Source organism: Microbacterium sp. MYb45 (assembly GCF_002979655.1).
Classification (GTDB): domain Bacteria; phylum Actinomycetota; class Actinomycetes; order Actinomycetales; family Microbacteriaceae; genus Microbacterium.
In genome coordinates, this window is record NZ_PCPG01000001.1 from 740,002 (window position 1) to 797,262 (window position 57,261).

General features: G+C 68.8%; 54 protein-coding genes (2 of these 54 cut by a window edge). 4 read left to right on the top strand and 50 right to left on the bottom strand.

The window, feature by feature from the left end:
* The 38 genes from trpA to CQ034_RS03705 all read right to left on the bottom strand — a co-directional run.
* Positions 1-476, bottom strand: partial view of a tryptophan synthase subunit alpha gene (gene trpA / locus CQ034_RS03520; protein WP_029263370.1) — the 5' portion only. It extends 328 nt beyond the left edge of the window; 476 of the gene's 804 nt are visible here — the first part of the coding sequence; its start codon is at positions 474-476; its stop codon lies beyond the left edge, outside the window.
* Complete coding sequence (gene trpB / locus CQ034_RS03525; protein WP_105709942.1) at positions 473-1,741, bottom strand: tryptophan synthase subunit beta; 1,269 nt, start codon at positions 1,739-1,741, stop codon at positions 473-475. The genes trpA and trpB overlap by 4 nt, the downstream gene beginning before the upstream one ends.
* Positions 1,741-2,511 carry an indole-3-glycerol phosphate synthase TrpC gene (gene trpC / locus CQ034_RS03530; RefSeq protein WP_029263368.1) on the bottom strand — a complete coding sequence of 257 codons (771 nt, stop codon included), beginning with the start codon at positions 2,509-2,511 and terminating at the stop codon, positions 1,741-1,743. The genes trpB and trpC overlap by 1 nt, the downstream gene beginning before the upstream one ends.
* A gap of 2 nt (positions 2,512-2,513) precedes the next feature.
* Positions 2,514-2,744, bottom strand: coding sequence for an HGxxPAAW family protein (locus CQ034_RS03535; RefSeq protein WP_105709943.1), 231 nt, complete (start codon positions 2,742-2,744; stop codon positions 2,514-2,516).
* A gap of 47 nt (positions 2,745-2,791) precedes the next feature.
* Entirely contained in the window at positions 2,792-3,379 is a 588-nt protein-coding gene (locus CQ034_RS03540; protein ID WP_105709944.1) for a Trp biosynthesis-associated membrane protein, read from the bottom strand.
* Entirely contained in the window at positions 3,376-3,735 is a 360-nt protein-coding gene (gene hisI, locus CQ034_RS03545) for a phosphoribosyl-AMP cyclohydrolase (RefSeq protein ID WP_029263365.1), read from the bottom strand. The genes CQ034_RS03540 and hisI overlap by 4 nt, the downstream gene beginning before the upstream one ends.
* Positions 3,732-4,493 carry an imidazole glycerol phosphate synthase subunit HisF gene (hisF, locus tag CQ034_RS03550; protein ID WP_091036408.1) on the bottom strand — a complete coding sequence of 254 codons (762 nt, stop codon included), beginning with the start codon at positions 4,491-4,493 and terminating at the stop codon, positions 3,732-3,734. Before hisF ends, hisI begins: the two co-directional genes overlap by 4 nt.
* A complete protein-coding gene (gene hisG / locus CQ034_RS03555) occupies positions 4,493-5,335 on the bottom strand; it encodes an ATP phosphoribosyltransferase (RefSeq protein ID WP_105709945.1) in 843 nt (280 codons plus the stop codon). Before hisG ends, hisF begins: the two co-directional genes overlap by 1 nt.
* Before the next feature lie 38 nt (positions 5,336-5,373).
* Positions 5,374-5,637 (bottom strand): phosphoribosyl-ATP diphosphatase, encoded by a 264-nt coding sequence (locus tag CQ034_RS03560; RefSeq protein WP_017202142.1) that lies wholly within the window; start codon positions 5,635-5,637, stop codon positions 5,374-5,376.
* The gene (rpe, locus tag CQ034_RS03565; protein WP_105709946.1) at positions 5,634-6,314 is read right to left on the bottom strand and encodes a ribulose-phosphate 3-epimerase; all 681 of its coding nucleotides are present in this window, start codon (positions 6,312-6,314) and stop codon (positions 5,634-5,636) included. Before rpe ends, CQ034_RS03560 begins: the two co-directional genes overlap by 4 nt.
* Before the next feature lie 4 nt (positions 6,315-6,318).
* Positions 6,319-7,815, bottom strand: coding sequence for an RsmB/NOP family class I SAM-dependent RNA methyltransferase (locus CQ034_RS03570; protein WP_105709947.1), 1,497 nt, complete (start codon positions 7,813-7,815; stop codon positions 6,319-6,321).
* Positions 7,812-8,732, bottom strand: a complete 921-nt coding sequence (gene fmt / locus CQ034_RS03575; protein ID WP_105709948.1) for a methionyl-tRNA formyltransferase — start codon at positions 8,730-8,732, stop codon at positions 7,812-7,814. The genes CQ034_RS03570 and fmt overlap by 4 nt, the downstream gene beginning before the upstream one ends.
* 18 nt (positions 8,733-8,750) lie before the next feature.
* A complete protein-coding gene (locus CQ034_RS03580) occupies positions 8,751-10,709 on the bottom strand; it encodes a hypothetical protein (RefSeq protein ID WP_105709949.1) in 1,959 nt (652 codons plus the stop codon).
* Between the two features lie 16 nt (positions 10,710-10,725).
* The gene (gene metK / locus CQ034_RS03585) at positions 10,726-11,919 is read right to left on the bottom strand and encodes a methionine adenosyltransferase (RefSeq protein ID WP_029263358.1); all 1,194 of its coding nucleotides are present in this window, start codon (positions 11,917-11,919) and stop codon (positions 10,726-10,728) included.
* A gap of 88 nt (positions 11,920-12,007) precedes the next feature.
* The gene (gene rpoZ, locus CQ034_RS03590; protein ID WP_017204385.1) at positions 12,008-12,262 is read right to left on the bottom strand and encodes a DNA-directed RNA polymerase subunit omega; all 255 of its coding nucleotides are present in this window, start codon (positions 12,260-12,262) and stop codon (positions 12,008-12,010) included.
* A gap of 66 nt (positions 12,263-12,328) precedes the next feature.
* Positions 12,329-13,240, bottom strand: coding sequence for a guanylate kinase (gene gmk / locus CQ034_RS03595; RefSeq protein WP_029263357.1), 912 nt, complete (start codon positions 13,238-13,240; stop codon positions 12,329-12,331).
* A complete protein-coding gene (gene pyrF / locus CQ034_RS03600) occupies positions 13,233-14,078 on the bottom strand; it encodes an orotidine-5'-phosphate decarboxylase (protein ID WP_105709950.1) in 846 nt (281 codons plus the stop codon). Before pyrF ends, gmk begins: the two co-directional genes overlap by 8 nt.
* On the bottom strand, positions 14,075-17,362 hold the full coding sequence (carB, locus tag CQ034_RS03605; protein WP_029263355.1) for a carbamoyl-phosphate synthase large subunit: 3,288 nt from the start codon (positions 17,360-17,362) through the stop codon (positions 14,075-14,077). Before carB ends, pyrF begins: the two co-directional genes overlap by 4 nt.
* Positions 17,362-18,540 carry a glutamine-hydrolyzing carbamoyl-phosphate synthase small subunit gene (gene carA / locus CQ034_RS03610; RefSeq protein WP_105709951.1) on the bottom strand — a complete coding sequence of 393 codons (1,179 nt, stop codon included), beginning with the start codon at positions 18,538-18,540 and terminating at the stop codon, positions 17,362-17,364. The genes carB and carA overlap by 1 nt, the downstream gene beginning before the upstream one ends.
* On the bottom strand, positions 18,537-19,049 hold the full coding sequence (locus CQ034_RS03615) for a hypothetical protein (RefSeq protein ID WP_029263353.1): 513 nt from the start codon (positions 19,047-19,049) through the stop codon (positions 18,537-18,539). The genes carA and CQ034_RS03615 overlap by 4 nt, the downstream gene beginning before the upstream one ends.
* Positions 19,046-20,350 (bottom strand): dihydroorotase, encoded by a 1,305-nt coding sequence (locus CQ034_RS03620; RefSeq protein WP_029263352.1) that lies wholly within the window; start codon positions 20,348-20,350, stop codon positions 19,046-19,048. Before CQ034_RS03620 ends, CQ034_RS03615 begins: the two co-directional genes overlap by 4 nt.
* Positions 20,347-21,312, bottom strand: a complete 966-nt coding sequence (locus CQ034_RS03625) for an aspartate carbamoyltransferase catalytic subunit (protein WP_105709952.1) — start codon at positions 21,310-21,312, stop codon at positions 20,347-20,349. Before CQ034_RS03625 ends, CQ034_RS03620 begins: the two co-directional genes overlap by 4 nt.
* Positions 21,309-21,839, bottom strand: a complete 531-nt coding sequence (pyrR, locus tag CQ034_RS03630) for a bifunctional pyr operon transcriptional regulator/uracil phosphoribosyltransferase PyrR (protein WP_105709953.1) — start codon at positions 21,837-21,839, stop codon at positions 21,309-21,311. Before pyrR ends, CQ034_RS03625 begins: the two co-directional genes overlap by 4 nt.
* A gap of 84 nt (positions 21,840-21,923) precedes the next feature.
* Positions 21,924-23,501, bottom strand: a complete 1,578-nt coding sequence (locus CQ034_RS03635) for a Rieske 2Fe-2S domain-containing protein (protein ID WP_105709954.1) — start codon at positions 23,499-23,501, stop codon at positions 21,924-21,926.
* Positions 23,502-23,582: 81 nt separating this feature from the next.
* Positions 23,583-26,540 (bottom strand): DEAD/DEAH box helicase, encoded by a 2,958-nt coding sequence (locus CQ034_RS03640; protein ID WP_105709955.1) that lies wholly within the window; start codon positions 26,538-26,540, stop codon positions 23,583-23,585.
* Positions 26,541-26,586: 46 nt separating this feature from the next.
* Positions 26,587-26,997, bottom strand: a complete 411-nt coding sequence (gene nusB / locus CQ034_RS03645) for a transcription antitermination factor NusB (RefSeq protein WP_105709956.1) — start codon at positions 26,995-26,997, stop codon at positions 26,587-26,589.
* A 3-nt stretch (positions 26,998-27,000) separates the two neighbouring features.
* The gene (gene efp / locus CQ034_RS03650; RefSeq protein WP_029263344.1) at positions 27,001-27,561 is read right to left on the bottom strand and encodes an elongation factor P; all 561 of its coding nucleotides are present in this window, start codon (positions 27,559-27,561) and stop codon (positions 27,001-27,003) included.
* Between the two features lie 212 nt (positions 27,562-27,773).
* Positions 27,774-28,208 carry a type II 3-dehydroquinate dehydratase gene (aroQ, locus tag CQ034_RS03655; RefSeq protein WP_105709957.1) on the bottom strand — a complete coding sequence of 145 codons (435 nt, stop codon included), beginning with the start codon at positions 28,206-28,208 and terminating at the stop codon, positions 27,774-27,776.
* Positions 28,205-29,293 carry a 3-dehydroquinate synthase gene (aroB, locus tag CQ034_RS03660; protein ID WP_105709958.1) on the bottom strand — a complete coding sequence of 363 codons (1,089 nt, stop codon included), beginning with the start codon at positions 29,291-29,293 and terminating at the stop codon, positions 28,205-28,207. The genes aroQ and aroB overlap by 4 nt, the downstream gene beginning before the upstream one ends.
* Positions 29,290-29,811, bottom strand: coding sequence for a shikimate kinase (locus CQ034_RS03665; RefSeq protein ID WP_105709959.1), 522 nt, complete (start codon positions 29,809-29,811; stop codon positions 29,290-29,292). The genes aroB and CQ034_RS03665 overlap by 4 nt, the downstream gene beginning before the upstream one ends.
* Entirely contained in the window at positions 29,795-31,024 is a 1,230-nt protein-coding gene (gene aroC, locus CQ034_RS03670) for a chorismate synthase (RefSeq protein ID WP_105709960.1), read from the bottom strand. Before aroC ends, CQ034_RS03665 begins: the two co-directional genes overlap by 17 nt.
* 60 nt (positions 31,025-31,084) lie before the next feature.
* Positions 31,085-31,897 (bottom strand): shikimate dehydrogenase, encoded by an 813-nt coding sequence (locus CQ034_RS03675; protein WP_105709961.1) that lies wholly within the window; start codon positions 31,895-31,897, stop codon positions 31,085-31,087.
* A gap of 4 nt (positions 31,898-31,901) precedes the next feature.
* On the bottom strand, positions 31,902-33,422 hold the full coding sequence (mltG, locus tag CQ034_RS03680) for an endolytic transglycosylase MltG (RefSeq protein WP_105709962.1): 1,521 nt from the start codon (positions 33,420-33,422) through the stop codon (positions 31,902-31,904).
* A 2-nt stretch (positions 33,423-33,424) separates the two neighbouring features.
* Entirely contained in the window at positions 33,425-33,898 is a 474-nt protein-coding gene (gene ruvX, locus CQ034_RS03685) for a Holliday junction resolvase RuvX (RefSeq protein WP_105709963.1), read from the bottom strand.
* Positions 33,895-36,555, bottom strand: a complete 2,661-nt coding sequence (gene alaS, locus CQ034_RS03690) for an alanine--tRNA ligase (protein WP_105709964.1) — start codon at positions 36,553-36,555, stop codon at positions 33,895-33,897. The genes ruvX and alaS overlap by 4 nt, the downstream gene beginning before the upstream one ends.
* Positions 36,556-36,610: 55 nt before the next feature.
* The gene (locus CQ034_RS03695) at positions 36,611-36,799 is read right to left on the bottom strand and encodes a hypothetical protein (RefSeq protein WP_029263335.1); all 189 of its coding nucleotides are present in this window, start codon (positions 36,797-36,799) and stop codon (positions 36,611-36,613) included.
* Positions 36,800-36,924: 125 nt separating this feature from the next.
* A complete protein-coding gene (gene rpsD, locus CQ034_RS03700) occupies positions 36,925-37,554 on the bottom strand; it encodes a 30S ribosomal protein S4 (RefSeq protein ID WP_029263334.1) in 630 nt (209 codons plus the stop codon).
* 182 nt (positions 37,555-37,736) lie between these two features.
* Positions 37,737-39,125 (bottom strand): replication-associated recombination protein A, encoded by a 1,389-nt coding sequence (locus CQ034_RS03705; RefSeq protein ID WP_105709965.1) that lies wholly within the window; start codon positions 39,123-39,125, stop codon positions 37,737-37,739.
* A 104-nt stretch (positions 39,126-39,229) separates the two neighbouring features.
* Between CQ034_RS03705 and CQ034_RS03710 the strand changes: the two genes are divergently transcribed.
* A complete protein-coding gene (locus tag CQ034_RS03710; RefSeq protein WP_105709966.1) occupies positions 39,230-39,526 on the top strand; it encodes a hypothetical protein in 297 nt (98 codons plus the stop codon).
* A 22-nt stretch (positions 39,527-39,548) separates the two neighbouring features.
* On the opposite strand, the gene CQ034_RS03715 is transcribed toward CQ034_RS03710, so the two are convergent.
* On the bottom strand, positions 39,549-40,787 hold the full coding sequence (locus CQ034_RS03715) for an NAD(P)/FAD-dependent oxidoreductase (RefSeq protein WP_258134023.1): 1,239 nt from the start codon (positions 40,785-40,787) through the stop codon (positions 39,549-39,551).
* Between the two features lie 257 nt (positions 40,788-41,044).
* On the opposite strand from CQ034_RS03715, the gene CQ034_RS03720 reads away from it, so the two are divergent.
* Entirely contained in the window at positions 41,045-41,968 is a 924-nt protein-coding gene (locus CQ034_RS03720; RefSeq protein ID WP_258134024.1) for a formate/nitrite transporter family protein, read from the top strand.
* A gap of 77 nt (positions 41,969-42,045) precedes the next feature.
* Here CQ034_RS03720 and CQ034_RS03725 read toward each other — a convergent pair whose 3' ends face one another.
* Genes CQ034_RS03725 through nirB form a run of 5 tightly spaced genes read right to left on the bottom strand, consistent with a single transcriptional unit; the run spans position 42,046 to position 47,966 of the window.
* Entirely contained in the window at positions 42,046-42,723 is a 678-nt protein-coding gene (locus CQ034_RS03725) for a sirohydrochlorin chelatase (RefSeq protein WP_105709967.1), read from the bottom strand.
* A complete protein-coding gene (locus CQ034_RS03730) occupies positions 42,720-43,850 on the bottom strand; it encodes a uroporphyrinogen-III synthase (protein ID WP_105709968.1) in 1,131 nt (376 codons plus the stop codon). The genes CQ034_RS03725 and CQ034_RS03730 overlap by 4 nt, the downstream gene beginning before the upstream one ends.
* Positions 43,847-45,082 carry a uroporphyrinogen-III C-methyltransferase gene (gene cobA, locus CQ034_RS03735; protein ID WP_105709969.1) on the bottom strand — a complete coding sequence of 412 codons (1,236 nt, stop codon included), beginning with the start codon at positions 45,080-45,082 and terminating at the stop codon, positions 43,847-43,849. Before cobA ends, CQ034_RS03730 begins: the two co-directional genes overlap by 4 nt.
* Positions 45,079-45,441: a nitrite reductase small subunit NirD gene (nirD, locus tag CQ034_RS03740; protein WP_105709970.1), complete on the bottom strand. Its 363-nt coding sequence runs from the start codon at positions 45,439-45,441 to the stop codon at positions 45,079-45,081. Before nirD ends, cobA begins: the two co-directional genes overlap by 4 nt.
* Complete coding sequence (nirB, locus tag CQ034_RS03745; protein ID WP_374956809.1) at positions 45,438-47,966, bottom strand: nitrite reductase large subunit NirB; 2,529 nt, start codon at positions 47,964-47,966, stop codon at positions 45,438-45,440. Before nirB ends, nirD begins: the two co-directional genes overlap by 4 nt.
* Before the next feature lie 262 nt (positions 47,967-48,228).
* On the opposite strand from nirB, the gene CQ034_RS03750 reads away from it, so the two are divergent.
* Positions 48,229-49,587: a DUF349 domain-containing protein gene (locus CQ034_RS03750; RefSeq protein ID WP_181156199.1), complete on the top strand. Its 1,359-nt coding sequence runs from the start codon at positions 48,229-48,231 to the stop codon at positions 49,585-49,587.
* Positions 49,588-49,648: 61 nt separating this feature from the next.
* Positions 49,649-50,200, top strand: a complete 552-nt coding sequence (locus tag CQ034_RS03755) for a type IV toxin-antitoxin system AbiEi family antitoxin (protein ID WP_105709972.1) — start codon at positions 49,649-49,651, stop codon at positions 50,198-50,200.
* Here CQ034_RS03755 and CQ034_RS03760 read toward each other — a convergent pair.
* From CQ034_RS03760 to ruvA, 6 genes are all read right to left on the bottom strand, one after another.
* A complete protein-coding gene (locus tag CQ034_RS03760) occupies positions 50,187-52,439 on the bottom strand; it encodes a bifunctional (p)ppGpp synthetase/guanosine-3',5'-bis(diphosphate) 3'-pyrophosphohydrolase (RefSeq protein WP_029263322.1) in 2,253 nt (750 codons plus the stop codon). The genes CQ034_RS03755 and CQ034_RS03760 overlap by 14 nt on opposite strands.
* An 80-nt stretch (positions 52,440-52,519) precedes the next feature.
* Positions 52,520-53,509, bottom strand: a complete 990-nt coding sequence (gene secF, locus CQ034_RS03765) for a protein translocase subunit SecF (protein ID WP_029263321.1) — start codon at positions 53,507-53,509, stop codon at positions 52,520-52,522.
* The gene (gene secD / locus CQ034_RS03770) at positions 53,509-55,257 is read right to left on the bottom strand and encodes a protein translocase subunit SecD (protein ID WP_105709973.1); all 1,749 of its coding nucleotides are present in this window, start codon (positions 55,255-55,257) and stop codon (positions 53,509-53,511) included. Before secD ends, secF begins: the two co-directional genes overlap by 1 nt.
* Positions 55,258-55,313: 56 nt before the next feature.
* Complete coding sequence (gene yajC / locus CQ034_RS03775) at positions 55,314-55,715, bottom strand: preprotein translocase subunit YajC (RefSeq protein ID WP_372466779.1); 402 nt, start codon at positions 55,713-55,715, stop codon at positions 55,314-55,316.
* A gap of 72 nt (positions 55,716-55,787) precedes the next feature.
* Positions 55,788-56,813, bottom strand: a complete 1,026-nt coding sequence (ruvB, locus tag CQ034_RS03780) for a Holliday junction branch migration DNA helicase RuvB (RefSeq protein ID WP_105709974.1) — start codon at positions 56,811-56,813, stop codon at positions 55,788-55,790.
* Positions 56,806-57,261 carry the 3' portion of a Holliday junction branch migration protein RuvA gene (gene ruvA / locus CQ034_RS03785; protein WP_105709975.1) on the bottom strand. The gene runs 165 nt beyond the window's last position, so 456 of the gene's 621 nt are visible here — the last part of the coding sequence; the start codon falls outside the window, past its right edge; it ends in the stop codon at positions 56,806-56,808. Before ruvA ends, ruvB begins: the two co-directional genes overlap by 8 nt.

Genomic DNA, 57,261 nt, shown 5'->3' on the forward strand with positions numbered 1-57,261 from the left:
TCGGAGGAGGTGGGGGCTGCGAGGAACACCCGATCGAGACCGGTCCGCTCACTGGCGGCGATCCACTCCCCTGCCGCGTCGGGGGTGATGTCGGGTGTGATGAGCCCCGCGCCGCCCGCGGCGAGCAGGTCGTCGGCATAGCGGTCGACGCCGTACTGCATGACCGGGTTCCAGTACGTCATCACGAGGACGGGTACGTCGGTGGCCGCGGTGATCGCACGGATCGCCGTGAAGAGGTCGGCCATCCGGAACCCCGCGGCGAGAGCCGTGGTGGTCGCTTCCTGGATGATCGCGCCGTCCATCACCGGGTCGCTGTACGGCGGGCCCAGCTCGATGATGTCGACGCCGTTCTCGGCGAGGGCGATGGCGGCCTGGATGCTGGTCTCGAGGTCGGGGAAACCGACCGGGAGGTATCCGACGAAGGCGCTGCGACCGGCGTCCTGTGCGCGCTGGATCGCCTGTTCGACGCGACTCATAGCTGAGGCTCCCCCTTCGAGGCCGTCTCTTCGGCCTCGCTCTCGTCGTCGACGTCGTGCGCGAGAGCGGCTTCGTCGTACAGCTCGAAGTAGCGCGCCGCGGTGTCCATGTCTTTGTCGCCGCGGCCGGAGAGACAGATCGCGATGAGGCCGTCCGGGCCGAGGTCACGCCCGATCCGCAGAGCGCCGGCGAGGGCATGCGCCGATTCGATGGCCGGGATGATGCCCTCCGTGCGGCTGAGCAGCCGCAGCGCCTGCATGGCCTCGTCATCGGTGGCCGGAATGTACTCGGCGCGTCCGATGTCGGCGAGCCACGAGTGCTCCGGACCGACTCCCGGATAGTCGAGCCCCGCGGAGATGGAGTGCGACTCGATGGTCTGGCCGTCTTCGTTCTGCAGCACGTAGGTCTTGGCACCGTGCAGCACGCCGGGTCGTCCGCGCTCGATCGAGGCCGCGTGCTTGTCGGTGTCGACGCCGTCACCGGCTGCCTCCACGCCGTAGAGCTTGACGCCCTCATCGTCGAGGAACGCGTCGAACATGCCGATGGCGTTGGAACCGCCACCCACGCATGCGACGACCGCATCCGGAAGCCGACCGACCTCGTCGAGCAGTTGCGCGCGGGCCTCTTCGCCGATGATCTTCTGGAAGTCGCGGACCATCGCCGGGAACGGATGCGGCCCGGCCGCGGTGCCGAAGATGTAGTTGGTCGTCTCGACCGACGCCACCCAGTCGCGGTAGGCATCGTTGATCGCATCCTTGAGCGTGCGCGAACCGGAGGTGACCGGGATGACCTCCGCGCCGAGCAGGCGCATGCGGGCGACGTTGAGTGCCTGACGCTCGGTGTCGACCTCGCCCATGTAGATCGTGCAGTCCAGACCGAACAGCGCCGCGGCCGTCGCCGTGGCGACACCATGCTGTCCGGCGCCGGTCTCGGCGATCACTCGCGTCTTGCCGAGCCGCTTCGTGAGCAGCGCCTGACCGAGCACGTTGTTGATCTTGTGCGACCCCGTGTGGTTCAGGTCTTCACGTTTGAGGAAGACGCGCGCACCCCCGGCATGCTCTGCGAACCGGGGCACCTCGGTGATCGCCGAGGGGCGGCCCGCATACGAGCTCAGGAGGTGTGCGAGCTCGTCCCGGAAGGCCGGGTCGAGGATCGCCTCCTCGTACGCGACGGTCAGCTCATCGATCGCGGCGATGAGCGACTCGGGCATGAAGCGCCCGCCGAACTCGCCGAAGAAGGGGCCGTGCTGGTCGCGCAGGCTCATCATGCCTCCAGGAAACTCTTGAGGGTGGCGACGGGATCGCCGGTCACGAGCGCCTCGCCGATCAGGACGACGTCAGCGCCGGCGGAGCGGTAATGCACGACATCGGCGGGCGTGAGAACCGCGGATTCGGCGATCTTCACCGCGGTCGTCGGGATGCGGTCGACCAGGCGTCCGAACAGGTCGCGGTCGAGTTCGAGGGTCTTCAGATCGCGGGCGTTCACACCGATGAGCGGTGCGCCCAGGTCGATCGCGGCCTCGAGCTCATCGGCCGAGTGCGTCTCGACGAGGGGTGTCATACCCAGCTCGCCGATGAAGCCGAACAGATCGCGAAGGACATCGGGTTCGAGACCGGCGACGATCAGCAGCACCAGATCAGCGCCCGCTGCCCGTGCCTCGAGCACCTGGTAGCGGGTGGCGATGAAGTCCTTGCGGAGCACCGGGAGCGACACTCGGGCGGTGACGGCCTCGAGGTCGGCGAGACTGCCGCCGAAGCGACGCTCCTCCGTGAGCACGCTGATCGCCGAGGCTCCACCCGTCTCGTACAGGGAGGCCTGCAGAGCAGGGTCGGGGATCTCGGCGAGTGCGCCACGCGACGGGCTCGCTCGCTTGACTTCGGCGATGATCTTGACGCGATCGGCCGGGGCGAGGAACGAGAGTGCATCCTTGGCGGCCGGGCGCGCGAGCGCCGCGCGTTCGACCGCATCCAGCGGGCGCGACAGAGCACGACGCTCAGCGTCTGCGACTGCGCCGGCCGTCAGGTCGGCGAGCACCATTAGTGCGCCTTCGGAGCGTACTTCGGACCCTTCACGCCGTAACCGGCCCTGGCCAGCACCCAACCCGCGACCGCACCGATCGGGACGAGCACCAGAGAGATCATGACGAGCACCGGCTGCTCGAAGCAGAATGCGACAGTCGCGGCGGCGACGCCGACCAGCATGATGACCACGGCGGTCCAGGCTGCAGGCGAGTGTCCGTGGCCGGGATCGGCGATCGGGTTGGTCATGTTCTCCTCCGGGGGACGACGTGCAGTTCGGAATCAGTCTATCGGGGTCAACGCGTCGGATCGGTTCCCCGGGACAGCTCGTCCCAGGAATCGACCGCGTCCACCGGGCCGTCGTGCGCGGCCTCGACGTGGTCGGTGCGGTACCGCCGCCCACCCGCCTTCCAGCCACGCCAAGTCGTGAGGACCACCACCGATGCGACGAGCAGGATCACCCATCCGACGAGGGCGATGTACGGCCACGCCGACGGCACGATGCTCGTGACGACCTCGTGGACAGCGCCACCACCGGCGAGACCCGTGACCTCGGTCACTGTCGCGGCGACGGCGTCGAACGGTTCGGTGAGGAGGAGCTGGATCGTCGACCAGCCGAGGAACAGCGCCGTCGCGGCCGCGAGCACGCCGAAGACGAGGCGCACGACCTTGCCGGAGATGGCGAGTGCCGCCCCGAGGGCGAGCACCGCGAGGCTGAGCGGAGCGAGCAGTACCAGGGCCGAGGCTCCCGGAACCAGGATCGCTTCGCCGGCATCCGCACGCTCCACCGTCAACCACGTCTGGGTCGACGAGATGATGCCGATCGCCCCGGCGAGCAGGAAGCCGGAGACAGAGAGCGAGCGACCGCGCTGCGCGATGCTCATGACTGATCCGCTCCCGTCGTCGCCTCGAGGTCGGTGGTGTCGAAACAGGTGCGCGTGCCGGTGTGACAGGCGGGGCCGGTCTGCGCGACCAGGAGCAGGATGGCGTCGCCGTCGCAGTCGAGGCGCGCCTCGTGAACCACCTGGATGTGGCCCGACGTGTCGCCCTTGCGCCAATACTCCTGGCGGGATCGGGACCAGTAGGTCGCCCGCCCTGAGGTCAGCGTGCGCCGCAGCGCCTCGGCATCGACCCACGCGAGCATCAGCACCTCATGCGTGTCGAACTGCTGCACGATCACCGGCGCGAGCCCGTCTGCGTTGAAGGCGACCTGGGCGATGCGCTCTTCCACGGAGGTCATCGGACCACCACCCCTTCTGCGCGCAGGGCGTCCTTGACGTCGCCGACGGTGAGCGCCCCCGTGTGGAAGACGCTCGCCGCGAGCACCGCATCGGCTCCGGCCTTGATGGCCGGCGCGAAATCGGAGACCTGACCGGCACCGCCCGAAGCGATGACGGGCACGGAGGCCGCTTCCCGCATGAGCCGTACGAGCTCGAGGTCGAACCCGTCGCGCGTGCCGTCGGCATCGATCGAGTTGACCAGCAGCTCACCGGCGCCGCGCTCGACGGCCTCTCGCGCCCAGGCGACCGCGTCGAGGGTGGTCTGCGTGCGACCGCCGTGCGTCGTGACGACGAAGCCGGAGGGCGTGGTCGGCGCACGCTTCACGTCGAGCGACAGGACGAGAACCTGTGCACCGAAGCGGTCGGCGATCTCGCCGATCAGCTCGGGGCGTGCGATGGCGGCCGAGTTGACCCCCACCTTGTCGGCGCCGACCGAGAGCAGCCGGGCGACGTCTTCGGCGCTGCGCACTCCCCCGCCGACCGTGAGCGGCACGAAGACCTGCTCGGCGGTTCGCTGCACGACGTCGTAGGTCGTGGCTCGCGCATCGACCGTCGCGGTCACGTCGAGGAACGTGATCTCGTCGGCCCCCTGCGCCGCGTAGTGCCTGGCGAGTTCGACCGGGTCACCCATGTCGCGCAGGTTCTCGAAGTTCACGCCCTTGACGACACGGCCTTCGGCCACATCCAGACACGGGATGACACGACTGGCGAGAGTCATCAGAGCCTCGCGTTGTGGATGGCGGTGACGAGGATGGCGCGGGCGCCGAGCGCATAGAGCGCATCCATGACCGGGTTGACCCGCGTGCGCGCGACCATGACGCGTACGGCCACCCACTCCGGGTCCCGCAGCGGTGAGACGGTCGGCGACTCCACGCCACCGGCGATCTTCACGGCCTCATCGAGGAGAGCGACCGGCAGGTCGTAGTCGATCATCACGAAGCGGCGAGCGACCATGACGCCGCGAAGGCGGCGCAGGAGCGTCTCGGCACCCTCGGCATCGGTGGGGCCGGCGATGAGCACGGCCTCCGACTGCAGGATGACCGGACCGAAGACCTCGAGCCCGGCCTGGCGGAGTGTGGTCCCCGTCTCGACGACATCGGCGACCGCGTCGGCCACACCGAGTCGGACGGCCGATTCGACCGCTCCGTCGAGCGGAACGAGGTCTACCGCGATGTCGCGCTCGTCGAGGAACGCGTCGACCAGCCCCGGGTAGGAGGTGGCGATGCGCAGTCCGTCGAGCTCGGCCACGTCGGTGTAGCGACCGGTGGGTGCCGCGAAGCGGAACGTGGATCCCGCGAAGCCGAGTGCCTCGATCTCGCGTGCACCGGGCATGCGGGCGTCGAGCAGCAGGTCACGACCCGTGATGCCCACATCGATCGCACCGGAACCGACGTAGGTCGCGATGTCCTTGGGGCGGAGGAAGAAGAACTCGACGTCGTTGTCGGCGTCGATGACATGCAGGGTCTTGGGGTCCCGGCGTCCGGCGTAGCCCGCCTCGGCGAGCATGTCGGCGGCGGTCTCGGAGAGCGAGCCCTTGTTGGGAACGGCGATGCGCAGCATGGAGTGCTTTCAGTTCGAGAGGAGAGGAACGGAGCGCATCACAGATGTCGGTAGACGTCTTGCAGGCTGAGCCCCTTCGCGAGCATCATCACCTGAACGTGATAGAGGAGTTGCGAGATCTCCTCGGCGGCGGCCTCATCGGACTCGTACTCCGACGCCATCCACACCTCGGCGGCCTCTTCGACGATCTTCTTGCCGATCGTGTGCACGCCGCCGTCGAGCTCGGCGACCGTGCCCGATCCTTCGGGACGGGTCTCGGCCTTGACGCTGAGCTCGGCGAACAGCTCGTCGAAAGTCTTCACGATTCCAGGCTACCGGCTCGGGCGAGGTCTCTCAGCCGGGTGACGGCCGCTTCGATGTCGTCGGCGCCGTACACGGCCGAACCTGCGACGAAGGTGTCTGCTCCGGCGGCGGCGGCGTACTCGATCGTGCTGTCCGAGATACCGCCGTCGACCTGGAGCCAGACCGAGGAGCCGCGCCGACGCGCCTCCTCCGCCAGGGAGCGGAGCTTCGGCATCGTCTCGGGCATGAAGCTCTGTCCGCCGAATCCCGGCTCGACCGTCATCACGAGGATCTGATCGAACTCGTCGAGCACGTCGAACAGCGAATCGACCGGGGTTCCCGGCTTCACCGCGACGCCGGCGCGGGAACCGATGTCGCGCAGGCGCCGGGCGAGGGCCACAGGATCGGCGGCGGCCTCGAGGTGGAACGTGACGCTCGCCGCGCCGATCTCGGCATACTCGGGTGCCCAGCGCTCCGGGTCGGTGATCATCAGGTGCACGTCGAGCGGGATCGGGCTGGTCGCCTGGATGCGCTCGACCATCTGCGGCCCGAACGTCAGGTTGGGCACGAAGTGGTTGTCCATCACATCGACATGCGCGAAGTCCGCTGTCGCGATGCGGGCGAGATCCGCCTGCATGTTCACGAAATCGGCGGCGAGGATGCTCGGGTTGATGCGGGGTGCGCGAGGCAGATCCACGGTCCTAGTCTTCCTTCCCTGTGGCGGTGACGGTTGCGGAGCGCTGCAGGAGCGCGAGGAACATCGCGTCGGTGCCGTGTCGATGCGGCCAGAGCTGTGCGCTGCCGGAACCGGAGCGCCCCTCGGTCGCGAGGTCGATCGGCGACCGCGAGACGTCGGCGATCGCTGCGCGCGCATCGAGCTCGACGATGTCGGTGCGCCCGCGCAGCACCTCCTGCACGACGCCCGTGGTCTCGGCGAGGTGGGGCGAGCATGTGACGTATGCGACGATCCCGCCCGGGGCGAGCGCGTCGAGCGCGGCGGAGAGCAGCTCCACCTGGAGCGGTACGAGCTCGGCCACGTCGGCGGGTGACTTGCGCCACCGAGCCTCGGGCCGGCGGCGCAGCGCACCCAAGCCTGTGCAGGGCGCGTCCACGAGGATCCGGTCGAACTCGCCGGCACGCGAGGCCGCGATCTCGCGGCCGTCCTGCTCGTGCACCACGATCTCGCCGGGGACAGCGCGGAGCGCCTTGCGCACCAGGCGCGCGCGGACGGGGACGACCTCGTTGGCCTCGAGGACGACATCCTTCTCGAGCGCGATCGCCGCCAGGAGCGCGGTCTTCCCACCCGGGCCGGCACAGAGATCGAGCCACCGCTCCCCCGCGGCGATCGGTGAGACTCCGGCCAGGGCGAGCGCGACGAGCTGGGAGCCCTCGTCCTGCACGCGCACCGTGCCGCCGGAGGCCTCGACCGACAGACGCGGATCGCCACCGGGAGAGGCGAAGGCCGTCGGGGCGTAAGGCAGACGAGGTTCGCCGGGCTCCGCGAGACCGGGCAGGGCGACGAGCGTCACATCGGGCGAGGCGTTGTCGGCCTCGAGGAGGGCGTCGAGCTCGGCGTCGCGACCTTCCGCCGCAAGGGCGCGACGGAGCGCCCGGATCACCCAGACTGGATGTGCGGAACGCAGCGCCAGGCGCTCGTCGTCGGAGCGCGCCTGCTCTTCGATGCGCTCCTGCCAGGCCTCCGCCGAATCCCGGGTGATGCGCCGCAGAACCGCGTTCGCGAAACTCGACGCTCCGCGACCTGATTCGATGGCGACCAGGTTCACCGACTCGTTCACCGCGGCGTGCGAGGCGACACGTGTCGCGAGCAGCTGGTGCACCGCGAGCCGGAGCGCATCGAGAACCGCCGGGTCGATGCCGTCTATCGCACGATCTGCCGCCGAGGCGATGATCGCGTCATAGGTCCCGAGCCGTCGCAGGGTCCCATAGGTCAGCTCGGTCGCGAGCGCCGCGTCCTGAGCGGTGAGCTTCGCGTCGGCGATGGCCGAGGGAAGCACGAGGTTCGCGTACGCGTCGGTCTCGGAGACGGCACGAAGCACGTCGTAGGCCACCCGTCTCGCGGGCTGCACGGTGCGAGCGGGACCGCGCTGACCGCCGCGATGCCCCTCCGCCGAGCTCTGGGAGCCGCGGGGTCGACCGTTCGACGGCGTGCTTCGACGGTTGCGTCGCTCGTCGCTCATGATCCGGCCACCAGCTCATCTCCCCCGCGCAGGCCGCGCCACCAGTCGACCGCGTTCATCGCTCCCTTGCCCGCAGGCTGCACCCTCGTGACGGCGAGTGCCCCGGTGCCCGTACCGATGTGCAGAGCGGTCTTGGTACCCCGGAGTCGTCCGGGGGGCAGCGATTCGGCATCCGTTGCCGGAGCCGCCTCGAGTACCTTGAGGGGCTGACCGGCGACGGTCGTGTGCGCTCCCGGCTCGGGAGTCACGCCGCGGAAGCGGGCGAACACGGCGTCGAGCGGCTGGTCCCAATCGAGCAGTCCGTCGGCGAGCGTGAGCTTGGCGGCGAAGGTCGGCTCGCCCTGCTGCGGAACCGCCCGCGCCGTGCCGTCCGCGATGGCGGAGACCACATCGGCCGTGAGCTCTGCTCCGTCCAGCGCGAGCGCCTCGAGCGCCTCTCCTGCGGTCGCCGTCTCGGGAAGGTCGATCTCCCGCATGGCGAATACGTCACCGGCATCCAGCTCGGCGACGAGCTGGAACACGCTCGCACCGAGCACCCGATCCCCCGCGATGAGCGCGCGCTGCACGGGGGCGGCTCCCCGCCATGCGGGCAGCAGAGAGAAGTGCAGGTTGATCCACCCGGCGGTCGGGGCGGAGAGCAGCGGCTCGCGCACCAGCCCGCCGTACGCGACGATCACTCCGAGCTCGACCTGCAGCGCCGAGATCTCGGCTGTCGCGGCCTCGTCGAGCCGCGCCGTCTTGATCACGGGAAGACCCAGCTCGACGGCGGCCTGGGCGACCGGAGACGGCGTCAGCACCCGCCTTCTCCCGAGCGGGGCATCGGGTCGCGTGACGACCGCGGCGATGTCGTGCGAGGTCGCGAGACGTCGCAGGGTGGGCACGGCGGCAGCGGGTGTGCCGGCGAAGACGAGGCGCATGAAGGTTCTCCGGAAGGGTCAGAGCTCTGGTTCGAGGATATCGAGGCGGACGGAGAGCGTGCTCTTGGTCGCACGCCCCTTTCTGCGGCGGCCACTCACTGCTTCGGCGACGACAGCGGCGCGCAGGGCGGTCGCCACGCGAGGGCCCGAGCCGTAGTCGAACCTCACGAGGGCTCGCACCCGAGGGGGAACGTCGTCGGACTCGACGGGCACAGGGCCGAGTACGGCATCCCCGGGTAGGGCGAGCTCGGTGAGGGCGGCGAGAGCGTTCGCGACCGCCGGAACCGCGCCCTGGACCAGAGCCACTCTGGTCGTCGGGGGCATGTGCAGCGGCGCCCTGCTCTCCAGCTCAGACCGCGCGTGGCCTGCCTGGTTCCAGGTCGCGAGTGCCTTCGCCGCCGCACCGTTGACACCGACGAGATGGATCGGAGCGCCGGGCGCGGCCAGGGCGGTCGCGTTGGACCACCATCGCAGACAGGATTCCGCGACTCGCAGGTCGGGCGCCTGGAGCATGCGAGGGCCGTCGAGGAGGACGACGGCACGGTATCCGCCCTCCGCGATCGGCTCCGCGCCGCGGGTCGCGACCACGAGCGCGGGTTTGGCCGGCACGCGCTCGACCGGGTGCGCACTGTCGGCGACGATCACGCGTACACCCGGGAACGCCCGCCCGAGCTCGTCGGCGGTGCGCTCGCTCCCTGAGGAGGCGAGTCGCAGCTTGGTCGAGGAGCAGGCAGGGCACGCCCAGGCGCTGGCTGCCCGGCCACACCAGCCGCACACGGGCACTGCACCCCGATGCTTCGCGCCGAGCGGGCCGCCGCAGTGGGCGCATCGCGCCGGCGCACGGCACTCGGCACAGACGAGCGAGGGCGAGAACCCGGGTCGCGAGACCTGAACGAGCACCGGCCCCTCGGCCGCTGCGGTGCGCGCGGCGAGGAAGGCGGAGGACGGCATCCGCTGCGCCGTCGGCTGCTCCATCTCCTGCGGTGTGCTGAGCACGACGCGAGGAAGCACGCGGCGTGCCGCCCTCACATCCTGCAGCCAGCCGAGAACCACGAGGCGCTCCACATCCGTGGTGCGGGTGTGTCCCGCGAAGAGCAGCGCCGACCCCTCGAGCTCTTGTCGAAGGAGAGCCGCGTCGCGAGCGTTGACATACGGAGCGAGCGGCTCCCCCAGGAGCGGATCGCCGTCGTCCCAGATCGCGACCATCCCCGCCACGACCGGGGAGTACACGGCCGAGCGGTTGCCCACCACGATGCACGGCGCATCCTCGAGCGTGCGCAGGAATCCGCGGTAGCGGTCGGGATTCGTCTGCCGGGAGTCGTGGCGCACGACCGCTCCGGTGGGGACGAGAGCGTCGAGCGCAGCGAGGAGCCTGTCGAGATCACGGCTGTCGGGGACGACGATGATCGACGACTTGCCCGCCGCGAGCATCCGGGCCGCGGAAGATGCCAGCAGTCGGGCCCACCCCTGCAGGCCATCGACGAGCTGAGGAATCGCCTCCACGGCGGCGCGTCCGCCCGAGTCGAGCACGGCCCCGAGGCCCTCGTACAGTCCGACGGTGCCCTCGGCCACCGCGAGCGCATCCGGGTCGGGCGTCTCCGCCGGCGCATCGGCGGTCCACGCCTTCTCGACACGCACCTGACGCTTGGGGATCACCAGGCGCAGCACATCCGAGGCCGAGCCGGCTGCCCGGTCGGCCACCCGGCGCGCGAGCGTGTGCAGACGTTCCGGCAGGACCGGGACCTCCGACACGACGCTCTCCACCTCGGAGAGCGGGCGGTCCGCGTCGTCCTCGGTGCCGATCTCGACGACGTAGCCGTCGATCACGCGCCCAGCGGTGCGCAGCGGCACGCGGACCCGAACCCCGAGCGGGACGTCGCCCAGTTCCGCAGGGAGCGCGTAGTCGAAGAGCCGATCGAGTTGAGGCAGCGGGGAATCGAGGAGCACGCGCGCGATGCGCCGGCTCACCGGAGACACCAGGACCGCGGTCCCATCAGAGCCCGGCAGCGCGGCGCAGTTCTTCGACGCGGTCGGTGCGCTCCCACGTGAAATCAGGGAGTTCTCGACCGAAGTGACCGTACGCGGCCGTCTGGGCGTAGATCGGACGCAGCAGGTCGAGCTGCTCGATGATCGCCTGCGGACGCAGATCGAACACCGACGTGATCGCCTGTGTGATGACCTCGTCGGACACCTTGCCGGTGCCGAAGGTCTCGACGTAGAGACCGACCGGACGTGCGACACCGATCGCATAGGCGATCTGCACCTCGAGCCGGTCTGCGAGTCCCGCTGCCACCGCGTTCTTCGCCACCCATCGGGTCGCGTAGGCGCCGGAGCGGTCGACCTTCGACGGGTCCTTGCCGCTGAAGGCTCCTCCGCCGTGGCGGGAGGCGCCACCGTAGGTGTCGATGATGATCTTGCGGCCGGTGAGCCCGGCGTCTCCCTTGGGGCCACCGGTCACGAAGGGACCGGCCGGGTTGATGTAGAGGGTGACGTCGTCGAGGTCGAGACCGGTCGTGGCCAGCACGGGGTCGATGACGTGCTCGCGAACCCGCGCCTGCAGGTCTTCCTGCGAGATGTCGGGGTGATGCTGTGTCGAGACCACGACGGCGTCGACCGTCTTCGGGGTGAAGCCGTCGTAACCGAGGGTCACCTGGGTCTTGCCGTCGGGGCGGAGGAACGGCAGAACACCGGAGCGGCGCACCTCCGTCAACCGCTCGGCGAGCCGGTGCGCGGTCCACGCGGCCATCGGCATGAGCTGCGGCGTCTCGTTCGTCGCGAAGCCGAACATGATGCCCTGGTCGCCGGCGCCGAGGGCGTCGAGCGGATCGACCGACGATCCGTCGCGGTGCTCCTGAGCGCTGTCGACGCCGTGCGCGATGTCGGTCGACTGCTCGCCCACCGAGACACTGACACCGCAGGAGTCGCCGTCGAAGCCGGTCTCACTGGATGTGTAGCCGATGCCGTTCACGACCTGGCGGACGATCGTGGGGATGTCGACGTAGGCCTCGGTGCGGATCTCGCCGGCGACGTGCACGAGGCCCGTCGTGACGAGCGTCTCGACCGCCACGCGGGAGTCTCTGTCCTTGGCGATGAGCCCGTCGAGGATGCTGTCCGAGATCTGATCGCAGATCTTGTCCGGATGCCCCTCGGTGACGGACTCGGACGTGAACAGACGCAGGGCGCTCATCGAAACTCCAGAACGGGACGGACAGAGGGAGGGTGTTGCACCCATTCTGGACCGCGCCTCCGACAGAAGGGAGGCGCGGCCTCGAATATCACTCTGCGTGACGCAGGCGGAGCTTGTCCTCGTTGATCTCGTGCAGTGCGATGGTGAGCGGCTTGTCCTCGACGGAGGAGTCGACCAGCGGGCCCACGTTGTCGAAGAGGTTGCCCTCGTGCAGATCGGAGTAGTAATCGTTGATCTGGCGCGCGCGCTTGGCGGCGTAGATCACGAGCTCGTACTTGGAGTCGACGCGGTCGAGCAGGTTGTCGATGGGGGGATCGATGATGCCGTTGTTGTGTCCGGCCATGGTGAGACCTCCTGGTCAGGCGACGGGATCGTCGCGAAGTCGGTGCGAAATGGCGCGCGAAGACGCTCAGCGCGCAGAGCTTGAAGACAATTCTACGACCTCGCGGGCCGCCGTGGCGACGTCCTCGTTCACGATGAGGTGATCGAACTCGTTTTGAGCGGCGAGTTCGCCCTTCGCGGTGCGCAGTCGACGGGCGCGCTCCTCGGCATCTTCGGTGCCACGGCCGACCAGCCGGTGCACCAGTTCGTCCCAGCTCGGAGGCAGCAGGAAGATGAGCGTCGCGGCGGGTTCCGCGGCGCGCACCTGACGAGCGCCCTGCAGGTCGATCTCGAGCAGAACGGTCTTGCCTGCGGCCAGAGCCTCGTCGATGGGCCCCCGCGGCGTGCCGTAGCGCGACTTGTTGTGGACCACCGCGTACTCGAGGAGTTCCCCGTCGGCGATCAGCCGATCGAACTCCGCGTCGTCGACGAAGTAGTAGTGCACGCCGTGGATCTCGCCGGGGCGCGGGGGCCGTGTGGTCGCTGACACCGAGAGGTGGATCTCCGGATTGTGCTCGCGGATGTGCGCGGCGACCGTGCCCTTGCCGACCGCGGTGGGGCCGGCGAGCACGAGCAGTCGACTCCGCGCTCCTCGCGCGCTCGGCGCGGGGAAGCGCGTGTCGAGCCATTCCTCGAGTACCCGGCGCTGACGAGCTCCGAGCCCACCGAGGCGCTTGACCGGAGAGATCTGCAGCTCCTCCAGTACCCGGTCGCGCTTGCCGGCACCGATCGCGGGGAGAGCGAGGAGGAAGTCGGTGATGCGCATCGACCCCTCGACGGAGTCGGCATCCGCGGTGGCGCGGTGCAGCACGGTCTGCGGGGTCACCACCCGCATCGTGAGATCGCGCTTCACCGAAGCCCTGGCGCGCCGACGCTCCACGGCGCGGCGTGCGGCAGCAGCCCTGTCGACTTCGGGAACCGTGCGCTGCGCGTCAGACACCGGCCACCTCGAGGTACTCGGCGGCGCGTGCGGTGATCGCCTCGGCCAGATCCGCGGGACCCGCCGAGAGGATGCTGCGGCTCTCACTCGCGATCACCGCTTCCGACATCGGGCCGAAGCGGCGACGGAGGTCGGCCGGCGTGGCCCCCTGGGCGCCGAAGCCGGGAGCGAGGATGGGAGCTGCCGGTGCGAAGGGCTCGATGCCGGCCAGGGTCCAGTCGACGGTCGCGCCGATCACGAAACCGAAACTCCCCCACTCCCCTGCCGCTGACTCCACGGCGTTGCGAGCGGAGACCTCGCTGATGACCACAGCGGACACCGTCGCACCCGTCGAGCCGGTGGAGCGCTGCAGGAGCTCGGCCTCGGGGTTGCTGGTCGCGGCGAGCACGAACAGCCCCTTGCCATGGTCGGCGGCCAGCGCGAATGCCCCGTCGAGAGCACCGACTCCGAGGAACGGGTTGACCGTGAGCGCGTCGGCCTCCAGTGGTGAACCCGGAGTCAGCCACGCACGCGCGTAGTCGTCCATCGTCGAACCGATGTCTCCCCGCTTGGCGTCGACGATCACGACGAGACCGGCCGCGCGTGCCGCTGCGAGAACATCTTCGAGTGCGGCGATGCCCTGGGAGCCGAAGCGCTCGAAGAACGAGACCTGGGGCTTGACGATGCCCACCCGCCCGGAAGCGGCCTCGACCGTGCGCAGGCCGAACTCGCGGACGCCCTGCGCATCGTCGCTCAGCCCCCACGCCGCGAGCAACGCGGCGTGGGGGTCGATGCCGACACAGAGCGGTCCGCGTGCGTGCAGCGCCGCGCGGACCCGCTCGCCGAAGCGTGCGCTCACAGTGCCGCCTTCCGCTCCAGCGCGTACTCCTGGAGGCTCTTGACCTGGAAGCCCTCGTGGGCCGCGTCCATGCCGCTCACCGCGGCGCCGAGCACGGCCATGGTCGTGAACAGGGCCTTGTCAGCGGCGACCGCTGCCGCGCGGATCTCATACCCGTCGGCACGGGCCGCCCCACCTGACGGGGTGTTCACGACGATGTCGATCGCCCCCTCGTTGATGAGGTCGACGATGTTCTTCGCCCCGGACTCCTGCGTCGCACTGAACTTCTCGACGACGGTCACGGCGATGCCGTTGCGGGAGAGGATCTCGGCGGTGCCCTCGGTCGCGACGATCGTGAAGCCCAGCTGCTGCAGTCGGTGCGCGGGCAGGATCACGGCGCGCTTGTCCGAGTCGGCGACCGAGATGAATACGGTGCCCGAGGTGGGCATGCCGCCGTAGGCCGCGGCCTGGCTCTTCGCGAACGCTGTCGGGAAGTCACGGTCGATGCCCATGACCTCACCGGTGGAGCGCATCTCCGGGCCGAGGATCGAGTCGACCGTCTTGCCGTCGGCCGTACGGAACCGCTTGAACGGGAGCACGGCCTCCTTGACCGACACGGGGGCGTCGAGCGGAACGCGGGATCCGTCCTGCTCGGGCAGCATGCCCTCGGCGCGCAGCTCGGCGATCGTGGAACCGGTCATCACACGGCTCGCGGCCTTGGCCATCGGGATGCCGAGCGCCTTGGAGACGAAGGGCACGGTCCGGCTGGCGCGGGGGTTCGCCTCGATGACGTAGAGCACACCGGCGCTGATGGCGAACTGCACGTTCAGCAGTCCGCGCACGCCGACGCCCTTCGCGATGGCCAGAGTGGCCTCGCGCACGCGGTCCACATCGGTGCGGCCGAGCGAGACCGGAGGCAAGGTGCAGCTCGAGTCGCCGGAGTGGATGCCGGCCTCTTCGAGGTGCTCCATGACGCCGCCGATGTACAGATCGGTGCCGTCGTAGAGCGCGTCCACGTCGAGTTCGATCGCGTCGTCGAGGAAGCGGTCGACCAGGAGCGGCTTGCCCTCCTCGATGACGACCTCGCCCGCGGTGCGCACGAAGTAGTCACGCAGCGACGCGGTGTCGTAGACGATCTCCATGCCGCGTCCGCCGAGCACGAAGCTCGGGCGCACCAGCACCGGGTAGCCGATCTCCTCGGCGATGCGTACGGCGCCCTCGACGTCGATCGCGGTGCCGTTTCGCGGCGCCACGAGCCCTGCCTCGTCGAGCAGACGGGAGAAGAGCTCGCGCTCCTCGGCCAGGTCGATCGCCTCGGGGCTGGTGCCGAGCACCGTGTACCCGGCTGCCTCGATGCCCTTCGCGAGCCCGAGCGGCGTCTGGCCGCCGAGCTGGCACACGACGCCGAGGATGGTTCCGCTCGCGGCTTCCGCGTCGAGCACCTCCAGCACGTCTTCGAGCGTCAGCGGCTCGAAGTACAGGCGGTCGGAGGTGTCGTAGTCGGTCGACACGGTCTCCGGGTTGCAGTTGACCATCACGGTCTCGAAGCCGGCGTCCGACAGCGCGAACGAGGCGTGCACGCACGAGTAGTCGAATTCGACGCCCTGACCGATGCGGTTCGGGCCCGAGCCGATGATGACGACCTTGGTCCGCTCGGACGGTGCCACCTCGGTCTCGTAGTCGTAGCTCGAGTAGTGGTACGGCGTGAGAGCCGGGAACTCGCCGGCGCAGGTGTCGACCGTCTTGTACACCGGGCGGATGCCGAGGCCGTGGCGGACGCCGCGCACCTCTGCCTCGTTCGTGCCGCGGATCTCGGCGAGCTGCGCGTCGGAGAAGCCGTGCTCCTTGGCGTACCGGAGGGTCGCGGCGTCGAGCTCGGGAGCCGTGCGGACGATCTCGGCGACCTCGTTGATCAGCACGATCTGGTCGAGGAACCACGGGTCGATCGCCGTCGCGTCGAAGGCCTGCTCGACGGTCGCCCCCTTGCGCAGCGCCTGCTGCAGCGTCACGATCCGGCCGTCGGTCGGGATCTTCGAGATCTCGAGGAGTTCCTCCACCGAGCGCTCCTCCGGGCCCCAGTGGAAGCTGGATCCGCGCTTCTCCAGCGAGCGGAGCGCCTTCTGCAGCGCGGTCGCGTAGTTGCGGCCGATCGCCATCGCCTCGCCCACCGACTTCATGGTCGTGGTCAGCGTCGCGTCGGCCGCCGGGAACTTCTCGAACGCGAAGCGCGGCACCTTGACCACGACGTAGTCGAGCGTGGGCTCGAAGCTCGCCGGAGTCACACCCGTGATGTCGTTCGGAATCTCGTCGAGGCGGTAGCCGAGCGCGAGCTTGGCCGCGAGCTTGGCGATCGGGAATCCCGTCGCCTTCGAGGCCAGGGCGCTGGAGCGCGAGACGCGCGGGTTCATCTCGATGACGATGATGCGGCCGTTCGACGGGTCCACCGCGAACTGGATGTTGCAGCCACCGGTGTCGACGCCGACGGCACGGATGATGTCGATGCCGATGTCGCGCATCTTCTGGTACTCGCGGTCGGTGAGGGTCAGCGCGGGCGCGACCGTGATCGAGTCGCCCGTGTGCACGCCGACCGGGTCGACGTTCTCGATGGAGCAGACCACGACCGTGTTGTCGGCCGTGTCGCGCATGAGCTCGAGTTCGTACTCCTTCCAGCCGAGGATGGACTCCTCCAGGAGCACCTCGGTGGTGGGCGAGTCGCGCAGGCCCGCACCGGCGATGCGACGCAGGTCGCTCTCGTCGTAAGCGAAGCCGGACCCCAGGCCGCCCATCGTGAAGCTCGGGCGGACCACGAGCGGGTAGCCGAGCTCGTCGGCGGCCGCGAGAACCTCGTCCATCGTGTGGGCGATGCGGGAATCCGCCACATCGGCACCGGCATCGAGGACCAGCTGCTTGAAGATCTGGCGGTCCTCGCCCTTGTTGATCGCCTCGAAGTTCGCGCCGATGAGCTCGACGTCGTACTTCTCGAGGATGCCGTGGTTGTGCAGTTCGATCGCCGCGTTCAGCGCGGTCTGGCCGCCGAGGGTCGGGAGGATCGCGTCGGGGCGCTCCTTGGCGATGATCGTCTCGATGACCTGCCAGGTGATCGGCTCGATGTAGGTCGCGTCGGCGAAGTCGGGGTCGGTCATGATCGTGGCCGGGTTGGAGTTGACCAGGATGACCCGGACACCCTCTTCACGGAGCACGCGGCACGCCTGGGTGCCGGAGTAGTCGAACTCGCAGGCCTGACCGATGACGATCGGGCCGGAGCCGATGACGAGGACGGAGTTGATGTCGTCGCGCTTGGGCATTACTTGGAGTCCTTCTGGCTGGCGATGACCAGGTCGCGGAACCTGTCGAAGAGGTAGTTGGCGTCGTGCGGGCCGGCCGCCGCCTCGGGGTGGTACTGCACCGAGAAGGCCGGGATGTCGAGGGCGCGGAGGCCCTCGACGACGTTGTCGTTGAGGCCGACGTGACTGACCTCGACCTTGCCGTAGCCGTTCGGGCTGTCGAAAGAGCCCTCCAGGGGCGCCTCGACCGCGAAGCCGTGGTTGTGGGCCGTGATCTCGACCTTGCCGGTCTGCTTGTCGAGCACCGGCTGGTTGATACCGCGGTGGCCGAAGGGCAGCTTGTAGGTGCCGAGACCGAGCGCGCGGCCGAGCAGCTGGTTGCCGAAGCAGATGCCGAAGAACGGGAGGCCGTCATCGAGCACCGAGCGGAGCAGCTCGACGTGGTCGCCGGAGGCCGCGGGGTCACCGGGGCCGTTCGAGTAGAAGACCGCCACGGGGTCGATCGCCCGGATCTCGTCGATCGTGACATCCTGCGGAAGCACGTGCACCTCGAAGCCGCGGGCGGCGAGGTTGTCGATCGTCGCCTGCTTCACGCCGAGGTCGAGGACGGCGAGGTTGCCGATCCGGTTGCCCATCGCCGTGGTGATGGTCGCGACGTCGACCGAGACCTCGGCGGAGAGGTTGCGTCCCGCCATCTCGGGCGCTTCTCGGACGATGCGCACCTGCTCCTCCGGATCGAGGGCGGCATCCGGGCCGGAGAAGATCCCGCCGCGCATGGAGCCGGCCGAGCGGATGTGGCGGGTGATCGCCCGGGTGTCGATGCCGCTGATGCCCACGATGCCGTCTTCGACGAGCACGTCGTCGAGCGAGGCGTTCGCACGCCAGTTGGAGACCACACGCGAGGGGTCGCGCACGATGTATCCGGAGACCCAGATGCGACGGGATTCCGCATCCTCGTCGTTCATGCCGGTGTTGCCGATGTGCGGTGCCGTCTGCAGGACGATCTGGCCCGCGTAGGAGGGGTCGGTGATCGTCTCCTGGTAACCGGACATGCCGGTCGCGAAGACGACTTCGCCCAGCGTGCGTCCGCGGGCGCCGTAGGCGCGTCCGGTGTGGCGGGTGCCGTCTTCCAGGACGAGGACGGCGGGATCGGGGAGCTGGGCCGCGGGGGCCTGTCCGGGGGGTGTCGAGAGTGTCATGACGTTGCTCCTGTGTCGGGGGCGGCGGGGACGAGCCGCTGCAGGTCGGAGATGAGAGTCCGCGGGTCGCCGGTGGCGAGCCGCAGGTAGCTGTCGACGATCGTGTCGTCGTCGATGTTCCAGGCGATGCGCACGAGGCCGCCGGGCTCGACGACCCGGTCGATCGTGACCGTGGCGCGGTCGACGGCGACGAGCCGGGCGCTCGCGAGGAACACCGTCGGCTCGCCGTCGAGGCAGAGGGCGATGCCGCGATCCGTGAGGGCGAGTTCGCCGCGGGCCCGGTACGCGAGGGGCGACACCGCCAGACGCTCGAGCGGCTGCTCGTGCCGTGTCGTCGACACGTACAGCACCTCGTCGCGGCGGGAGACCTCCGCATGCTCCGGAACCCCCAGCGGGGCTGTGAACACGGAGTCGCGGCGGATTCGTCGTCGCCAGGCGAAGAGCATTGTGAGCAGCACCAGGAGCGCGACCGCGATCGTGATCGCGACGGCGAGATCCCGAGCGCTCATGCGCCGAGCTCCTCGACGACGTTGCCGCCGTCGACCGTGAGGACGCCCCCGTGGATCGTGTATTCGACCCGTCCGGGAAGAGCCCTGCCGAGGTACGGCGAGTTCACACTGCGGCCGTGCAGATCCGCTTCGGTGAAGACGCCGTCGACGGAGGCGTCGTAGAGCGTGATCTGCGCCGGCTGACCGACCTCGAGCGGGGTGCCGTGACCGGCGAGTCGGCCGATGCGCGCCGGCGTCGCGCTCATCACGCGTGCGACATCGGACCACTCCAGCAGTCCGGTCTGCACCATCGACTGGTGCACGACGCGCAGCGCGCTCTCGAGGCCCACCATGCCGTTCGCGGCAGCCTGCCACTCGCACGCCTTGTGTTCGCTCGGGTGCGGGGCGTGGTCGGTGGCCACGATGTCGATCGTGCCGTCGGCGAGGCCCTCGCGCACGGCGAGCACATCCTCTTCCCGGCGCAGCGGCGGGTTGACCTTGTACCGCGCGTCGTATCCGCGCACCAGCTCGTCGGTCAGCAGCAGGTGGTGCGGGGTGACCTCGGCCGTGACATCGATACCGCGCTTCTTGGCCCAGCGGATGATGTCCACCGACCCCGCGGTGGAGAGGTGGCAGACGTGCAGGCGCGAGCCGACATGCTCCGCGAGCAGCACGTCGCGGGCGATGATCGACTCTTCGGCGACGGCGGGCCAGCCTGCGAGGCCCAGCTCCGCCGAGACCGTGCCCTCGTTCATCTGGGCGCCCTCGGTGAGGCGGGGATCCTGCGCGTGCTGGGCGATGACTCCCCCGAAGGACTTCACATACTCCAGCGCACGGCGCATGATCAGCGGGTCGAACACGCAGAAGCCGTCGTCGCTGAAGACGCGGACCTGCGCGCGGGAGGTCGCCATGGCGCCCAGCTCGGCGAGACGCTCGCCCTTCTGGCCGACGGTGACCGCGCCGATGGGCTGCACGGTGGCGTAGCCGGCTGCTTCACCGAGGGCGAGCTCCTGCTCGACCACACCGGCGGTGTCGGCGACCGGCGAGGTGTTGGGCATGGCGAAGACGGCCGTGAAGCCGCCGGCGGCCGCAGCCCTCGTGCCGGTGAGGATCGTCTCGGAGGCTTCGTAGCCCGGTTCGCGCAGATGCGTGTGCAGGTCGACGAGTCCGGGCAGCGCGACGAGTCCCGCCGCGTCGACGACGCGCGCGCCTGAGCGGCTCAACCCGCTGCCGATCTCGGCGATCCGGCCGTCCTCGATGATGATGTCGGCGCTCTCGGCACCGAGAAGCTGTGCGCCGGTGATGACGAGGGTCTCGTTCACAGGTCTCCCCCTCGTTCGTCGTCTCGTTCTCCTGCCAGCAGCAGGTACAGCACCGCCATGCGGACGGACACCCCGTTCGTGACCTGTTCCAGCACCGTCGAACGGGGGGAATCGGCTGCTTCCGAAGAGATCTCCAGTCCCCGGTTCATGGGTCCGGGGTGCATCACAATGCTACCGCCCGGAAGAGCCGCCACTCGCCGCGCGTCCAGGCCCCAGCGGCGGGAATACTCCCGCTCAGTCGGGAAATACGCGGCGTTCATCCGTTCGAGCTGGATGCGCAGCATCATCACCGCGTCCGGCTCGTCCGCCAGCGCGTGATCGAGGTCGTACACGACCCGGACCGGCCAGAGCGAGACGTTCTGCGGAACCAGCGTAGGCGGAGCCACCAGGGTGACCTCGGCACCGAGGGTGGTGAGCAGCCAGACATTCGAGCGGGCGACCCGCGAGTGCAGGACGTCGCCCACGATCACGACGCGCATTCCGCTCAGGTCCTGGCCGCGGCTGTCGGCGCCGAACCGACGCTTGCGGATGGTGAAGGCGTCGAGCAGAGCCTGGGTCGGATGCTCATGGGTGCCGTCGCCGGCGTTCACGACCCCGGCCGAGATCCACCCGCTGGTCGCGAGGGTCTGCGGTGCACCGGAGCCCGGGTGACGGACCACGACCGCATCGGCACCGATCGCCTCGAGGGTCTGAGCCGTGTCCTTCAGGCTCTCGCCCTTCGAGACACTGGAACCCTTCGCGGCGAAGTTGATGACATCGGCGGAGAGGCGCTTGGCGGCGGCCTCGAACGAGATGCGGGTGCGGGTCGAGTCTTCGAAGAAGAGGTTCACGACGGTCTTGCCGCGCAGCGTCGGGAGCTTCTTGACCTCACGCGACTGCGTGTCGGACATGTCCTCGGCGACGTCGAGGATGCGCAGGGCGGTGGCCTTGTCGAGGGTGCGGGTGTCGAGGAGGTGTCTCATTCGCCGATCGTCACCTCCTCGGCCCCGTCGTTCTCGAGGAGGCGCACGTTGACCCGCTCGGTGCGGGCGGAGGGGATGTTCTTGCCGATGAAGTCCGGACGGATCGGAAGCTCGCGGTGCCCGCGGTCGACGAGGATCGCGAGGCGCACGACGGCGGGGCGTCCGATGGACTGGATCGCGTCGAGAGCAGCGCGGATGCTGCGACCGGAGAAGAGCACGTCGTCGACGAGGACGACGGTCTTGCCGTCGATGCCGCCCACCGGGATCTCGGTCGGCTGCGGAGAACGGGTCGGGTGCTTGGCGAGGTCATCACGGAACAGCGTGACATCGAGCGATCCGACCGGGACGGACTGCTGTGCGATCTCGCTGATCAGCAGGCCGAGTCGGTGGGCGAGAGTGACGCCCCGGGTCGGAATGCCCAGCAGGACGAGGCTCTCGGCGCCTCGATTGGACTCGAGGATCTCGTGCGCGATCCGGGTCAGCGCTCGTGAGATGTCGGCTTCGTGCAGCACAGTGCGCATGCTCATCGGCCGCTCCCTTCTCCGCCTCACAGGACGGTGTTAAAGGTTGCTTGTCATGCCAGTGTATCGGAGCGATGAGGCTCCCGAGGGTCAGCTGGCCTCTTGCAGCACCGGGTCGGTGACGTCATCGATCTTCGACGAACGGATCGCGTGACCGGCGGTGGAAAGGCAGCGCCCGGTCTTCAGATCCCACTTCCAGTCGTGCATGCTGCACGTGAGGATGCCGTCTTCGTCGACCGTGCCTGTGCGAGTGAGATCTGCGCGCAGGTGCGGGCAGCGACGCTGAACGACCCAGTCACCGATCTCGGTGTCTTCGGTCTGGTCGGTCTGCTCCTGATACCAGTTCTCGACGTACTCGATGCGGTCGACCGAGAGGCACTTGAGGAACGTGGTCAGGAACTCGTTGAACTTGCCGCTGCGGCCCACGGAGAACTGCATCGAGAGGAAGATCGAGTTCGACCAGTCGATCTCGTGGTCGACGATGTTGGTCGACACCAGATCGGCGGGGATGGTGTACCAGTACACGCACTCTTCGCCCGCGTACTCGCGGACCTTCGCGCGCGGGAAGTCCACGACCATGTCGAGTTCGCCGATGCGGAAGCGCACACAGCCACCGACGCCGAGCCGGATCGTGCGGGACTTCTTCAGCAGCGGCTCCCACCACGTCTTGAGGGCTTCGAGCATCTCCGCGGGCGGGATGATCTCGGCGCGAGAGGCCTCCTCATCGCGGATCTCCTGCTGTCGGCTCGCGCGCTGCTCCTCGAGGTAGTCCCACTTCTCATCGAAGATGTGCGCGATCTCGGCCTCGGTGTAGAGGGTCTGCTCGCTGGTGACCGCTCCCCCATCGACCGTGACCACGGTGCCGGGGATGAAGAGCTGGCCGTCGTACTGCGGCGCGAGTTCCTTCATGTGCGCGAGGAACTGCTTCTGATCCGTGAAGATAGACTCGCCGTTCTTGCCGAGCCCGTTGAAGTCGAACAGGTCGTCGCGGAGGAACATGGGCGGGCCGGCCATCGGGAAGACGTGCGGGGCATCGACCTTCTCGATGTAGTACATGGCGCGCTTGTTCTGCGCCTCGCGCTTGAGCCGAGCGAAGTTCTGCTTGGCATCCAGCGGCAGGTCGTAGACCATGGGCCACCAGATCGCACCGGAGACCTGGGTGAAGTACGCGTCGGGCTTCCCGAAATCGAGCAGCTTCTCGAGGTCGAGCGGGTGCGAGTCGTTCTGGTTGAGCACCGAGCCGGTACCGTCGTCGACGCTCAGGGAGGAGTCACCGATCGGACCGTCGCTGGGCGCGCGCAGCGGTGTGATCATCATCTTGAGCTCACCACGCTCGATGACCCGACCCGCGGGCGCGTAGGTGATGTTCGTGTAGCCGAGCGCGCGGATGTCCTTTTCGAGGTCATCGGTCGGGTACTCCGGAAGAAGCACCTCGATGTCCTTGCGGATGTAGCGCTCGAGCAGCTTCGGGTCGAAGTGGTCGCGGTGGCGGTGCGAGATCCAGAGGAAGTCGGCCTCACGCCCGAAACGCTCCCAGTCGAGCCCTCGGTTGTCGGGGAACGGGAACCAGGATCCGTAGAAAGAAGGCCCGAGGACCGGGTCGCAGATGATGTTCCCGCCCAAGGTCTCGATGAACATCCCGGCGTGGCCGAGTCCCGTGATCCGCATTGCATTCCTCCCGAAAGTGAACCGTTCGATTGTACCGAGGGCTCCCTGTGGGCTCGGTCGACCTCGCCGTGAGTATTCCGGTCAGGCGTCGAAGAGCCCGCGGATGTCCTCGGCGGAGAGCGACTGCGCGAACAGTGCCTCGTCGTCCAGCACCGCCGTGAACAGGCGGGCCTTCCGACGCTGGAGTTCGAGCACCTTCTCCTCGATCGTGCCCGTGGCGATCATGCGGTAGACGAACACCTGGCTGTCCTGACCGATGCGGTGCGTGCGGTCCACAGCCTGCGCCTCGGCGGCCGGGTTCCACCACGGGTCGAGCAGGAACACGTAGTCGGCCTCGGTGAGGGTGAGTCCGAATCCGCCGGCCTTCAGGCTGATGAGGAACACCGGCTGCTCCCCCGACGTGAAGCCGTCGACCACCTTCTGACGGTGCCGCGTCGAACCGTCCAGATGCGCATACGGGATGCCTGCGGCATCAAGGCGCGCCGCGGCCATGTCGAGGAACGACGTGAACTGGCTGAACACCAGAGCCCGATGGCCCTCGGCCTGCAGCTCGATCACGCGCTCGAGTAACACGTCGAGCTTGCGCGAGCCGATCTTCGCGTCTTCGGGATCGATCAGTCCGGGAGCCAGGCTGAGCATGCGCATCAGCGTCAGGGAGCGGAACACGATGAAGCGGTTGCGGTCGAGGTCTTCCAGCAGTCCCAGCACCTTCTGCCGCTCACGCTGCAGGACGACCTCGTAGAGCGCCCGGTGGGAGGAACTCAGCTCGACCTCGAGGATCTGCTCCTGTTTCGCCGGCAGCTCCGGCGCGACGAGTTCTTTCGTGCGCCGCAGCAGGAGCGGGCGGATGCGGCGGCGCAGCCGTTCGAGTCGACGCTGCCGATAGGCGCCGCCCTCCTCGTTCTCGGGGACCTTGCCCTGCTCGATCGGCTGGATGTAGTCCTCGCGGAACTTCCGGGCCGAGGCGAAGAGGCCCGGCGCCGTCAGCTTGAGCAGGGCCCACAGCTCGCTGAGACTGTTCTCCATCGGGGTTCCGGTGACCGCGAAGGTGACGTCCGCGCGGAACGTCGCGACCGCGCGGTGCAGCTTGGTCTCGGGGTTCTTCACGAACTGGGCTTCATCGAGGATGAGCCCGGCCCATTCGACCCCGGCGTACACGTCCTCGTCGAGCCGTGCGACCGCATAGCTCGTGATCACGAGGTCGATGTCCCGCAGCGAGTCCGTCAATGGCGGCCCCTGTGTGCTCGCCCTGACCTGCACGCGCAGCGTCGGCGCGAATCGCGCGGCCTCGCTGCGCCAGGTCGCGAGGACAGACGTGGGCACGACGACGAGGAACGGTCGCCGCTCCCCCGCTTCGCGCGCGTGCATGATGAGCGCCAGCAGCTGCAGCGTCTTGCCGAGGCCCATGTCGTCGGCGAGGATGCCGCCGAGACGGTGCGCCCAGAGAAAGGCGAGCCAGTCCAGACCCTCTTTCTGATAAGGGCGGAGTTCGGCCGTGATTCCCTGCGGCACCGCGACCGCCGGCACGGAACTCGCCCGACGCAGCCCGTCGGCCGTCGCCCGCCATGTCACTGCGGGAAGAGCCTCGTCGGCGAGATCCTCGAACTCCTCCCAGAGATCGGTCTGATGTCGGCTGATCCGCGGGCCGGCTTCCCACTCCTCGAGTTCGCCGGCCTCCTCGATCAGTTCGCGGAGGCGGTCGAGCGCCCGGTGATTCAGGGAGAAATAGCCGCCGTCGGAGAGCAGGAGCTTCTTCTTGCCCTTGCTCAATGCGGTGAAGAGGGGTCCGAACGGGATGGTGCGGCCGTCGATCTTCACCAGGACGCCGAGATCGAACCAGTCGGGATCAGTGCTCTCGACCGTGGTCACCGTGATCTCGGGCTCGCCCGTGAGCTCGTGATAGCTCTTGCTGCGGCCGGTGACGGTGACGGTGACGCCCTCGGCCTCGAGCGCCGGCACCACTCGGGTGACGAATTCGGCGGCCGCGACGTCGTGGAAAGCCCCGGTGGGCGCGAGCTCCTCCCCCAGTCGTTCCGTCCACGCGGCCTGAAGCGCATCCCTGAGCGCATCTTCGGCGACGGTGTCTCGCACCGCATCGGAACTCGGCGTGAAAGGCACGAGTCCGAACCCGCGGTAGTCCCACGCGAACGAATACTTGACGGTGTCGCCCCGCTGGAAGGACAGCTCCAGCACGGCACGGGGCGCCGGAAGAGGAGGCAGCTCGACCCGACCGACCGACCGCACATCGATGCGACGCGCCAGCAGCGGGTAGGCATCACGGAAGAATGCCGCCTCGTCACCGGCAGGCACCTCGAGGCCCTTGCCGGCGCCGAGCAGGGCGTGCACGGGGCGGCTGATCGCCACCTCGGCCAGCGTGACACGGAGATTCGTGCCGCGTTGTGCGACCTCGTACAGACCACTGTGCCCGATCGGATGCACGGCGAGCGGGTCGACCTCGCGGCCGTCGATCGTGACGGCGGGGTGCACGACGAGGCCACCGCCCTCGCGTGCGACGGTCGCACCGATCGATGCACGCTCCGCGAGCACGACGGTCGTGCTCTTCTGGGTGGCGACCAGCGGGATGCCGACGTCGGCCGCGGCACGCAGATGCCCCCAGAGCAGGCCGGACTCGATCAGGTCGGCGACCAGCCAGTCGCCGGCCGTGCCCGACAGAAGAGTGTCGCGCGCGATGCTGAGCAGATCGGCGAACCACCGCGACCGGTCGCGTCCGTACTGCGTGGGCGAGCGGCGGACGGCGTCCCACGATGCCGTGCCCTGCACCCAGGCGCCGGTCGACGCACTCTTCTCGAGCGGCCGGATGCCGAGCAGGATCTCGCCGGTACGCTTCGCCACGTCGCGCGCGGTCGCCGTGCGCTGCGGGCGGGACGCCCACGGGTTCGCGCCGCGGCCGTCGCGCAGCCGCAGTTCCACACCGAGTGCGAGTGGAGTTTCTGCGTCGTCGCGCGGAGAACCGAGAATCGACCGCCAGTCCGCGGATGACGAGCCCTCCGAGCGGGACGGATCGGACGCGAGGGACATGCCCCCATCCTCTCCGACACCACCGACAGTGCCTCGCGGCGGACGATCAGGCGGAGCGGGCTGCCCGCGCGAGGACGCCGTGCACGAACGCGCCGGAGTCGTCGGTCGAGAACTCCTTCGCGAGCTCCACGGCCTCGTCGATCGCCACGGCCGTCGGAACCTCGTCGTTGTAGAGGATCTCCCACACCGCGATGCGGAGCAGCGCGCGGTCGACCGCGGGCATCCGCTCGAGCTTCCAGTCGCGGCTGTGCGTCGTGATCTGCTCATCGATCTCGTCGCGCTGGTCGATGATGCCGTCGACGATCTCGCGGGCGTAGAGCCAGGAGGCCTCACGTGCCGGCTCGCTGGCCGCACGCTTCGCCTCGGCCGCCAACGTCACGGCGATGTCATCCCCGCGCACATCGGCGGAGAACAGGATGTCGAGAGCGCGCTTGCGCGCCTTCGTCCGGGCGCTCACGCCTTACTTCTCGCGGCCGAGGTAGTCACCCGTGCGGGTGTCGACCTTGACCTTGGTGCCGGTCTCGACGAACAGCGGCACCTGGATCTCGTAGCCGGTCTCGAGCGTCGCGGGCTTGGTGCCGGCCGACGAGCGGTCGCCCTGCAGGCCTGGCTCGGTGTAGGTGATCTCGAGGATCACGGATGCCGGAAGGTCGATGTACAGCGGGTTGCCGTTGTTCAGGGCGATGGTCACGGCCTGGTTCTCGAGAAGGAAGTTCTTCGCGTCGCCGACAGTGGCGGCGCCGACCGTGATCTGGTCGAAGTCGGTCTGATCCATGAAGACGTAGCCGTCGCCGTCGGTGTACAGGTACGTGTAGTCGCGGCGGTCGACGTTCTCGATCTCGATCTTCGCGCCCGCGTTGTACGTGCGGTCGACGACCTTGCCGGAGACGACGTTCTTCAGCTTCGTGCGCACGAACGCGCCACCCTTGCCGGGCTTGACGTGCTGGAACTCGATGACGCTCCAGAGCTGCCCGTCGATGCTGAGGACGACGCCGTTCTTGATGTCTGCGGTAGATGCCATGCGCTGCGAGTTCCGTTCGTGTGTCTGCGGTTTCGGACGAGGCCGACAGTCGAGTCTAAGGGATGAGCGGCCGGACCCCCGCACGGCCCATGCCGTGGATCAGCCCCTCCCACGAGAACGTAGGCCCGCAGCACCGCCTCGCACGCCCCGTGGACGTCATCCGTTTCGGCGCTCAGCTGATGGCCATCGCCATGGACGGCGACTCGTTTCGATCAGAGGTGCGTGACCAGTTCGCGCACGGCGTCGGCATATCCGTCGACGCCGCGTCCGACGATGCGGACCACGGCGACATCATGCAGGTAGGAGTGGTGGCGGAACTCCTCGCGCGCGTACACATCGGAGATGTGTACCTCGGCGAACGGCAGCGACACACCCGTCAGCGCGTCCCGCAGCACCACGGAGGTGTGCGTGAGCCCCCCGGGGTTGATGACGATGGCTGTGCAGTCCTCGCGGGCAGCATGGATCGCGTCGATCAGGACGCCCTCGTGGTTGCTCTGCACCGCGCGCACCTCGAAGTCGAACTCGGCGGCGGCGGCGGCGGTGATCCGCTCCACATCAGCGAGCGTCGCCGTGCCGTAGACCTCGGGTTCGCGCGTGCCCAGCAGGTTCAGGTTCGGGCCGTTGACCAGGAGGATACGGCGGCTCACGCGCCCACCTCCTGGTAGGCGGCGAACATCAGCGACTCGTCCGGGGCCTGCAGCACGGTGGGCTTGGCGATGTCATCGAGCAGGATGAAACGGAGCATCCCGCCGCGGCTCTTCTTGTCGCGCTGCATCGTGGCGAGCAGTTGCGGCCACGCTCCGGCGCGGTACGACGTGGGAAGCCCCAGAGACTCGAGGACGGTGCGGTGGCGTTCGGCCGCGGCGTCGGAGAGCCGGCCCGCGAGGCGAGAGAGCTCCGCGGCGTACAGCATCCCCACCGAGATCGCCGCACCATGCCGCCAGCGGTACCGCTCGGCGTGCTCGATCGCGTGCCCGAGGGTGTGTCCGTAGTTCAGGATCTCGCGGAGACCCGCCTCGCGGAAGTCGTCGGAGACCACCTCCGCCTTCATGCCGATAGCCAGCTCGATCGCACGACGGAATTCGTCGGTGGTCGTATCCACCGCGCGGACGGGATCAGCCTCGATGATGTCGAGGATCTCCGGTGCCCAGATGAACCCGGCCTTGACCACCTCGGCGAACCCTGCCGTCGCCTCGTTCGGGCTGAGACTGGCGAGCTCGTCGAGGTCGCCGATCACGGCGCTGGGTGCCCAGAACGCGCCGACGAGGTTCTTGCCCTCGGCGGTGTTGACGCCCGTCTTTCCGCCGACCGCGGCGTCGACCAGTCCGAGCACGGTGGTGGGCACCTGGACCAGCTGCACACCGCGCAGCCAAGTCGCCGCGACGAAACCGGCGAGATCGGTCACCGCACCCCCGCCGTAGCCGACGACGGCGTCGCTGCGGGTGAAGTCGGCCTGCCCCATCACCTGCCAGCAGAATGCGGCCACTTCGATGCGCTTGCCCTGCTCCGCGTCCGGGATCTCGGCGAGAAGCACTTCGCGCGGCCCCTCAGCGGTGTCGGCGAGCAGACGGTCGCGCAGCTCGGCCGCGCGTGCCGCGAGCGTCGGCGGGTGCACGACCAGGATCTTGCGCACACCCGGCGCGAGGGCCGCCGAGACCTGCTCCAGGATCGCCCGCCCGATCGTGATGTCGTAGGCATCGTTCCCGGTGACGCTGATGGTCGTCGTGCTCATCGCTGCTCTCTCCTCCATGTCACGATGTCGTCCACGATCCTCTGCATCGGACGACGTGAGGTGTCGAAGGTCGTCGAGGCGACCTCGGCGTACCACCTCCGGCGTTCCTCGAAGATCTTCTTCCAGCGCTCGACCGGATCCTCCTCGCCCGCCAGCAGCGGACGATTGCTGCCGCGCAGGCGGTCGGCCACCGCATCGACGCTCACCGTCAGGAAGACGACCGGTTGATCCTTGAGCAGATCGCGCGTGTCGGCCTGCGTCACCGCGCCACCTCCGAGGGAGATCACGCCGCCCTCGGAGAGCGCCTCCGCCACCGCTGCCCGCTCGAGGTCGCGGAAGTGCGCCTCGCCGTGCTCGGCGAAGATGGCGGGGATCGGGCCGTGCGTCGCGACGATGCGCTTGTCGGTGTCGACGAAAGCGACTCCCAGTCGACGCGCGACGCGTCGACCGACGCTGGTCTTGCCGGCGGCCATCGGGCCGACCAGCACCAGCGTCAGCGGGTCAGCCTCGCTCGTCATGCGCGATGAGCGCCGCCTCGGACGCGGGTGTCGTGCGCAGCTCCGCGGGGATGCCGTCGAGGTACCCGTCGAGGTTGCGCCGCGTCTCACGGATGCTGTCGCCGCCGAACTTCTCCAGCACGGCGTTCGCCAGCTCGACCGCGACCATGGCCTCGGCGACCACACCCGCCGCGGGAACCGCGCACACGTCGGAGCGCTGGTGATGGGCGGTCGCGTCGTCGCCGGTCGCGATGTCGATGGTGCGCAGCGCGTGCGGCACCGTGGCGATCGGCTTCATACCGGCACGCACGCGCAGCACGGTGCCCGTGGACATGCCGCCCTCGGTGCCGCCGGCGCGGTCGGAGCCGCGGGTGATGCCGTCAGCGGTCGCGAACAGCTCGTCGTGCGCCGCCGAGCCACGACGGCGCGTGGTCTCGAATCCGTCGCCCACCTCGACGCCCTTGATCGCCTGGATGCTCATCAGTGCCTGGGCGAGGCGGGCGTCCAGACGCCGGTCCCAGTGCACATGCGAGCCGAGCCCCGGCGGCAGGCCGTACGCCAGCACCTCGACGATGCCTCCGAGCGTGTCGCCGTCCTTCTTCGCGTCATCGACCTCGGCGACCATGAGTGCCGACGTCGCGGCGTCGAAGCAGCGGAGCGGATCGGCGTCCAAGGCGTCCACGTCGTCCGGCGTCGGAAGAGCAGAGCCCGGAGGAACCTGCACCGGACCGATCGAGAGCGTGTGGCTGACCAGACGGATGCCGAGCTCGCCGAGGAACGAACGGGCGATGGCGCCGAGAGCGACGCGTGCCGCCGTCTCGCGCGCGCTCGCACGCTCGAGGATCGGACGCGCCTCGTCGAAGTCGTACTTCTGCATGCCGACGAGGTCGGCGTGCCCCGGGCGTGGCCGCGTGAGCGGAGCGCTGCGCCCACGGGACTTGTCGGTGAGCTCGACGGGTTCGGGGTTCATGACCTCGATCCACTTCGGCCACTCGGTGTTGCCGATGCGCAGGGCGATCGGGCTGCCCAGGCTCTTTCCGTGGCGGACGCCGCCCGAGAGGGTCAGCTCATCCTGCTCGAACTTCATGCGCGAGCCGCGGCCGTAGCCCAGCTTTCGACGGGCGAGATCGGCCTGGATGGCCTCGGAGGAGACAGGGACGCCGGAGGGCAGACCCTCCATGACGGCGATGAGTTCTGGGCCGTGGGATTCGCCGGCCGTGAGCACGCGGAGCATTGCTCCAGTCTCCCACGGGTTCGGACCCCCGCTGCGCCGCGTTTCGTCCTGCGAGTCGGGTCAGAGCGCGGCGCGCATGGCGGCAACGACCGAGTCCTCATCCGGTAGCTCGATGCGGGGGTCACCGTGATGGAAGATGCGGATCTGACGCACGGCCTGGTGCAGCAGCATGCCGAGTCCGGAGATCACCGTGCCATCCCCCCAATGCGCCGCGAGAGCCGAGGGCCACGGCGCGTACGCGGCGTCGAAGAGCGCTCCCCCGCTCGCTGCCAAGGCCGTCGAGGTGTCGACGGGGAGTGCGGTCCCACTCGGCAGCGTGGCGATCGTGAGGTCGGCGGACGCGGTCGGCCCATCGAGCGGCTGCGCCTCCACCACGACGTCGATGCGCGCTCCGAGCGCCACCAGCCCCGCCGCTCGTTCGGGTCGTCGGGCATGCACGACCACCCGGGTCGCACCCAGCTCCGACGCCGCCACGAGCGCGGAGGCAGCCGTGGCGCCGGCCCCGAGGATGCGGACCGTTCCCGCCTCGGTCACCCCGGCCTCGGCCAGTGCGTCGACGATCCCTCCGACGTCGGTGTTGAAACCCGCGGGTGCGTCCCCGAGCAGCAGAGTGTTGACGGCGCCGGTGAGCTCGGCGTGGGCGTCCCTCGTCTCAGCGGCGCGAAACGCCTCCTCCTTCAACGGCATGGTCAGCGAGAGACCGCGCCAGGAGTCGTCGAGTCCTCGGAGCGCCCCCGCGAATCCGTCGGCGGTGACCTGACGGCGCCCGTACTCCCAGTCCATGCCCAGCACGCGGTAGGCCGCGGCGTGCAGGTCCGGTGACTTGGAGTGCGCGATCGGGTCGCCCCAGACCGCCAGACGGGTACCTGTCACCGTCTCAGCAGCCCGCGTCGGGGTTTTCCCGGCACCACGCGCGCCACTTCTCGATCCCCTGTTCGTGCTCGGACATGGTCTCGGAGAACTGCGTCTCCCCGGTTTCGAGGTTGATCGTGACGAAGTACAGCCAGGGACCGTCCGCCGGATGCATGGCGGCATCGATGGCAGCGTCGCTCGCGCTCGAGATCGGGGTCGCGGGGAGTCCTTGGCGCTTATAGGTGTTCCACTCGTTGTCGCTCTCGAGCGCCTCCTTGGAGCTCGAGACGACACCCTCGTGCAGCGATCCATAACCGTACTGGGCTGTCGAGTCCATCTGCAGCAGCATGTCGATATCCAGACGGTTCTGGATGACTCGCGACACCTTCGCGAAGTCGTCCAGTCGGCCTTCACGCTGGATGATCGAGGCGATCGTCAGCACGCGCTGCGCGTCTTCGGGCGGCACTCCTGCCTCATCGAGCGCTTGGCGGGTGCGGTCGACCATCCGCTGGATGACCTGCGTCGGGGTGACCTCAGGGTCGAAGGTGTACACGGCCGGGAACAGCCAGCCTTCGAGGCTACGCGCGTCGACGCCGTACTGCGACGGGTCCTTGACGGCCGCCTCGAAGTCGGCGAGCGGGAGGCCGAGAGTCTCGGCCATGCCGGGCAGCGACGAGACGATCGTCGCGCCCTCGCCGACCGACACCGTGTTCTCGAGCTTGTTGGCCTCATCCTCGAGAGCGGCGAGAGCAGCCTCGGCCGTCATCTTCTGCTGCAGGCGGTACACACCGGGGTAGAACGTCGGGTTGATGCCCTCATCGACCAAGTAGTCGTAGAACACATCCTCGGTCTTCGTGACGCCCGCTTCGTAGAGAGCGATCGAGACCGGCCCGCCGGTGTCACCTTCCTTGATCGTGACCAGTGCTTCGCCGGTCGCCTGCCCTGGTTCCCAGTCCTTCGACGGCCCCCAGCCCATGGCCTCGCTGATCCTGTCACCGTAGGTGTTCGCCACCCAGACGCCGGCTCCCGCGAGCCCGCCGACGATTGCGAGGACGATGATCAGCGCGATCAGGCATCCCTTGCGACGCTTCTTCTTCGGCGTGGCGTCGACGTGATCGTCGTGCGGGGCGAAGAGATCGTCGAGCCCGCCGCCGATCACGGGCTCCGGCGCCGCGGCCGGCGCCGCGGATGCTGCCGGCGGCCGGGTCACGGGAACGGCTCGCGTCGGCGTATCGCCCGCGTCCACGGAGTCGGCCGAGTCGCGCACAGGGGTCGGCGACGGGGACTCGCGGTTCGCCGCGGCCGCCTCGTCGGCGGACGCACGGACCGGCACGGGCGATGGCTGCAGATGGTCACCCGATGCGCCGTTCGTGGGCGCCGTGGCATCCCCCGAGGCGGCTTCACGAGCCGCACGACGCGAACCCGGAGCGGGCGCACTGTTGTCGACCGTCGGAATCTGCGTGGTCGGCTCCGGAAGGTTCTCGAACAGCTCCCCCAGGCGGGAGTCTGCGTCATGCCGCGGCGTTTCGTTGTCGCGTTCGGACATCGTCAGGCGTGCTCCTCGTCAGGCGAGATGGCCGCACCGGCCGGGTTTCCGGTGCTCTTCTCCATATCGATCGCCTGCTGCAGAAGCACCACGGCGGCGACCTGATCCACAATGCTACGAGACTTCTTCTGAGATCTCCCGGAACTGCGCAGGGCGGCGTGCGCGGAAACGGTGCTCAGACGCTCGTCGATGAGCCGCACGACGATGCCACTGCGCAGCTGGAGAGCCGCCGCGAACTCCCGTGCGTCCGTTGTCGACGGCGTATCGGCGCCCCGCATGTTCACCGGCAGTCCGACCACGAACTCCAGAGGCTCGTACTCCCCCGCGAGCTGGACGAGGCGATCGATCGACGCCTCGTCCCGCGGGACCGTCTCGACCGGCACGGCGAGCATGCCGTCCGGGTCGCAGCGGGCGACACCGACCCTCGCCCGACCCACGTCGATGCCGAGCCGCACACCGCGGCGGAAGCCGCTCACGCGCCGTGCAGCTCCTGCGAGATGGCCTCGAGAGCCGTGGGAAGAGCCTCGGCGTCCGCGCCGCCGCCCTGCGCGACATCATCGCGTCCTCCGCCACCGCCGCCGAGTACACCGGCGGCGCGCTTCGCGAGCGCACCCGCCTTCGCGCCGGCGGATCGAGCAGCATCGTTCGTCGCCACGACCACGACCGGGCGGGCGTTGACGACCGCCCCCAGGGCGACGACCGCCGCATCGGAGCCGAGCCGATCGCGCACGCCGTTGACGAGGTCGCGCACATCATCGGCAGATGCCACATCGCCGAGGTTGAGTGCTGCCAGTCGGAAGGCACCGACACGCTTCGCGGCCTCCACGATCGCCGGGATCTGCCCCGCGCGCTCTTTGGACTCGAACTGCGCGATGCGCTTCTCCGCGGCCTTCAGGCTCGCCGTGAGATCGGCGATCCGCTCGGGCAACTGCTCACGGGGCGTCTTCAGCGAGCTGGTGAGCTGCGAGACGATCGCCCGCTCGGCTGCGAGCTCGCGGAAGGCATCGGCGCCGACGAGGGCCTCGATACGGCGGTTGGATGCGCCGACGGACGACTCTCCGACGAGGCTGACCAGACCGATCTCGGCACTCGTGCCCACGTGGGTACCGGCGCACAGCTCACGCGACCAGGGCCCGCCGATGTCGACCATGCGCACGACGTCGCCGTACTTCTCGCCGAACAGCGCCATGGCGCCGGCTTCCTTCGCCTCGTCGAGGGAGACGATTCGCGTTGTCACCTCGAGGGCGTCCTGCACGGCGCGGTTGGTGATCTCCTCGATCTCGCTGCGCGTGTCCGCGGAGAGCGCCTGCGACCACGAGAAGTCGAATCGCATGTAACCCGCGCGGTTCAACGACCCCGCCTGCGTGGCGGTCGGTCCGAGCGTGTCCCGGAGAGCGGCATGCACGAGGTGCGTCGCCGAGTGCGCCTGGCGTGCCGCGCGACGGTTGGCGGCGTCCACGACTGTCGTGGCGACGTCGTCGACCGCGACGCTTCCGCGGGCGACCTCGACGGTGTGGCTGATGAGACCGGGAACGGGCTTCTGCACATCGAGGACCTCGAGCTCGTAGCCCGGTCCGATGATCGTGCCCTTGTCGGCGACCTGACCGCCCGACTCCGCATACAGCGTGGTCTCGCTGAGCACGACCTCGGCGATCTGCCCCTCGGCGGCGCTGCGCACCGGAACCCCGTCGACGAGCAGCCCGATGACACGCGACTCGACCTCGAGCGCCGTGTATCCGTCGAAGCCGGTCTCGCCCAGGGCGCGCAGGTCGCGGTACACCGAGACGTCGGCGAGCTGACGCTTGCGATTGCGAGCGTCGTCCTTGGCGCGCTGGCGCTGCTCCTGCATGAGCGTGTCGAACGCGGTGCGGTCGACCTCGAGCCCGGCCTCTTCGGCAACCTCGAGGGTGAGATCGATCGGGAAGCCGTAGGTGTCGTGCAGCAGGAAGGCCTCGGGACCACTGAGGGTCTTGCCGCCGCCCTTCTTGGTCTCGTCCAGAGCGAGGTCGAGGATCGTCGAACCGGCGACGAGCGTGCGACGGAAGGTCTCCTCCTCCGCGAAGGCCGACGCCGAGAGCACAGACCAGTCCTTCTCGAGCTCCGGGTATGTGGTCTTCATCACGTCGCGCGATGCGGCGAACAGCTCGGGGAACACCGGCTCGTCGACGCCGAGTAGACGCATGGAGCGAACGGTGCGGCGCATGAGGCGGCGGAGGATGTACCCGCGTCCCTCGTTGGAGGGACGAACCCCGTCGGAGAGGAGCATGAGAGAGGAGCGCACGTGGTCGGCGACGACGCGGAAGCGCACGTCGTCCTCGTGCTGCACGCCGTAGGGGCGCCCGGAGAGCTCGACGGCGCGGTCCAGCACCGGACGCACCTGGTCGGACTCGTACATGTTCTCGACGCCCTGCTTGAGGAACGCGACGCGCTCGAGGCCCATGCCCGTGTCGATGTTCTTCATCGGCAGTTCGCCGATGATGTCGAACTCCGTCTTGCTGCGGATGTTCTCGAGGAGGTCCTGCATGAACACGAGGTTCCAGATCTCCAGGAACCGCGAGTCGTCGACGGCCGGGCCGCCGTCCTTGCCGTAGGCCGGACCGCGATCGAAGAAGATCTCGGAGTCGGGGCCACCGGGGCCGGGCTGTCCGGTGTTCCAGTAGTTGTCCGCGCGTCCGAGACGCTGGATACGCTCGGGCTTCAGCCCGATGATGTCGCGCCAGATCGCCTCGGCCTCGTCGTCGGTCTCGTAGACGGTGACCCAGAGGTCCTTCTCATCGAAACCGAGACCGCCGTCGGACTCGGAGCTCGTCAGCAGCTCCCAGGCGTAGCGGATCGCGCCTTCTTTGAAGTAGTCGCCGAACGACCAGTTGCCGAGCATCTGGAAGAACGTGCCGTGACGCGCGGTGCGACCGACCTCTTCGATGTCGTTCGTGCGGATGCACTTCTGCACATCGGCGATGCGCGGATGCGGGGCGGGGACGACGCCCGTGAGGTACGGGATCATCGGCACCATCCCGGCCACCGTGAACAGCAGCGACGGATCGTCGCTGACGAGGGAGGCTGAGGGGACGATGAGGTGGTCGTTCTTCTCGAAGAAGTCGAGGTAACGCTGCGCGATCTCCGCAGTTTTCATAGAGTGCCGGGTGTCCTTGCGTGAAGATGCCGCGCCGTGGCGCTGCTGCGGTGGTTCAGTTGTCGCCCGGCTCCGTGAGCCGTGCCTCCTGCTCGCGGTAGGCGTCGCCGATGAGAGCGGTAAATCCGTTGATCCTGGCGTCGACCTCGGCGAGGATGTCGTGACCGCGCGGGTCCTTGTTCATGAAGTGAGCCGCGACGAAGCCGCCGATCACACCGACCAGGAACCATTGCACGTTCTTCATGTCGTCATCCTTGCCCTTGATCCGCGAAGGCGCGGTGTCACCATCGTATGCCGAAACGACAAGAGGCGTCGGGTCACCCCGACGCCTCTTGCGCTGCTGCTCTCAGAGAACAGCGTGAGCGATGCTCAGCGTGCTGCGTAGTACTCGACGACGAGCTGCACTTCACAGGTCACGGGGACCTCGGCGCGCTTCGGACGACGAACCAGACGCGACTGGAGCTTGTCGAGCTCGACCTCGAGGTAGCCGGGAACGGGCGGCAGAACCTCGGCGTGACCGCCGGCTGCTGCCACCTGGAAGGGCTCGGTGCCCTCGCTCTTGGGCTTGACGTGGATGAGCTGACCCGGCTTCACGCGGAACGACGGGCGGTCGACGAGCTGGCCGTCGACGAGGATGTGACGGTGCACGACAAGCTGGCGAGCCTGTGCGGTGGTGCGGGCGAAGCCCGAACGCACCACGAGAGCGTCGAGACGCATCTCGAGGAGCTCGACCAGGTTCTCACCGGTCAGACCGTCGTGGCGACGAGCCTCGTTGAACGTGTTGCGCATCTGCTTCTCGCGGATGCCGTACTGCTCGCGCAGACGCTGCTTCTCACGCAGACGGACGGCGTAGTCGCTGTCTGCCTTGCGCTTGGTGCGGCCGTGCTCACCCGGAGCGTAGGGACGCTTCTCGAGGTAGCGGGCGGCCTTCGGGGTGAGCGGGATGCCGAGGGCACGGCTCAGACGCACCTTGCGGCGGTCCTGGGACTTCGTAGTCACGAAGCTGTCCTTCCGATGACGTGGTCGCGACTTTCACGACTCACGGACGTATCGTCCGCGTTCTGCCTTGGAGCGCACGCCGGGGCGCCAGCAAGGTGTGGTGTGAACGAGGAGATGCCCGAAAACACGGTTTCGAGCCGCTCAAGTCTAACAGATCGCGGCTCCGCGCCTGATCGCGCGGGTCACCGGTCGCCGAGGATGCGGCGGATGCGCTCCAGTCGCGAACCGATGTCGCGCTCGGCACCCAGGTTCTTCGGCTCGTAGTAGTGCTTACCGTCGAGCTCGTCGGGCAGATACTGCTGCGCCACCACGCCGTACTCGCTGTCGTGCGAGTAGACGTAACCGCGCCCGTGCCCGAGGCGCTTGGCGCCCGGATAGTGCGCGTCGCGCAGGTGCAGCGGCACACGTCCGAAACCTCCGGAGCGGATGTCGGCGATCGCGGCATCGATTCCCACATAGGCGGCGTTGGATTTCGCGGTGGTGGCGAGGTACACGGTCGCCTCGGCAAGCGGGATGCGTCCCTCCGGCATGCCGATGAACGCGACCGCGTCGGCAGCGGCGACCGCGATGACGAGACCCTGAGGGTCGGCCAGACCGACGTCTTCCGACGCGGAGATCACCAGGCGCCGGGCGATGAACCGCGGGTCCTCCCCCGCCTCGATCATGCGCGCGAGGTAGTGCAGCGCCGCATCGGGGTCGGACCCTCTGATCGACTTGATGAACGCACTGATGACGTCGTAGTGCTCGTCGCCCTGCCGGTCGTAGCGCAGAAGCGCCTTGTCGACGGCCTGGGCGACGTCGTCGGCGGAGACCTCCGGTACTGCCGCAGCGGCGTCCGCCTCGGCCGATCCGCTGTCCTCGCCTTCGTCGGAGCCAGCCTCCGCGGAGGATGCGTGCGAGAGGGCGACCGCAGCACCGGCCTCGAGACCCGTCAGCGCGCGCCTGGCGTCCCCCGAGGCGAGCCGGATCAGTGCGGCGCGAGCTTCGGCGCTCAGCGCCACGGCCCCGTTCAGCCCCCGTGCGTCGACGACGGCACGATCCACGAGTACACCGATGTCATCGTCGGTGAGCGGCTGGAGCGTGAGCAGCAGGGAACGGGACAGCAGCGGAGAGATCACCGAGAACGAGGGGTTCTCGGTGGTCGCGGCGATCAGGATCACCCACCCGTTCTCGACGCCGGGCAGCAGAGCGTCCTGCTGCGCCTTCGTGAACCGGTGGATCTCATCGAGGAAGAGGATCGTGGTCTGACCGTAGAGGTCGCGCTGCGTGATCGCCTCCTGCATCACCTCGCGCACGTCTTTGACGCCGGCGGTGATGGCGGACAGCTCGACGAAGCGGCGCCCGGACGAGCGCGCGATCGCCTGCGCAAGCGTGGTCTTTCCGGTGCCCGGCGGCCCCCAGAGGATGATCGAGACCGCTCCGGGCGAAGTCGCCTCCGGATCGGCGAGGGCGACGATGGGAGACCCTGCACGCAACAGGTGCCGCTGCCCCGCGACCTCGTCGAGCGAGATCGGGCGCATGCGCACGGCGAGAGGCGTCTGCCCGGAGAGCAGCGCGGCAGGGGACGTCATCCCTCCAGGCTACCGGCGGCCCCCGACACTTCGGGCGATCGGGCAGCTCCCGGTAGGCTCTCAGGCGACGCTGCGTACCGGCGTCGGAACGGGAGATCCAGGGCATGGCCGCACGCGGTTCCAAGAACGCACAGTCACGCACCGCGGCAGAGCGCGCACGACTGCACACCGCGCGTACCCAATGGCACGAGGGGCAGATCCGGCGCCGCGTCCGGGACAACACGATCGCCGCGATCGTCGGCGGCCTCATCGTCGTCGCCGCGATCGGCAGTCAGGTCGTGCACGCGCAGGTGACCGCACCCGAGCCGGCTCCGACGCCGACCGTCGAGCCGACGACGGCTCCCACCGACGCGCCCACGGAGAGCCCGGCACCGCTCCCCTCCGAGAGCCCCGCCGAGTAGCTCCCCGGGCCGACCGCTCTCGCTAACCGCGGCTCGGCAGCACGTAGGACGACGGGTCCGCTTCGAGCCGGGCGCCGACGAGGGTGTGCAGAGCCGGGTACGCCGAAGCGTCGCCGACCAGGATCCCCCCGAGCAGCGTGTGCGCATCACCTGCCAGCACCAGTTTCCGGTACACCCCGGCGACGGGATCCGCGTAGAGCACGTCGACCGCGTCCGGCGTCCGTGCGAGCGCGTCCCCGAAGCTCGCCACATCGACACCCGCCAGGGTGATGGCAGCGGATTCATCGAACCCGGCGAACCTCGCTTCGTGGCCGAGGATGCGCCGCACCGCCACATCGGCCATCTCGCGGGCCGGAGCGACCAGACCGAAGCGGCGCCCGTCGAGGCTGGCGACCTCTCCGATTGCCAGCACCGCCGGATCCGACGTCCGGCAGGCGTCGTCGATGACGATGCCTCCGTAGGGATGAACCGCGATCCCGGCATTGCGTGCGAGCTCGTCGCGCGCGCGCAGCCCGACCGTGAACACGACGACGTCCACACGCTGGAAGGAGCCGTCCTGGAACTCGATCGCCGTGACGACGCCGGATTCGTCCGGGTCGAGCCGTGTCACGCGCGTCCCGGTGCGCACCGCGATCCCCCGCGCCTGCAGATGGCGCTTCACGATGCTTCCCGCGGTGCCGTCGAGCTGCGCCTCCATCAGCCGATCCGCGTACTGCACCACCGTGGCATCGACCCCGATCGCCTGCAAGGCCCCGGCAGCCTCGAGCCCGATGGGGCCTCCGCCGACGACCACCCCGCGCAGATCACGTTCGAGCTCCGACGCGCGTGCGCCCACGAACGCACGGAGCGCCTCGGCATCCTCGACGGTGCGATACGAGAAGCAACCGGGTAGTCCCGCACCCTCGACCGCCACCCGACCGGCCGAGGCCCCGGTCGCGAGCACCAGCGTGTCGTAGCGATGCAGGCGACGGGAACGGGTGCGCACGGTCTTCGCCCGCCGGTCGATGTGCAGCACGCGATCGTCGACGACCAACTCGACGCGGTCATCCTCGAACGCGTCGAAGGGCAACGGGAGATCGTCGGCCGACCCGCCGAGGAACAGCTCTCGAAGGCGGGTGCGGTCGTACGGTCGGCGGCCCTCATCGCCGATCACCGTGACCCGCACGTCGTCGCCCGCCCGCTGCATGAGCTGTTCGACGAAGCGCTGCGCGGCCATCCCCGCACCGACGACGACGATCTCGGTGGCGAGCGGATGATTCATCGGTACAGCTCCTGTCGGCGGCGATCGTGCCGTAGCGCTGACGCTATGCGGACTGTGTTTCCCGGATGTCACGCGAGGTGTTTCACGCCGCGAACGATCGCATCACGGATGGATAACGACCGCGCATCTCACACCTCGCTGAAGGGGAAGTGAGAGATTCGCACCACAGACGTAACGTCCGGTGCGGCCCGCGGAAACGAGGCTCCCGCATGCTCGAGTCAGTCGAGCATCCGTGCTCCCGTCCCCGTGGAGGTCCTGTGTCCTACATCAAGCCCGCCGAGCTCGCCACACGCATGGTGGATGCCGGCGCCTACAAGCTGCAACTGTCCACCCGCGACACCCTGATCCGCGCCTTCATGGGCGCCGCACTCCTCACGATCGCGGCTGCCTTCGCGGTCACGGTCTCGACACAGACCGGTCAGCCGTTGCTGGGCGCCGTCCTGTTCCCGGTCGGGTTCGTGATGCTGTATCTGCTCGGTTACGACCTGCTCACCGGCGTGTTCACCCTCGGACCGCTCGCTGTGCTCGACCGCCGCCCCGGTGCCACGTTCGGCGCACTGATGCGCAACTGGGGGCTCGTCTTCCTCGGCAACTTCGGCGGTGCCTTCCTGGTCGCGATCATGATGGCCGTGTACTTCACCTACGGGTTCTCGACCGCGCCCAGTGCCGTGGGCGAGGCCATCAGCGAGATCGGCCACGGGCGCACGGTCGGATACGCGGATCACGGCGCCGCAGGCATGCTGACGCTCTTCATCCGCGGCGTGCTGTGCAACTGGATGGTCTCCACCGGCGTGGTGCTCGCGATGGTGTCGGACAGCACGATCGGCAAGATCGTCGCGATGTGGCTGCCGATCATGCTGTTCTTCTACATGGGCTTCGAGCACTCGATCGTGAACATGTTCCTGTTCCCCTCCGGGCTCCTGATGGGCGCCGACTTCACCGTCTGGGATTACCTCGTCTGGAACGAGCTGCCGACGGTCGTGGGGAACCTCGTCGGAGGGCTACTCTTCGTCGGCCTGCCGATCTACTACACGCACGGCCGCCCGAAGGCTCGGGCCGCCCGCGAGGCGCGTCACACCGAGCGCCGGTCCCGCGTGGAGGTCGTCACGACGGCCGCAGCGGAGGAGCCGGTGCAGGGCCTCGGCACCAGCGCGGCTGAGCGCGAACCGTCCCGGGTCTGAGGGGAATGCACGCCCGAGAGGGGGCGGATGCGTCGGCATCCGCCCCCTCTCCGTATGCGCTCCGGGTGCGCTCCGGGTCAGGCGGAGCGGAAGCGCTCGACGATGACCTCGGCGATGCGCGGGTCCGCCCCGAGCGGTGCCGAGACCAGGTCCGCTCCGGATCTCTCCACGAGACCGGCGAAGTACCCCGGCGCGAGGACATGGCTCGCGGCGATCACCCGCGAGGCTCCTCGCTCGCGCGCGAAGCTCACGGCGTCCGCGATGCGGGGCTCGATCGCCGACGCGTAACCGATCGTGACCGGCACCGGGATCAGGTCGGCGAGGTGCGCGGCCGCCGTGGTGACATCGGCGACCGCCGCAGGGTTGCTGGAGCCCGCCGCCGCGAGCACGACGTGATCGCCCGGAAGCCAGCGGTCGTGAACCGCCGTACGCAGCCGCGCGCGCAGGACCTCGGCGATGAGCGGATGGGTGCCCAAGGGCTCCCCCTGCCGCACGCCGTCATACGGACGGACCGCGCGCGCGATGTCGACCGCGGTGTGGAAACCCACCGAGAGCAGCAGCGGCACCACGACGACGTCATCGTCGAGATGTTCCTGTTCGACGACCTCGGGCACCGCCGGTTCCTGCACGTCGACGAAGGCCTGGACGACACGGGTGCCCGGAATACGTGCGCGCACGAGATCGACGATGTCTTCGACCGTGCGGCGTCCTGTGGGGGAATCCGTGCCGTGGGAGCAGGCGACCAGGGTGGTCATCGGGGTTCCTCCACGGTGAGTCGGTAACCGCGTTTGACGATGGTCTGGATCGCCGCAGCGCCGCCCAGAGCCTCGCGCAGCCGGGCGACCGCCATCTCGACGGCGTGGGCGCTCTCGCCTCCTCGGGGCAACGCGAGTCCCAGCTCCTCCCGCGAGAGCACGCGTCCGGCGGCATCGAAGAGCTCGCTCAGGATGCTCGCTCCGGCGCGGGAGAGCGGAACGAACGCGCCGTCGATCAGCACACCGCGGCTGCGCATCTCCATCGCGCCGAGAGCCGTGTGCAGCCGCGGGGCGGCACCCGACGCGTAGTGGTCGACCACGCAGCGCACCAGCGAGCCCAGGCGTCCACGTGCGGCCAGGGTGGCGGTGAGCCCGGCATCCGCGAGTGGGGCGGCCGTGATCGGCCCGACGGCGGCCAGCAGCAGGCGCCCGGACGCGGCCCGGCGACGGATCGACTCGAGCGCGTCGGCACGGACGGCCGTCCTCACCCACTCGGCGGCACCGGGTGCGGAGGTGAAGAGCACGGCGTCCACTTCACCAGCTCCCGCCTGCACGACGGAGCGGCGCACGATCTGAGGGTCCGGCGGCGGGCCCCAGCGATACACGGTGATGCTGACCACGTCCGCTCCCAGCCCCGACAGGAGGGTGTCGAGTCCGTCGGCCCCCGCGCCGTGGTGCTGAATCGCGATGCGCCGCCCGGCCACCCCTTCGGCTGCGAGGTACTCCCCCACTTCCGCGGAGGTCTCGGACTCCGCGACCCAGTCGGCGATGAAGCCCGCCTGCTGGATCGCCCCGTGAGCCTTGGGCCCTCGTGCGATGAACTGTGCTCCGGCCAGCGCGGCGGAGAGGTCCTCGGCCAGGTCGTTCTCGTGCGCGGCATCGATCCATCCGCGGAATCCCACCCCGGTCGTCACGATCACGATGTCAGGAGGGGAAGCGACGAGATCGCGGGTGCGGGCGATGAGGAGCTCATCGTCCTCGTTGGGGATGATGCTCAGGGCGGGCGCGCGGTACACCTGGCCGCCGCGTCGCTCGAGAGCCGCGACGAGATCGCCGGAACGTCGGTCGGCGGCGACGACGATGGTGCATCCGGCCAACACCGGAGTCAGTGGAACGCGGATCGTCACGCCAGGACAGCCCCGATCGTGTCCGACGAGGGGAAGAGCAGTCCCGCGCCCGCGACCTCGCCGACAACGATCACCGCGGGGTTGCGGAGGCCCACGGCCTCGGCATCGGCGACCGCCCTGCCGAGGGTGGTCCGCGTCGTGCGCTGCTGCGCCGTGTGGCCGCTCTCGACGAACGCGATCGGCCTCTCTGCCGGCACACCGTGTGCGAGTGCCGCGGTGACCAGACGTTCGAGGGCGGCCACGCCCATCAGGACCACCGTGGTCACGGTCGCATCGGCCAGCGCCGCGAGCGTACCCTCGCCGATGATGCCCTGCCCGTTCACGACGTGGAAAGCTGCGGCCGTGCCTCGATGCGTGACGGGAATGCCTGCCGCTTGCGGAACAGCGATCGCGCTCGATATCCCCGGAGTGATGTCGACCGGGATGCCCGCAGCCAGGCACGCCCGCATCTCCTCGCCACCGCGTCCGAAGACGAACGGATCCCCGCCCTTGAGCCGGACGACGCGTCGGCCCTCCGCTGCCCGCCCCACGATGATGCGGTTGATCTCGTCCTGCGGCACGGGGTGCCGACCGGGGGTCTTCCCGACGTCGATCACCTCGACATCGGGGTCGAGCCCGTGGACGATCTCCGCCGCGGGTCCCAGGCGGTCGGTCACGACCACGTCGGCTTCGGCGATGAGCCGACGCGCGCGCACCGTCATCAGGTCCGCGGGGCCCGGCCCACCTCCGACCAGGTCGACGCGTCCACTCCGACCGGCACGGCGCCGACGCAGCGGGATGCGGCCTTCGCCTGCGAGGCCGACGATCGCATCCCGCACGGCGACCGACCGACGCGGGTCGGCACCGACCGTACTGGTCACCGCGACGGTCACGTCACCGATCTCGGCCTGTGCGGTGAGCCTGGTCGACCCGTGGGCGCCGTCGGAGGCATTGATGCAGAGGATCCGTTTGCGCTCGCAGCGTTCCGCGACACCGCGGTCGACGCGGGCGTCGCCGGTGGCCGTGTGCACGAGCCACGCCCCGGCGAGATCCGTTCCTCGGAAGCGACCGGCGCGCCAGACGAGACCGTGAAGCTCGACCAGCCGCGCGGTCTCCGGATGCAGGACGGGGGCGACGATCCGCACCCGCGCCCCTTCGTCGAGGAACCGGCGGATCCTCTTCGCCGCGACCGCGCCACCACCCACCAGCAGCACGTCGCGTCCGGTGAGGTCGACGCCCAGCATCACGGTCATCGGATCTCCTCGATGTTCAGCTCGATCTGACCGTCTCGAACGGTCACGTCCCAGACCCGCAGCGTCGCCGAGGCTTTGCCCTGTGTGTCGAGACACTCCCCCGTTCGCAGGTCGAAGACCTGCTTGTGCATCGGTGAAGCCAGCGTCGGCACATCGCCCCGCGTGCCCACGATCCCGCGGGACATCACATGGGCGCCGCTGTAGGGATCGAGGTTGGACACCGCATGCACCGAGCCATCGGCGAGGACGAAGAGCGCGATCTGGACCGAGCCGAACAGCGCCGCCCTGCCTCGCTCCACCTCGAGGTCGCTGAGCGCGCAGACGCGGACTCGCGTTCCGGTCTCGGGGCTGAGCGTCATCGTCGCACCTCCAGAGTCGTGCCGGCGATCATGACGCTCGCGTCGAAACGTTCCTCCGTCGTCGCCGGCCGCACCTGACCGCGCTCGGAAACGTAGGCCAGAGAAGGGTCGGGGGTGTCGGTCGCATTCACGAAGGACTCGAAGCGCCGCAGTTTCACCGGGTCGCGCAGGGTCGCCGCCCACTCGTCCTCATAGCGGTCGACGTGCACGCTCATGGCCGCGTCGAGGTCGTCGCAGATGCCGAGGCTGTCGTCGAAGATCACCTCACGGAGGCCGTCCAGCCCGCCGTCGAGCTCGGCACACCACCCTGCCGTGCGCTGGAGGCGATCCGCCGTGCGGATGTAATACATGAAGAAGCGGTCGATCGCGCGGATGAGGCCCTCGTCGTCGAGGTCGGCGGCGAGGAGCTCCGCGTGGCGCGGCGAGAAGCCGCCGTTGCCGCCGACGTACATGTTCCACCCCGACTCGGTGGCGATCACACCGACGTCCTTCGACCGGGCCTCCGCGCACTCGCGCGCGCAGCCGGACACACCGACCTTGAGCTTGTGCGGCGCCCGAAGACCCCGATAGCGGAGCTCGAGGCGCACGGCCATGCCGACGGCATCCAGCACCCCGTACCGGCACCAGGTCGAGCCGACGCACGACTTCACCGTGCGCAGCGCCTTGCCGTACGCCTGCCCGGACTCGAACCCGGCGTCGACCAGCCGCTGCCAGATCTGCGGCAGCTGCTCCAGGCGGGCGCCGAACATGTCGATCCGCTGCCCGCCGGTGATCTTCGTGTAGAGCCCGTAGTCCTCGGCGATGTTGCCGATCGCGATCAGTCCCGCAGGGGTGACCTCGCCACCGGGCATCCGCGGCACAACCGAGTACGTGCCGTCCTTCTGCATGTTGGCCATCACGTGGTCGTTGGTGTCCTGCAGAGCCGCGTTCTCGCCGTCGAGCACGTGCGCACCGACGAGGACGGACAGAATGCTCGCCAAAGCCGGCTTGCAGATGTCGCAGCCGCGCCCGGTGCCGAAACGGGCGATGATCGCGCTGAAGGTCGTGATTTCCGACACGCGCACCGCGTCGAAGAGCTGGCGGCGCGACATCGAGAAGTGCTCGCACAGGGCGTCGGAGGTCGTCTGACCGAGCTTGGTCAGCTCCTGGCCGACGATCTTCTTGACCGCGAAGAGGCAGGAGCCGCAGGTGGCGCCCGCCTTGGTGCAGGCCTTCACGGCCGCGGCGTCGGTGCACCCCTCGGCGTGCACCGCCTCCCGGATGCGTCCGGCCGTCACGTTCGAGCAGGAGCAGACGACCGCCTCGGCCGGCAGCTCGCTGTCGGGAAGCGCGGTGCCGCCGTCCGGCATCAGGTAGGCGGCGGGGTCTGCGCCCAGCGCAGCACCCACCAGGGGGCGGAGCATTCCGTATGCCGAGGCATCGCCGACGAGGATGCCGCCCAAGAGTGTCTTTGCGTCGTCCGAGAGGACCAGCTTCTTGTAGACCCCGTTGACCGGGTCGGTGTAGACCACGTCCAGGGCATTCGGTGTGGAGGCGAACGCGTCGCCGAAGCTCGCCACATCCACACCGGAGAGCTTCAACTTCGACGAGTCGTCGTAGCCGGGGAAAGTGGCATCGCCGCCGAGAATCCGAGTGGCCGCCACCTCGGCCATGGCGTATCCGGGGGCCACGAGTCCGACGGAGCGTCCTTCGAAGTTGGCGACCTCGCCGATCGCGAGGACGTCGTCGTCGGCGGTGCGGCACCTCGAATCGATCAGTACGCCACCGTTGGGGTGCACGGCGAGATCGGCGAGGCGTGCCAGTGAGTCCTGCGGGCGCACGCCGACGGTGAAGATGACGACGTCCGTTCCCTGCATACTGCCGTCCTGGAACTGCAGTGCCGCGACGGAGCCGGAGGCATCCGGGTCGATCCGTGTGGTCCGCGTTCCCGTCCGCACATCGATGCCCTTCGACTCGATCAGGCGGCGCAGGATGGTGCCACCCGCGAGGTCGAGCTGGGCGGACATGAGCCGGTCCGACGACTGCACCACCATGCACTCGACGTCGAGACCCTGCAACGCGCCTGCCGCCTCAAGGCCCAACAGTCCGCCGCCGATCACCGTCCCGCGCAACGGGCGGCCGAGCGACGCCGCGCGGCGCTGGACGAACGCGTCGATCGCGGCGACATCGTCGAGCGTCCGATAGACGAAGCAGCCGGGGAGCTCAGCGCCGTCGACGGCCGGCCGCATGGCGTAGGAGCCGGTCGCGAGGACGAGTGTCCCGTAGGCGTGGACCGCACCCGAGCGGGTGCGCACCGTGCGACGAGCCCGATCGATCCCGGTGACGCGATCATCGCCGATGAAGCGCACCCTGTCGTCCTGGAGGGTCTGCGGATCGAGTGCGAGGTCGTCGGCGCTCGCACCGGTGAAGAACGAGGTCAGACCGACGCGGTCGTACGGCGCTCGCGCCTCCTCGCCGATGACCGTGACTGTCGGCGCCGAACCGTCGCCGCGGAGCAGGCTCTCGACGAATCGGTGCGCGACCATTCCCGCCCCCACCACCACGACATCCGACGATGTGCTCTCCCGAACGATCACGAGCCCTCCTCTGTCCGTGGACTCGACGATAGAGACACGGTGTTTCGCGAAAGGCCGGGGCGGTGTTACACGGATCGAACGTTCTTCTCACAACTCGGTAACAGTCGTGTGAGATCGCGCTTCGAGCGAGTCCGGCAGGGCCCCGCGGGGCGTACTAGGCTGAGCCTCGTCCCTTCCGCCTCCCGCGGCCCTACCGCGCAAGGAGAATCACGTGTCTGCCACCGAGCCCTCGAAGCCGACTCCCCCCGTCCCCGCACCACCCGCCGTGCCGATGCCGCCGAAGGCACCCAAGCCGGCAGCCGTCGTGCCCGCCGCACCTGCGCCGTCTCCGGCCGCGTCGTCGACCTCCGCCGAATGGGGCCGCGTCTCCGACGACGGCACCGTCGAGGTACGCGAAGGCGAGGTCTGGCGCGTGGTCGGCCAGTACCCCGACGGCACGCCCGAGGAGGCGCTCGCCTACTTCGTGCGCAAGTTCGACGACATTGCCTTCAAGGTGCACACGCTCGAACAGCGTCACCAGGCAGGCGGCGCCTCGGCGAGCGACCTCGCGAAGCAGGCCGGTCATCTCATCGACGAAGCGACGGATGCCGCTGCCGTCGGCGACCTCGCAGGTCTGCGAGACCGTCTGAACGCCCTGACCTCATCGCTGTCCGAAGCCACCGAGCAGGAGGCGCAGCAGGCCAAGGAACTCGTCGACAAGGCGATCGCCGAGCGCACCGTGCTCGTGGAGAAGGCCGAGGCGATCGCCGCGCGCGACCTCAGCAAGGTGCAGTGGAAGCAGGTCACGGCCGAGCTCGGCGAGCTGTTCGACGCGTGGCAGGCGCAGCAGCAGAGTGGTCCCCGCCTCTCCAAGGGCATCTCCCAGCAGCTCTGGAAGCGGTTCCGCGATGCGCGCGCCGTGGTCGACAAGCAGCGTCGCGCCTTCTACTCCGAGCTCGACGATGCGCACAAGAGCGCTCGCGACGTGAAGACCCGCCTGGTCGAGCGTGCCGAGGCACTCGCGCCGCGCGGCACCGACGGGATTCCCGCCTACCGCACCCTGCTCGACGAGTGGAAGGCGGCCGGGCGCGCCGGGCGCAAGGCAGACGATGCACTGTGGGCGCGGTTCAAGGCGGCGGGCGATGCCCTGTACGCTGCTCGCGCCGAGCAGTCCGCCGCGGAAGAAGCGGAATCCGCCCCGAAGATCGAGGCCCGAGAGGCTCTCCTCGACGAGGCCAAGGCGGTCGCCGACGAGTCGAACATCAAGCGTGCTCGCGCGCTGCTCACCCGCATCCAGCGGCAGTGGGATGAGATCGGCCGCATCTTCCCGCGGGACAAGGAGCGCGCGCTCGACGACAAGCTCCGCACGATCGAGCAGGGGCTGAAGGCCCGTGAAGACGTGGACTGGAAGAAGAACAACCCCGAGACCAAGGCACGCGCGAACGACATGAGCTCGCAGCTGCAGGAGGCCATCGAGAAGCTCGAAGCCGAGGTCGCCGCCGCTGAGAAGGCCGGCGACAAGAAGGCCGCGAAGGAAGCCGCTGACGCCCTCGAGGCTCGCCGCGCCTGGCTGAGTGCTCTGGGCGGCTGACCTTCTCCACAGGTCTCCGCGACCGTCTCGAACGCGGGGTGCACTGCGCCAGACTGGCGTGATGCACCCCGCGTTCCTCTATGTCCCCGGCGAGCGGTTGAGCCAGACCGAACTCAGCGCGGCCCGCATCGACGGCCATGTGGTCGACGTGGGTGACGCGTACATCCCTGCCGATCTCGTCGAGGGGCCGGATGTACGGGCGAGCACCATCGCCGCGCTCGTCCGGCCGGGCACCGCCGCATGCCACCAGACGGCCGCGTGGGTCCACGGCGCCGGTGACACGCCGCCGGTCGTGCATCACGTCAAGCGCTGCGTGGATCGTCGGATCCGTCCGGTCACCAGCGCGCGCGTGGTCTTCCACGACACACTGCTGCCCGCAGCCGACGTCCTCACGCTCAGCGGCGTCGCGGTGTCGAGCCCGGCCCGGACGATGCTCGACCTCGCGACGACACTGCACCGCGACCCGCGGGTGCTGCCGTGGATGGATCTTCTCGCCGTCGTCTGCCCCGACACCCCGGACGCGGCGATGAACGCGCTGCAGGACCTTCGACGCGTGCCGGGCAGCCGCATGGGTTCGGCCGCTCTGCAGCGCCTCGCCGTCAGGAGGAGGTGACCCGGTAGACGTCGTAGACGGCGTCGATCCGACGGACCGCGTTCAGTACACGGTCCAGGTGCACGGCATCGCCCATCTCGAAGACGAACCGGCTCAGAGCCAAGCGCTCATCGGTGGTGGTGACCGTCGCCGAGAGGATGTTGACGTGGTGCTCGCTCAGCACGCGCGTCACATCGGAGAGAAGGCCCGAGCGGTCGAGCGCCTCGACCTGGATCTGCACGCGGAACACGCTCTTCGTCGTCGGGGCCCACGACACCTCGACGAAGCGGTCCTGCTCGTTGCTGAGCGCCTTGACGTTGACGCAGTCCGCCCGGTGCACCGAGACGCCACTACCGCGCGTCACGAATCCGACGATCTGGTCACCGGGAACCGGGGTGCAGCACTTGGCCAGCTTCACCAGGATGTCGTTGGCGCCGCGCACCAGCACGCCGGAGTCGCCGGATCGCGGCTCACGCGTCGGGACGCTCCCGGGCAGATCGATGGCGCCCGTGCTGGGGTCGTTGGCCGCGACCAGAGCCGTGACCTTCTCGAGCACCGACTGCGTCGACACGTGTCCTTCGCCGACCGCCGCGTAGAGCGCCGAGACGTCTTCGTAGTGCAGCCCGCGCGCGACCTCGGCGAACGAGTCCTGGCTCATCAGCTTCTGCAGCGGCAGGTTCTGACGGCGCATCGCGCGGGCGATGGCCTCCTTGCCCTGCTCGATGGCCTCTTCGCGGCGCTCCTTGGTGAACCAGCCGCGGATCTTGTTCCGCGCCCGGGTGCTCGCGACGAAACCGAGCCAGTCCTGGCTGGGGCCGGCATCCGGGTTCTTCGAGGTGAACACCTCGACCACGTCACCGCTCTTGAGTTCCGATTCCAGAGGCACGAGGCGCCCGTTGACCTTGGCACCCATCGTGCGGTGGCCGATCTCGGTGTGCACCGCGTAGGCGAAGTCCACGGGAGTCGCGCTGGCCGGCAGGCCGATCACCCGCCCCTTGGGCGTGAAGACGTAGACCTCCTTCGCACCGATCTCGAAGCGCAGCGAGTCGAGGAACTCACCGGGGTCAGCGGTCTCGGCCTGCCAGTCGGAGATGTGCGCGAGCCACGCCATGTCCGTGTCGGAGGCGCGGACCTCGGTCTTGCCACCGCCGTTCATCCGCTCCTTGTACATCCAGTGCGCGGCGACACCGTACTCGGCCTGCTGATGCATCTCGTGCGTACGGATCTGAATCTCGACCGTGCGACCGGCGGGACCGATGACCGTGGTGTGCAGCGACTGATAGAGGTTGAACTTCGGGGTGGCGATGTAGTCCTTGAACCGGCCGGGCAGCGGCGTCCAGCGAGCGTGGATCGCACCCAGGACGGCGTAGCAGTCGCGCACCGAGGAGACGAGGACGCGGATGCCGATCAGATCGTAGATGTCGTCGAACTCGCGGCCGCGGATGACCATCTTCTGGTACACCGAGTAGAGCTGCTTCGGGCGCCCGACGACTTTGCCGCGGATGCGGAGATCGCGCAGATCCTCGTCGATCTCCTCGACCACCTGAGCGAGATACTTCTCGCGCTGCGGGGTCCGCTGCGCGATGAGGCTGTGGATCTCGTTGTAGATCTTCGGGTGCAGCACAGCGAACGAGAGGTCTTCGAGCTCGGACTTGATCGCCTGGATGCCGAGACGGTTCGCCAGCGGGGCGTAGATCTCGAGCGTCTCCTTGGCCTTCTTCGTGGCCTTCTCCGGTGGGACGAAACCCCAGGTGCGCGCATTGTGCAGGCGGTCGGCCAGCTTGATGAGCAGGACCCGGATGTCCTTCGACATCGCCACGATCATCTTGCGGACCGTCTCGGCCTGCGCGCTCTCGCCGTACTTGACCTTGTCGAGCTTGGTCACGCCGTCGACGAGCATCGCGACCTCGTCGCCGAACTCGGCGGTGAGATCGGTCAGCGCGTAGCCCGTGTCTTCGACCGTGTCGTGCAGGAGCGCCGCAGCGATGGCCCGCGGGCCCAGACCGAGCTCGGCGAGGATCTGTGCGACAGCCAGCGGGTGCGTGATGTACGGCTCGCCGCTCTGGCGCTTCTGCCCCTCGTGCTTCTCCTTCGCGACCGCGTATGCGCGTTCGATGACGGAGAAGTCGCCCTTGGGATGATTCGCACGCACCGTGCGGATCAAGTTGTCGAGGTCGTTGATGCGGGACGCGCGGGAGAAGATGCGGGGAACCAGTCGTCGCAGACTCGAACCCTGCGATGACGTCTGCGGTTCCGCCATCAACTCACCTCCCGATCACTTCATCCTACGCGTGCTGAGGGCGCCGAGCTTCCGCTCGGAGCACCCTCGGCCCGGACCCCTCAGGCTTCGACGGACGCCCGGCTGCGAGCCTCGCGGATGCGGGCGTCGCGCTCCTTGAGCTGGGGCTCGTTCTCGCGGAACAGCGAGTAGAGCGGTGCGGCCACGAACAGCGTGGAGTACGTCGCGACGAGGATGCCGACGAAGATCGACAGCGAGATGTCGGTGAGCGATTCCGCACCGAGCCAGAAGGCGCCGATGAAGAGCACGGCGCCGACCGGCAACGCCGCGACCACAGACGTGTTGATGGAGCGCACGAGGGTCTGGTTAACGGCGAGGTTCACCGATTCGCCGAACAGTCGGGCAGACTTCTCCCCGTCTTCGGTGGTGTTCTCCCTGACCTTGTCGAACACGACAGTGGTGTCGTACAGCGAGTACGCCAGGATCGTCAGGAAGCCGATGACGGCAGCCGGAGAGATCTCGAAGCCCGCCAGCGCGTAGACGCCGACCGTGATGACGAGCACGTCGAGCAGGCCGATGATCGCCGCCGCCGACATCTTCCACGTGCGGAAGTAGATCGCGAGGATCAGGAACGTGAGGGCGAGGAAGATCGCGAGACCCCACAGCGACTGCTTCGTGACGTTCTCGCCCCAGGCCGGGCCGATGAACGACGACGTCACATTGGCGGGCTCCACACCGTAGGCGTCTGCGAGGGCTTCCGCGACGTCCTGCGTCTCGGCGGCGCTCATCTGGTCGGTCTGGACGCGGATGTCCTTTCCGTTCAGGACGACGACCTTGGTCGCGGCTCCCGGCACGACCGACTGGACGGCCTCCTTCGCGGTGTCCTGATCGACCGTGTCGGGCGCCTGCACCGTGAACTGGGACCCACCGGTGAACTCGATGGAGAACTGGATGGGGCGGATGAGCGGCACGAGGGCCGAACCGACGACGAGCACGATGGCGATGATGAACCACAGGCGACGCTTGCCGACGAACGGGAAAGAGGTCTTGCCGGAATAGAGGTTGTTTCCGAACTCATTCATGGAAGGCATCAGGCGTCTCCCTCACTTCCGGGCTTGGTGGGTCTGTCGCCCGCGAGTGCCTCGGCGCGCTTTCGTTCTGCGATGGTCTGGCGGCGATCCGCCTCGCCCCGGGAGCGGGCGTTCTTCGCACCGCGACCGGCCGATGCCGTCGAGACCTCCCGGTACTGGGACCGGCTTCGGTACACCGCACCGAGCGCCTCGGGGTCGAGGCCCGAGAGCTTGTGACCGCCGCCGAAGAATCGGGTGCGCGCAAGGAGCTGCATCACCGGGTGCGTGAAGATCACGAAGATGAACACGTCGATCAGGGTGGTGAGACCGAGTGTGAAGGCGAAGCCCTTCACCGTGGCGTCGGCGAGGATGTAGAGCACGACCGCAGCCAGGATGTTGATCGACTTCGAGATGTAGATGGTCCGCTTCGCGCGGCCCCAGCCGTCTTCGACCGCGGCGGTGATCGACTTGCCGTCGCGCAGCTCATCTCGTATTCGTTCGAAGTAGACGATGAACGAGTCGGCGGTGAAGCCGATCGAGACGATCAGACCGGCGACGCCGGCGAGCGAGAGACGGAAGCCGAGCCGCCAGGCGAGGATGCAGATGATGATGTAGGTCAGGACGGCCATCACCGCGATCGAGGCGATGATCACCGAACCGAGCGCGCGATACACGATGAGCGAGTAGATCGCGACGAGTGCGAGACCGATGAGACCCGCGATCAGACCGATCTGCAGCTGCTGGGTTCCGAGAGTCGCCGAGATCGTGTCGGAGCTCTGCACGACGAAGCTGAGCGGCAGGGCACCGAACTTCAGCTGGTCGGCGAGCGTCGTCGCCGTCTCCTGCGTGAAGCTGCCCGAGATGCTGGGACGGCCGTCGAGGATGACGCCGTTCATCCGCGGAGCGCTGATCACGTCGCCGTCGAGCACGAACGCGAACTGATCGCGCGGGGACAGACCGTCGATGCGGTTCTGGTTGAGACGCGTGCTGACCTTGCCGAAGGCATCGCCGCCCTCGCCGTTCATGGTCAGCTGCACGATCCACGCGCCGGACTTCTGATCGCGACCCGCGGAGGCATCCGTGATCGCGGTGCCGTCGAGCTCGGCCGGTCCGAGGAGGAACTTCTGCGCCTTGTCCGGGGAGCAGGCGACGACCGGCTCGTCCTTCGGGGCACGGGCGGGGTCGTTGTCCGGGTTCTCGCAGTCGTAGGCCTGGAACTCCGCTGCCAGCTTGTCCGTCACCCATGACAGGTCGCTCGCGTCGGTCGGCTCGGCGGTCGGCGTCGCATTCAGCGACGGGTCCGGGCTGGGGTACGGAGTGGAGTTCCCATCCTCGCCGACGAACTCGGTGCTCGCGGCCGTCGTGTACAGCACGGGTCGCAGCTCGAGCTGCGCGCTCGCCTGGATGCGCTCACGAGTCTGCGCATCCGCCTCGCCCGGGATCTGGACGACGATGTTCTGTCCACCCTCGGTCGTGATGTCGGCCTCGGCCACACCCGACGCATCCACGCGCTGGCGGATGATCGCCGCGGCCTGGTCGAGCTGCTCCTGCGTGGGAGCCGCTCCGTCCTCGGTCTCGGCGCTGAGGACGATCTGGGTGCCGCCCTGCAGGTCGAGTGCGAGCTCAGGAGTCCAGGAACTGACCGGCTGGCCTTCGGCGTCCTTGATGACGTACACGCCCAGCGAGTTGATGCCGAACAGAACACCCGTCACGAGGAGCAGGCCGAGGAGGACCCGCCAGGCGTGACGGACGGGAGAAGATGAAGCCACGTGTGTTCAGCTTTCTGGGAGGACGGAGATCCGAAGGGCCGCGCCGGCCGCGGAGATTACTTGTCGTCGGCGTCGCGCTCGAGGCGAGCGCGCGTCTCCTCGGGAGTCTCGAGCGCGGGGGCGGCCGCCTCGTCGACGGCCGGCTCCTCGATCACATCGACAGGGGCGTCGACGATCGCGTCCTTGGGCTCGACGACGCGGAGGATCGCCTGGCTGTGGACGTCGATGATGGTGCCCGGCGCGATCTCGACGAGCGCGGGCGTGTCGAGGTCGTCAGGGTCGTACGAGACGATCGTCCCGTAGATGCCGCCCTGCAGGAGCACCTTGGCGCCGGGAACGGTCTTGGTCGCCTTCTCCTCCTGCTCGGCCTTCATCTGCTTCGTGCGCTTGCGCGTGTTGAAGATCATGAAGACGAGGAGGACGGCGAGAAGGCCGAAGAGCAGGAATTCCATGGGCATGGGGGAAGCGCCTTTCTCAGGTGCACGCTCCAGCCTTTGGGCGCGCGAAGGTAACCGGGAAGTCTTCAGTGATTATAGGTCATCCAACTTAAGCATCCCGTCCGGATGCGCGACGCCGAGATGCGCGTAGGCCTCCGGCATCGCCACACGACCGCGCGGCGTGCGTCCGAGGAAGCCGATGCGAACGAGGTACGGCTCCACCACGCTCTCCACGGTCTCGCCCTCTTCGCCGACCGCCACGGCGAGCGTGCTCAGGCCGACCGGTCCTCCGCGGAAACGGCGGACCAGCGCCTCCAGCACCGCGCGGTCCAGCCGGTCGAGGCCGATCGCGTCGACGTCGTAGAGTTCGAGCGCCGCGCGCACGTCGTGGATCGTGGCCCCGCCCTCGCCGTGCACGAGGGCGTAGTCGCGGACCCGGCGCAGCAGGCGGTTCGCGATGCGGGGGGTGCCTCGAGAGCGGCGTGCGATCTCGGAGAGCGCATCGGTCGGCACGTCGACGCCGAGGACCGCGGCCGAACGGGCGATGACCTGCTCGAGCTCGGGCTCGTCGTAGAACTCCAGGTGTCCGGTGAATCCGAATCGGTCGCGCAGCGGATTCGGCAGCAGACCGGATCGCGTCGTGGCCCCGACGAGTGTGAAGGGAGAGAGCTCGAGCGGGATGCTCGTCGCTCCGGCGCCCTTGCCGACCATGATGTCGATCCGGTAGTCCTCCATCGCCAGGTACAGCATCTCCTCTGCGGAGCGCGCCATGCGATGGATTTCGTCGATGAAGAGCACCTCCCCCGGCACCAGGCTGGAGAGCAGGGCTGCGAGGTCGCCGGCGTGCTGGATCGCCGGGCCGCTCGACATGCGCAGCGGCCGCTCGCTCTCGTGGGCCACGATCATCGCCAGCGTCGTCTTCCCGAGCCCCGGGGGGCCGGCGAGCAGGATGTGGTCGGCAGGACGGCTCTGGATGCGCGCAGCTTCGAGCAGCAGCTGCAGCTGTCCGCGCACCTTCTGCTGTCCGACGAAATCGCCCAGGCTGGTCGGGCGCAGTGCGCCCTCGATGGCGAGCTCGGTCTCGTCGGAGGGTTCGGTCGCGTCGAGGGGGTCAGCCACGAGCCTGGCCTCCCTGCGCGGGGCCGAGGAGCGCGAGGGTGCGTCGCAACAGCAGGGCCACGGTCGCCCGCTCGGCCTCCGTCGCCTCGGATGCCGTCTGGGCTGCCGCCTCGGCGGCGACCTTCTCCGACCAGCCGAGGCCGACCAGCGCCGCGGCCACCTGCGTGACCACGTCGGTGCCGCCCGACATCACGGGCCTCGACGGCGCCGCGAAGGCCTGCACCTTGCCTGCAAGCTGCAGAACGATGAGTTTCGCCGTCTTGGGGCCGATGCCGGAGACCCGCCGGAACGGCGCATCGTCTTCCGCTGTCACGGCTTCGGCGATCTGATCGCCCGTGAGGTGCGAGAGCACCCCCAACGCGGATTTCGGCCCGACGCCGGTCACGCTGATCAGCAGGCCGAAGATCTCGAGCTCGCCGCGATCCGCGAAGCCGAACAGGGAGAGCGA

What these genes read in the sequence shown, in the direction of transcription:
- aroC (WP_105709960.1), bottom strand. Translation starts at nt 31,024, where the DNA reads ATGCTCCGCGTGCTCACGGCCGGCGAATCCCACGGCCCAGAACTCATC.
- CQ034_RS03760 (WP_029263322.1), bottom strand. Translation starts at nt 52,439, where the DNA reads ATGGCGGAACCGCAGACGTCATCGCAGGGTTCGAGTCTGCGACGACTG.
- secF (WP_029263321.1), bottom strand. Translation starts at nt 53,509, where the DNA reads ATGCCTTCCATGAATGAGTTCGGAAACAACCTCTATTCCGGCAAGACC.
- alaS (WP_105709964.1), bottom strand. Translation starts at nt 36,555, where the DNA reads ATGAAAACTGCGGAGATCGCGCAGCGTTACCTCGACTTCTTCGAGAAG.
- CQ034_RS03725 (WP_105709967.1), bottom strand. Translation starts at nt 42,723, where the DNA reads ATGACCACCCTGGTCGCCTGCTCCCACGGCACGGATTCCCCCACAGGA.
- CQ034_RS03635 (WP_105709954.1), bottom strand. Translation starts at nt 23,501, where the DNA reads ATGCGGATCACGGGACTCGGCCACGCCGGGATGTTCATCGAGACCTTG.
- pyrR (WP_105709953.1), bottom strand. Translation starts at nt 21,839, where the DNA reads ATGAGCATGCGCACTGTGCTGCACGAAGCCGACATCTCACGAGCGCTG.
- mltG (WP_105709962.1), bottom strand. Translation starts at nt 33,422, where the DNA reads ATGTCCGAACGCGACAACGAAACGCCGCGGCATGACGCAGACTCCCGC.
- fmt (WP_105709948.1), bottom strand. Translation starts at nt 8,732, where the DNA reads ATGCGCCTCGTCTTCGCCGGCACACCCGCTGCCGCCGTGCCCACCCTG.
- hisF (WP_091036408.1), bottom strand. Translation starts at nt 4,493, where the DNA reads ATGACTCTCGCCAGTCGTGTCATCCCGTGTCTGGATGTGGCCGAAGGC.
- metK (WP_029263358.1), bottom strand. Translation starts at nt 11,919, where the DNA reads ATGAGCGCCCTGCGTCTGTTCACGTCCGAGTCCGTCACCGAGGGGCAT.
- efp (WP_029263344.1), bottom strand. Translation starts at nt 27,561, where the DNA reads ATGGCATCTACCGCAGACATCAAGAACGGCGTCGTCCTCAGCATCGAC.
- hisG (WP_105709945.1), bottom strand. Translation starts at nt 5,335, where the DNA reads ATGCTGCGCATCGCCGTTCCCAACAAGGGCTCGCTCTCCGAGACCGCC.
- CQ034_RS03570 (WP_105709947.1), bottom strand. Translation starts at nt 7,815, where the DNA reads ATGAGCGACGAGCGACGCAACCGTCGAAGCACGCCGTCGAACGGTCGA.
- carB (WP_029263355.1), bottom strand. Translation starts at nt 17,362, where the DNA reads ATGCCCAAGCGCGACGACATCAACTCCGTCCTCGTCATCGGCTCCGGC.
- hisI (WP_029263365.1), bottom strand. Translation starts at nt 3,735, where the DNA reads ATGACCTCCGTGGAAGAGCGCATCGCCCAGGTCGCCTTCAACGCAGAC.
- yajC (WP_372466779.1), bottom strand. Translation starts at nt 55,715, where the DNA reads ATGCCCATGGAATTCCTGCTCTTCGGCCTTCTCGCCGTCCTCCTCGTC.
- aroB (WP_105709958.1), bottom strand. Translation starts at nt 29,293, where the DNA reads ATGAGCACGACGACCATCAGCGTCACCGGGAACGATGCCTACGACATC.
- CQ034_RS03755 (WP_105709972.1), top strand. Translation starts at nt 49,649, where the DNA reads ATGCACCCCGCGTTCCTCTATGTCCCCGGCGAGCGGTTGAGCCAGACC.
- carA (WP_105709951.1), bottom strand. Translation starts at nt 18,540, where the DNA reads ATGACACTCTCGACACCCCCCGGACAGGCCCCCGCGGCCCAGCTCCCC.
- nirD (WP_105709970.1), bottom strand. Translation starts at nt 45,441, where the DNA reads ATGACGCTCAGCCCCGAGACCGGAACGCGAGTCCGCGTCTGCGCGCTC.
- CQ034_RS03665 (WP_105709959.1), bottom strand. Translation starts at nt 29,811, where the DNA reads ATGACGAGCGAGGCTGACCCGCTGACGCTGGTGCTGGTCGGCCCGATG.
- CQ034_RS03625 (WP_105709952.1), bottom strand. Translation starts at nt 21,312, where the DNA reads ATGAGACACCTCCTCGACACCCGCACCCTCGACAAGGCCACCGCCCTG.
- CQ034_RS03615 (WP_029263353.1), bottom strand. Translation starts at nt 19,049, where the DNA reads ATGAGCGCTCGGGATCTCGCCGTCGCGATCACGATCGCGGTCGCGCTC.
- cobA (WP_105709969.1), bottom strand. Translation starts at nt 45,082, where the DNA reads ATGACCGTGATGCTGGGCGTCGACCTCACCGGACGCGACGTGCTGCTG.
- CQ034_RS03540 (WP_105709944.1), bottom strand. Translation starts at nt 3,379, where the DNA reads ATGAGCATCGCGCAGCGCGGTCGCTCGCTCTCTGTCTCCGGCTTCCTG.
- CQ034_RS03715 (WP_258134023.1), bottom strand. Translation starts at nt 40,787, where the DNA reads ATGAATCATCCGCTCGCCACCGAGATCGTCGTCGTCGGTGCGGGGATG.
- nirB (WP_374956809.1), bottom strand. Translation starts at nt 47,966, where the DNA reads ATGGTCGCGCACCGATTCGTCGAGAGCCTGCTCCGCGGCGACGGTTCG.
- CQ034_RS03710 (WP_105709966.1), top strand. Translation starts at nt 39,230, where the DNA reads ATGGCCGCACGCGGTTCCAAGAACGCACAGTCACGCACCGCGGCAGAG.
- CQ034_RS03640 (WP_105709955.1), bottom strand. Translation starts at nt 26,540, where the DNA reads ATGTCCCTCGCGTCCGATCCGTCCCGCTCGGAGGGCTCGTCATCCGCG.
- CQ034_RS03695 (WP_029263335.1), bottom strand. Translation starts at nt 36,799, where the DNA reads ATGAAGAACGTGCAATGGTTCCTGGTCGGTGTGATCGGCGGCTTCGTC.
- trpB (WP_105709942.1), bottom strand. Translation starts at nt 1,741, where the DNA reads ATGAGCCTGCGCGACCAGCACGGCCCCTTCTTCGGCGAGTTCGGCGGG.
- CQ034_RS03535 (WP_105709943.1), bottom strand. Translation starts at nt 2,744, where the DNA reads ATGACCAACCCGATCGCCGATCCCGGCCACGGACACTCGCCTGCAGCC.
- rpoZ (WP_017204385.1), bottom strand. Translation starts at nt 12,262, where the DNA reads ATGGCCGGACACAACAACGGCATCATCGATCCCCCCATCGACAACCTG.
- CQ034_RS03705 (WP_105709965.1), bottom strand. Translation starts at nt 39,125, where the DNA reads ATGACGTCCCCTGCCGCGCTGCTCTCCGGGCAGACGCCTCTCGCCGTG.